Origin of the sequence: Citrobacter braakii (assembly GCF_002075345.1) — a bacterium.
GTDB classification, from domain to species: domain Bacteria; phylum Pseudomonadota; class Gammaproteobacteria; order Enterobacterales; family Enterobacteriaceae; genus Citrobacter; species Citrobacter braakii.
On sequence record NZ_NAEW01000007.1, the window covers coordinates 173,015 to 230,685 of the forward strand.

55 protein-coding genes, 2 tRNA genes, 1 other RNA gene and 1 pseudogene (1 of these 59 cut by a window edge) are annotated in these 57,671 nt (G+C 52.5%); 23 read left to right on the top strand and 36 right to left on the bottom strand.

What is annotated here, in order from left to right; all coding sequences use genetic code 11:
* Positions 1–400: 400 nt before the first annotated feature.
* The 5 genes from rnpB to garP all read right to left on the bottom strand — a co-directional run bounded on the left by rnpB (position 401) and on the right by garP (position 5,062).
* Positions 401–777, bottom strand: an RNA gene (gene rnpB / locus BZK42_RS16545) — RNase P RNA component class A.
* A 32-nt stretch (positions 778–809) separates the two neighbouring features.
* Positions 810–1,955, bottom strand: a complete 1,146-nt coding sequence (garK, locus tag BZK42_RS16550) for a glycerate 2-kinase (protein WP_080859571.1) — start codon at positions 1,953–1,955, stop codon at positions 810–812.
* A 65-nt stretch (positions 1,956–2,020) separates the two neighbouring features.
* The gene (gene garR / locus BZK42_RS16555) at positions 2,021–2,911 is read right to left on the bottom strand and encodes a 2-hydroxy-3-oxopropionate reductase (RefSeq protein WP_016154635.1); all 891 of its coding nucleotides are present in this window, start codon (positions 2,909–2,911) and stop codon (positions 2,021–2,023) included.
* Between the two features lie 30 nt (positions 2,912–2,941).
* The gene (gene garL / locus BZK42_RS16560) at positions 2,942–3,712 is read right to left on the bottom strand and encodes a 2-dehydro-3-deoxyglucarate aldolase (protein WP_080859542.1); all 771 of its coding nucleotides are present in this window, start codon (positions 3,710–3,712) and stop codon (positions 2,942–2,944) included.
* Between the two features lie 15 nt (positions 3,713–3,727).
* Positions 3,728–5,062 carry a galactarate/glucarate/glycerate transporter GarP gene (gene garP, locus BZK42_RS16565; RefSeq protein WP_003024898.1) on the bottom strand — a complete coding sequence of 445 codons (1,335 nt, stop codon included), beginning with the start codon at positions 5,060–5,062 and terminating at the stop codon, positions 3,728–3,730.
* 403 nt (positions 5,063–5,465) lie between these two features.
* Between garP and garD the strand changes: the two genes are divergently transcribed.
* From garD to BZK42_RS16610, 8 genes are all read left to right on the top strand, one after another.
* A complete protein-coding gene (garD, locus tag BZK42_RS16575; protein ID WP_049042721.1) occupies positions 5,466–7,037 on the top strand; it encodes a galactarate dehydratase in 1,572 nt (523 codons plus the stop codon).
* Positions 7,038–7,215: 178 nt separating this feature from the next.
* Positions 7,216–8,070 carry a tagatose bisphosphate family class II aldolase gene (locus tag BZK42_RS16580; RefSeq protein WP_047358513.1) on the top strand — a complete coding sequence of 285 codons (855 nt, stop codon included), beginning with the start codon at positions 7,216–7,218 and terminating at the stop codon, positions 8,068–8,070.
* A gap of 132 nt (positions 8,071–8,202) precedes the next feature.
* Positions 8,203–9,474 carry a tagatose-bisphosphate aldolase subunit GatZ gene (gatZ, locus tag BZK42_RS16585; protein ID WP_016154646.1) on the top strand — a complete coding sequence of 424 codons (1,272 nt, stop codon included), beginning with the start codon at positions 8,203–8,205 and terminating at the stop codon, positions 9,472–9,474.
* Between the two features lie 14 nt (positions 9,475–9,488).
* A complete protein-coding gene (gene gatA, locus BZK42_RS16590; protein WP_019077770.1) occupies positions 9,489–9,953 on the top strand; it encodes a PTS galactitol transporter subunit IIA in 465 nt (154 codons plus the stop codon).
* A gap of 29 nt (positions 9,954–9,982) precedes the next feature.
* A complete protein-coding gene (gene gatB / locus BZK42_RS16595) occupies positions 9,983–10,267 on the top strand; it encodes a PTS galactitol transporter subunit IIB (RefSeq protein ID WP_003828616.1) in 285 nt (94 codons plus the stop codon).
* Positions 10,268–10,271: 4 nt separating this feature from the next.
* On the top strand, positions 10,272–11,645 hold the full coding sequence (locus BZK42_RS16600; protein WP_016154648.1) for a galactitol-specific PTS transporter subunit IIC: 1,374 nt from the start codon (positions 10,272–10,274) through the stop codon (positions 11,643–11,645).
* A gap of 44 nt (positions 11,646–11,689) precedes the next feature.
* Positions 11,690–12,733: a galactitol-1-phosphate 5-dehydrogenase gene (gatD, locus tag BZK42_RS16605; RefSeq protein WP_047358514.1), complete on the top strand. Its 1,044-nt coding sequence runs from the start codon at positions 11,690–11,692 to the stop codon at positions 12,731–12,733.
* A 111-nt stretch (positions 12,734–12,844) separates the two neighbouring features.
* Positions 12,845–13,618 carry a DeoR/GlpR family DNA-binding transcription regulator gene (locus tag BZK42_RS16610; RefSeq protein WP_003828620.1) on the top strand — a complete coding sequence of 258 codons (774 nt, stop codon included), beginning with the start codon at positions 12,845–12,847 and terminating at the stop codon, positions 13,616–13,618.
* Here the strand turns inward: BZK42_RS16610 and BZK42_RS16615 are convergent.
* Both BZK42_RS16615 and rsmI read right to left on the bottom strand, forming a co-directional pair.
* Positions 13,615–14,640 (bottom strand): Fic family protein, encoded by a 1,026-nt coding sequence (locus tag BZK42_RS16615; protein ID WP_080859543.1) that lies wholly within the window; start codon positions 14,638–14,640, stop codon positions 13,615–13,617. The two genes, BZK42_RS16610 and BZK42_RS16615, sit on opposite strands and share 4 nt — an antisense overlap.
* A gap of 2 nt (positions 14,641–14,642) precedes the next feature.
* Entirely contained in the window at positions 14,643–15,506 is an 864-nt protein-coding gene (gene rsmI / locus BZK42_RS16620; protein WP_016154652.1) for a 16S rRNA (cytidine(1402)-2'-O)-methyltransferase, read from the bottom strand.
* A 63-nt stretch (positions 15,507–15,569) separates the two neighbouring features.
* Between rsmI and BZK42_RS16625 the strand changes: the two genes are divergently transcribed.
* Genes BZK42_RS16625 through dolP form a run of 4 tightly spaced genes read left to right on the top strand, consistent with a single transcriptional unit; the run spans position 15,570 to position 19,184 of the window.
* Complete coding sequence (locus tag BZK42_RS16625; protein WP_080859545.1) at positions 15,570–17,621, top strand: penicillin-binding protein activator; 2,052 nt, start codon at positions 15,570–15,572, stop codon at positions 17,619–17,621.
* Positions 17,579–17,974 (top strand): YraN family protein, encoded by a 396-nt coding sequence (locus tag BZK42_RS16630; protein ID WP_019077774.1) that lies wholly within the window; start codon positions 17,579–17,581, stop codon positions 17,972–17,974. Before BZK42_RS16625 ends, BZK42_RS16630 begins: the two co-directional genes overlap by 43 nt.
* 34 nt (positions 17,975–18,008) lie before the next feature.
* A complete protein-coding gene (diaA, locus tag BZK42_RS16635) occupies positions 18,009–18,599 on the top strand; it encodes a DnaA initiator-associating protein DiaA (RefSeq protein ID WP_003024948.1) in 591 nt (196 codons plus the stop codon).
* 9 nt (positions 18,600–18,608) lie between these two features.
* On the top strand, positions 18,609–19,184 hold the full coding sequence (dolP, locus tag BZK42_RS16640) for a division/outer membrane stress-associated lipid-binding lipoprotein (protein ID WP_003024954.1): 576 nt from the start codon (positions 18,609–18,611) through the stop codon (positions 19,182–19,184).
* Positions 19,185–19,234: 50 nt separating this feature from the next.
* Here the strand turns inward: dolP and BZK42_RS16645 are convergent, their stop codons facing one another.
* Positions 19,235–19,870: an NAD(P)H-binding protein gene (locus BZK42_RS16645; RefSeq protein WP_016154656.1), complete on the bottom strand. Its 636-nt coding sequence runs from the start codon at positions 19,868–19,870 to the stop codon at positions 19,235–19,237.
* Between the two features lie 37 nt (positions 19,871–19,907).
* On the bottom strand, positions 19,908–20,336 hold the full coding sequence (locus BZK42_RS16650; RefSeq protein WP_016157562.1) for a YhbP family protein: 429 nt from the start codon (positions 20,334–20,336) through the stop codon (positions 19,908–19,910).
* Between the two features lie 43 nt (positions 20,337–20,379).
* Between BZK42_RS16650 and BZK42_RS16655 the strand changes: the two are divergent.
* A pseudogene (locus BZK42_RS16655) lies at positions 20,380–20,689 on the top strand (GIY-YIG nuclease family protein).
* On the opposite strand, the gene BZK42_RS16660 reads toward BZK42_RS16655, so the two are convergent.
* Both BZK42_RS16660 and ubiT read right to left on the bottom strand, forming a co-directional pair.
* A complete protein-coding gene (locus BZK42_RS16660; protein WP_016154659.1) occupies positions 20,676–21,179 on the bottom strand; it encodes a GNAT family N-acetyltransferase in 504 nt (167 codons plus the stop codon). The pseudogene BZK42_RS16655 and the gene BZK42_RS16660 sit on opposite strands and share 14 nt — an antisense overlap.
* Entirely contained in the window at positions 21,173–21,697 is a 525-nt protein-coding gene (gene ubiT / locus BZK42_RS16665; RefSeq protein WP_016154660.1) for a ubiquinone anaerobic biosynthesis accessory factor UbiT, read from the bottom strand. Before ubiT ends, BZK42_RS16660 begins: the two co-directional genes overlap by 7 nt.
* A 219-nt stretch (positions 21,698–21,916) precedes the next feature.
* Here ubiT and ubiU point away from each other — a divergent pair, with 219 nt between their 5' ends.
* The 3 genes from ubiU (at position 21,917) to BZK42_RS16680 (ending at position 24,887) form a co-directional block, all read left to right on the top strand.
* The gene (gene ubiU / locus BZK42_RS16670; protein WP_016154661.1) at positions 21,917–22,912 is read left to right on the top strand and encodes a ubiquinone anaerobic biosynthesis protein UbiU; all 996 of its coding nucleotides are present in this window, start codon (positions 21,917–21,919) and stop codon (positions 22,910–22,912) included.
* 8 nt (positions 22,913–22,920) lie between these two features.
* A complete protein-coding gene (locus BZK42_RS16675; RefSeq protein ID WP_019077776.1) occupies positions 22,921–23,799 on the top strand; it encodes a U32 family peptidase in 879 nt (292 codons plus the stop codon).
* Positions 23,800–23,879: 80 nt separating this feature from the next.
* Positions 23,880–24,887, top strand: a complete 1,008-nt coding sequence (locus BZK42_RS16680) for a luciferase-like monooxygenase (RefSeq protein ID WP_080859546.1) — start codon at positions 23,880–23,882, stop codon at positions 24,885–24,887.
* An 89-nt stretch (positions 24,888–24,976) separates the two neighbouring features.
* On the opposite strand, the gene mtr is transcribed toward BZK42_RS16680, so the two are convergent.
* The 12 genes from mtr to BZK42_RS16740 form a co-directional block, all read right to left on the bottom strand.
* Positions 24,977–26,221, bottom strand: a complete 1,245-nt coding sequence (gene mtr / locus BZK42_RS16685) for a tryptophan permease (protein ID WP_016154664.1) — start codon at positions 26,219–26,221, stop codon at positions 24,977–24,979.
* A 153-nt stretch (positions 26,222–26,374) separates the two neighbouring features.
* Complete coding sequence (locus tag BZK42_RS16690; RefSeq protein WP_047413955.1) at positions 26,375–28,306, bottom strand: DEAD/DEAH family ATP-dependent RNA helicase; 1,932 nt, start codon at positions 28,304–28,306, stop codon at positions 26,375–26,377.
* A complete protein-coding gene (gene yrbN / locus BZK42_RS28340) occupies positions 28,299–28,379 on the bottom strand; it encodes a protein YrbN (RefSeq protein ID WP_010723222.1) in 81 nt (26 codons plus the stop codon). The genes BZK42_RS16690 and yrbN overlap by 8 nt, the downstream gene beginning before the upstream one ends.
* Positions 28,380–28,485: 106 nt before the next feature.
* The gene (gene nlpI / locus BZK42_RS16695) at positions 28,486–29,370 is read right to left on the bottom strand and encodes a lipoprotein NlpI (RefSeq protein ID WP_003024982.1); all 885 of its coding nucleotides are present in this window, start codon (positions 29,368–29,370) and stop codon (positions 28,486–28,488) included.
* A gap of 109 nt (positions 29,371–29,479) precedes the next feature.
* The gene (pnp, locus tag BZK42_RS16700) at positions 29,480–31,612 is read right to left on the bottom strand and encodes a polyribonucleotide nucleotidyltransferase (RefSeq protein ID WP_008785911.1); all 2,133 of its coding nucleotides are present in this window, start codon (positions 31,610–31,612) and stop codon (positions 29,480–29,482) included.
* A gap of 246 nt (positions 31,613–31,858) precedes the next feature.
* Complete coding sequence (gene rpsO, locus BZK42_RS16705; protein WP_000059465.1) at positions 31,859–32,128, bottom strand: 30S ribosomal protein S15; 270 nt, start codon at positions 32,126–32,128, stop codon at positions 31,859–31,861.
* A 272-nt stretch (positions 32,129–32,400) separates the two neighbouring features.
* Positions 32,401–33,345, bottom strand: coding sequence for a tRNA pseudouridine(55) synthase TruB (gene truB / locus BZK42_RS16715; RefSeq protein WP_016157566.1), 945 nt, complete (start codon positions 33,343–33,345; stop codon positions 32,401–32,403).
* Positions 33,345–33,749 (bottom strand): 30S ribosome-binding factor RbfA, encoded by a 405-nt coding sequence (gene rbfA / locus BZK42_RS16720; RefSeq protein WP_003024988.1) that lies wholly within the window; start codon positions 33,747–33,749, stop codon positions 33,345–33,347. The genes truB and rbfA overlap by 1 nt, the downstream gene beginning before the upstream one ends.
* Before the next feature lie 220 nt (positions 33,750–33,969).
* Complete coding sequence (gene infB, locus BZK42_RS16725) at positions 33,970–36,660, bottom strand: translation initiation factor IF-2 (RefSeq protein ID WP_016154667.1); 2,691 nt, start codon at positions 36,658–36,660, stop codon at positions 33,970–33,972.
* A 24-nt stretch (positions 36,661–36,684) separates the two neighbouring features.
* The gene (gene nusA / locus BZK42_RS16730) at positions 36,685–38,172 is read right to left on the bottom strand and encodes a transcription termination factor NusA (RefSeq protein ID WP_003024992.1); all 1,488 of its coding nucleotides are present in this window, start codon (positions 38,170–38,172) and stop codon (positions 36,685–36,687) included.
* 28 nt (positions 38,173–38,200) lie between these two features.
* Positions 38,201–38,653 carry a ribosome maturation factor RimP gene (rimP, locus tag BZK42_RS16735; RefSeq protein ID WP_003024996.1) on the bottom strand — a complete coding sequence of 151 codons (453 nt, stop codon included), beginning with the start codon at positions 38,651–38,653 and terminating at the stop codon, positions 38,201–38,203.
* Between the two features lie 207 nt (positions 38,654–38,860).
* Positions 38,861–38,937: transfer RNA gene (locus tag BZK42_RS16740), tRNA-Met, on the bottom strand.
* A gap of 334 nt (positions 38,938–39,271) precedes the next feature.
* Here BZK42_RS16740 and argG point away from each other — a divergent pair.
* Entirely contained in the window at positions 39,272–40,615 is a 1,344-nt protein-coding gene (argG, locus tag BZK42_RS16745; RefSeq protein WP_003024998.1) for an argininosuccinate synthase, read from the top strand.
* Positions 40,616–40,819: 204 nt separating this feature from the next.
* Here the strand turns inward: argG and BZK42_RS16750 are convergent.
* The 3 genes from BZK42_RS16750 to BZK42_RS16760 all read right to left on the bottom strand — a co-directional run bounded on the left by BZK42_RS16750 (position 40,820) and on the right by BZK42_RS16760 (position 42,309).
* Positions 40,820–40,906 (bottom strand) — tRNA-Leu (locus tag BZK42_RS16750).
* Between the two features lie 9 nt (positions 40,907–40,915).
* Positions 40,916–41,248, bottom strand: a complete 333-nt coding sequence (secG, locus tag BZK42_RS16755; protein WP_003025000.1) for a preprotein translocase subunit SecG — start codon at positions 41,246–41,248, stop codon at positions 40,916–40,918.
* Between the two features lie 167 nt (positions 41,249–41,415).
* Complete coding sequence (locus BZK42_RS16760; RefSeq protein ID WP_047358519.1) at positions 41,416–42,309, bottom strand: LysR family transcriptional regulator; 894 nt, start codon at positions 42,307–42,309, stop codon at positions 41,416–41,418.
* Positions 42,310–42,457: 148 nt separating this feature from the next.
* On the opposite strand from BZK42_RS16760, the gene iadA reads away from it, so the two are divergent.
* On the top strand, positions 42,458–43,591 hold the full coding sequence (gene iadA / locus BZK42_RS16765; RefSeq protein ID WP_046275529.1) for a beta-aspartyl-peptidase: 1,134 nt from the start codon (positions 42,458–42,460) through the stop codon (positions 43,589–43,591).
* Positions 43,592–43,601: 10 nt separating this feature from the next.
* Complete coding sequence (gene dcuC / locus BZK42_RS16770) at positions 43,602–45,068, top strand: C4-dicarboxylate transporter DcuC (protein ID WP_016157568.1); 1,467 nt, start codon at positions 43,602–43,604, stop codon at positions 45,066–45,068.
* A gap of 45 nt (positions 45,069–45,113) precedes the next feature.
* On the opposite strand, the gene glmM is transcribed toward dcuC, so the two are convergent.
* The 4 genes from glmM to rlmE form a co-directional block, all read right to left on the bottom strand.
* A complete protein-coding gene (glmM, locus tag BZK42_RS16775) occupies positions 45,114–46,451 on the bottom strand; it encodes a phosphoglucosamine mutase (protein ID WP_016157569.1) in 1,338 nt (445 codons plus the stop codon).
* Entirely contained in the window at positions 46,444–47,292 is an 849-nt protein-coding gene (gene folP / locus BZK42_RS16780) for a dihydropteroate synthase (protein WP_016154672.1), read from the bottom strand. The genes glmM and folP overlap by 8 nt, the downstream gene beginning before the upstream one ends.
* Positions 47,293–47,390: 98 nt before the next feature.
* Positions 47,391–49,325 carry an ATP-dependent zinc metalloprotease FtsH gene (gene ftsH / locus BZK42_RS16785; RefSeq protein WP_019077783.1) on the bottom strand — a complete coding sequence of 645 codons (1,935 nt, stop codon included), beginning with the start codon at positions 49,323–49,325 and terminating at the stop codon, positions 47,391–47,393.
* Between the two features lie 99 nt (positions 49,326–49,424).
* Positions 49,425–50,054 carry a 23S rRNA (uridine(2552)-2'-O)-methyltransferase RlmE gene (gene rlmE, locus BZK42_RS16790; protein WP_003025015.1) on the bottom strand — a complete coding sequence of 210 codons (630 nt, stop codon included), beginning with the start codon at positions 50,052–50,054 and terminating at the stop codon, positions 49,425–49,427.
* Between the two features lie 125 nt (positions 50,055–50,179).
* On the opposite strand from rlmE, the gene yhbY reads away from it, so the two are divergent.
* A complete protein-coding gene (gene yhbY, locus BZK42_RS16795; RefSeq protein ID WP_003025016.1) occupies positions 50,180–50,473 on the top strand; it encodes a ribosome assembly RNA-binding protein YhbY in 294 nt (97 codons plus the stop codon).
* Positions 50,474–50,626: 153 nt separating this feature from the next.
* Here the strand turns inward: yhbY and greA are convergent, their stop codons facing one another.
* The gene (gene greA, locus BZK42_RS16805) at positions 50,627–51,103 is read right to left on the bottom strand and encodes a transcription elongation factor GreA (RefSeq protein WP_016154674.1); all 477 of its coding nucleotides are present in this window, start codon (positions 51,101–51,103) and stop codon (positions 50,627–50,629) included.
* A gap of 248 nt (positions 51,104–51,351) precedes the next feature.
* On the opposite strand from greA, the gene dacB reads away from it, so the two are divergent.
* The gene (gene dacB / locus BZK42_RS16815) at positions 51,352–52,785 is read left to right on the top strand and encodes a serine-type D-Ala-D-Ala carboxypeptidase (RefSeq protein ID WP_053389268.1); all 1,434 of its coding nucleotides are present in this window, start codon (positions 51,352–51,354) and stop codon (positions 52,783–52,785) included.
* A gap of 95 nt (positions 52,786–52,880) precedes the next feature.
* On the opposite strand, the gene cgtA is transcribed toward dacB, so the two are convergent.
* The 4 genes from cgtA to rplU form a co-directional block, all read right to left on the bottom strand.
* Entirely contained in the window at positions 52,881–54,053 is a 1,173-nt protein-coding gene (gene cgtA, locus BZK42_RS16820) for an Obg family GTPase CgtA (RefSeq protein WP_016154676.1), read from the bottom strand.
* Positions 54,054–54,068: 15 nt separating this feature from the next.
* Positions 54,069–55,034: a DMT family transporter gene (locus BZK42_RS16825; RefSeq protein WP_016154677.1), complete on the bottom strand. Its 966-nt coding sequence runs from the start codon at positions 55,032–55,034 to the stop codon at positions 54,069–54,071.
* A 127-nt stretch (positions 55,035–55,161) separates the two neighbouring features.
* The gene (rpmA, locus tag BZK42_RS16830) at positions 55,162–55,419 is read right to left on the bottom strand and encodes a 50S ribosomal protein L27 (protein ID WP_003025030.1); all 258 of its coding nucleotides are present in this window, start codon (positions 55,417–55,419) and stop codon (positions 55,162–55,164) included.
* A gap of 19 nt (positions 55,420–55,438) precedes the next feature.
* Positions 55,439–55,750 carry a 50S ribosomal protein L21 gene (rplU, locus tag BZK42_RS16835; protein ID WP_003025032.1) on the bottom strand — a complete coding sequence of 104 codons (312 nt, stop codon included), beginning with the start codon at positions 55,748–55,750 and terminating at the stop codon, positions 55,439–55,441.
* A gap of 257 nt (positions 55,751–56,007) precedes the next feature.
* On the opposite strand from rplU, the gene ispB reads away from it, so the two are divergent.
* Together ispB and sfsB are read left to right on the top strand one after the other, a co-directional pair.
* Positions 56,008–56,979: an octaprenyl diphosphate synthase gene (gene ispB / locus BZK42_RS16840; RefSeq protein WP_019077785.1), complete on the top strand. Its 972-nt coding sequence runs from the start codon at positions 56,008–56,010 to the stop codon at positions 56,977–56,979.
* Between the two features lie 221 nt (positions 56,980–57,200).
* Positions 57,201–57,485 (top strand): DNA-binding transcriptional regulator SfsB, encoded by a 285-nt coding sequence (gene sfsB, locus BZK42_RS16845; RefSeq protein WP_016154679.1) that lies wholly within the window; start codon positions 57,201–57,203, stop codon positions 57,483–57,485.
* 59 nt (positions 57,486–57,544) lie between these two features.
* Here sfsB and murA read toward each other — a convergent pair whose 3' ends face one another.
* Positions 57,545–57,671: the final stretch of a UDP-N-acetylglucosamine 1-carboxyvinyltransferase gene (gene murA / locus BZK42_RS16850; protein WP_003839949.1), read on the bottom strand. It continues 1,133 nt past the right edge of the window; 127 of the gene's 1,260 nt are visible here — the last part of the coding sequence; its start codon lies off the right edge, out of view — the gene reads right to left on this strand; the stop codon is at positions 57,545–57,547.

The window sequence follows — 57,671 nt, forward strand, 5'->3', positions numbered from 1 at the left end:
AAGTGAAACTGCGTTTTGATACATCCATAAAATGGATGTTTTATGCAATTTTATTCAGTTTGCGAAGTATAAAAGATTTTGCTGTATAGGCATTCTTTCGACTTAGTGATGTAGTTAAACGTACAAATACTGTTGCTCTACACATATGGGGTCTGTCCATTAGCCATGATTGCCTGCTCCGGGTTGTTCATAGCTACATGCCCGGCTCTGGCTTTGAAGGCCACCAACAATCCACAAAGCATTGCGGCATAACCTTTCATTATTTATTTTCTTGATTTATTTCCTTGCTGTTATCAGGTTGGCTCATTACTGAGTAGAGACGGGAAAATATAAACCTTGCTCTGCTGGCTGAATCGCAGCCCAGAAAGCAAAAACCCCGCCGAAGCGGGGTTTTATAAAGAGGTGAAGCTGACCGATAAGCCGGGTTCTGTCGTGGACAGTCATTCATCTAGGCCAGCAATCGCTCACTGGCTCAAGCAGCCTACCCGGGTTCAGTACGGGCCGTACCTTGTGAACCCCTATTTGGCCTTGCTCCGGGTGGAGTTTACCGTGCCACGGACTGTTACCAGCCGCGCGGTGCGCTCTTACCGCACCCTTTCACCCTTACCTGATCCCACTTGCGTGGGCCATCGGCGGTTTGCTCTCTGTTGCACTGGTCGTGGGTTTCCCCCCCAGGCGTTACCTGGCACCCTGCCCTATGGAGCCCGGACTTTCCTCCCCTCCGCCCGTCTCCCCCGAAGAGGACGACGACGAAGCGGCGACTGTCTGGTCAGCTTCGGCGCGCAGTATAGAGGGTTTGCGGGGCATTGTCACCCCGCACTGCGCATTCCTATCGCCAACGTGGCGGCGATGTTTCTTGAAGCGCGATAAATATTATCAAATGCCCCACGAAAGGCCTCTTCCAGCGTGCTGATGGTGGTTAATACGCTAAACACCGCATCGATACCATATTGATGCACCACCTCCACATCGCGCGTCAGGCTGCCGCCAATACCAATTACCGGCTTGTGGTACTTCTTCGCGACATTCGCCACACCCACCGGCACTTTGCCGTGAATGCTCTGGCTGTCAATCCGCCCTTCTCCGGTCACCACCAGCGTACAGTCATGAATATGCTCTTCCAGATTGAGCGCCTGGGTCACAATCTCAATACCACTGCGCAGCTCCGCACCTAAAAAAGCCATTAACGCGGCGCCCATTCCGCCTGCCGCACCAGAGCCAGGAACGTCTTTCACATCAACCCGCAGCGATTTTTTAATGATGTCGGCATAGTGAGACAGATTGCGGTCCAGTTCGATAATGCGTTCTTCCGTCGCCCCTTTCTGCGGGCCAAAAATGCGCGAAGCGCCAGTATCGCCGGTAAGTGGATTGGTCACATCGCAGGCCACGCGAATTGAGCAGGTTTTTAAGCGCGGATCCAGGCCCGTTATATCGATGGTGTTCAGACTCTCCAGGCTTCCACCACCGTTGCCAATCTCTGTCCCGTTGGCGTCGCAGAGTTTCGCCCCCAGCGCCTGCACCATACCCGCGCCGCCGTCGTTGGTCGCACTGCCGCCAATACCAATAATGATGCTCTGCGCACCGCTATCCAGCGCCTGCAAAATCAACTCCCCAGTGCCGCGCGACGTGGTAACTAACGGGTTACGCTTTTCAGGAGGAACTAACGCCAGACCGCTGGCTGCCGCCATTTCGATAAACGCGGTTTTACCATCTCCAGACATGCCCCAGTAGGCATTCACTTTTTCGCCCAGCGGCCCTGTCACCCACGCTGAATGTTCACTCCCCTGCGTAGCGGCAATCATGGCTTCGACCGTTCCTTCACCACCATCGGCAACCGGGACAGAAACATATTGCGCATCGGGGAAAATTTCCCGAAATCCTTTTTCTATTGCCTGAGCTACCTCGGTGGCAGAAAGGCTTTCTTTATAAGAGTCTGGGGCAATTACGATTTTCATAGTTATGTAGCCTGACAGTGCCGCGCAAGGCAAGAAATACAGGGCGCGCATCCGCGCCCTTCTTGTTAGCGAGTGACTTCCACTTTCGCCAGTTTTTCGTAGTAGCATGCGAGTGCGCTATGATCGGCGGTGCCCAGCCCATCAGCGCGTAGCGCCTGCATCATCTCCATGACTGCAGCAGTCAGCGGTAACTGAGCGCCAACGCCATGAGAGGTATCCAGCGCGTTCGCCAGATCTTTAATATGCAGGTCGATACGGAAACCCGGCTTAAAGTTTCTGTCCATAACCATTGGCGCTTTCGCATCCAGTACGGTGCTTCCCGCCAGCCCACCACGGATCGCCTGATACACCAGATCCGGGTTTACGCCCGCTTTGGTCGCCAGCGTCAGCGCTTCCGACATCGCCGCAATGTTCAGCGCCACAATCACCTGATTCGCCAGCTTGGTGACGTTACCCGCGCCGATATCACCGGTATGTACCACGGAACCTGCCATCGCCTTCATCAGATCGTAATATTTGTCAAAAATCGCTTTATCACCGCCAACCATCACCGACAGAGTACCGTCGATAGCTTTCGGTTCGCCGCCGCTTACCGGCGCATCCAGCATATCCACGCCTTTCGCTTTCAGTGCGTCGCTGATTTCACGGCTGGCTAACGGCGCGATGGAGCTCATGTCGATCAGCACTGTCCCCGGTTTCGCCCCTTCAATAATGCCGCCCTCTCCCAGCGCCACTTCTTTCACATGCGGAGAATTCGGCAGCATGGTGATGATCACATCGCACTGCTCGGCAATATCTTTCGCCGTGGCGGCGGTTTCTGCGCCTGCGGCAATCACTTCCGCAATGGATTCCGGGTTACGGTCAGCAACCACCAGCGAGTAACCTGCCTTGAGGAGGTTTTTACTCATTGGTTTACCCATAATACCGAGGCCAATAAAACCAACTTTCATTGTCATGTCTTTATCTCTCTCTACTGTCGAGGGTGGTTATTTCTTAAAAGAATCAGCCAATTTTTGCGTGGCTGAACGGAACACGCCAAGATCGCTGCCAACGGCAACAAACGTCGCGCCCCACTCCAGATAACGACGCGCATCCGCCTCTACCGGGGCCAGAATGCCGCTTGGTTTGCCGTGTGCTTTCACGCGGGCAAAAATGTGCTGGATAGCTTTCTGCACATCAGGGTGTGACGCATTGCCGAGGTGGCCTAACGCCGCAGCCAGATCGCTTGGGCCGACGAAGACCCCGTCGACGCCTTCTGTCGCCGCGATTGCGTCAACGTTATCGACGCCCTGCTGACTTTCGATCTGCACGATGATGGTGATGTTCTTATTCGACTGCGCAAAGTAGTCCGGTACGGTGCCAAACATATTGGCGCGATGGGATACGGACACACCGCGAATACCTTCCGGCGGATAGCGGGTCGACGCCACGGCGTTCACCGCCTCTTCCTCCGTCTCCACGAACGGGATCAGGAAGTTGTAAAATCCGATATCCAGCAGGCGTTTGATAATTACCGGCTCGTTGGTCGGTACACGCACTACCGGCGCGCTGGCGCTGCCTTTCAGCGCCATCAATTGCGGGATAAACGTCGATATGTCGTTCGGTGCGTGTTCGCCGTCCAGCACCAGCCAGTCAAAACCCGCCAGGCCTAAAACTTCGGTACTGATTGGGCTGGCTAATGCAGACCAGCAGCCGATCTGAATCTGTTGCGCCGCGAGAGCCGCTTTAAACTTATTCGGAAAAATCGTGTTATTCATCGCTTACACCTTTGTTTATTTCTGCAATTCCATACGTTTAATGTCACCGACAATAAACAGGTAGCAAACCATTGCCATCAGCGCCGAGCACCCTACAAACATCAGCGCAGCATTAAATGAGTGCAGCTCGCTCACCAGATACCCAATCACCAGCGGGGTGACGATGGAAGCCACATTGCCAAATACGTTAAATACCCCACCGCACAGACCGACAATCTCTTTCGGCGCAGTATCGGAAATCACCGGCCATCCCAGCGCCCCGAAGCCTTTACCGAAGAACGCCAGCGCCATCAGCGCCACCACCAGGGTGGTGTTATCGGTGTAGTTACACAGAATAATGGTCGAGGCGAGCAGCATTCCGAGCACAATCGGCAGCTTACGTGCCAGAGTGATGCTGAAGCCACGTTTAATCAGATAATCAGAGAACACGCCGCCGAGTACGCCACCGGCAAATCCGCACAGCGCAGGAATCGAAGCCACCAGGCCCACTTTCAGGATCGACATGCCTTTTTCCTGTACCAGGTAAATCGGGAACCAGGTGAGGAAAAACCAGGTAATTGTGTTGATAAAATACTGTCCGAAGAACACGCCGAGCATCATACGGTTAGTGAGCAACTGCTTGATATAATGCAGTTTAGGACCGCCTGACTTCACATCACCCGGCTTTTTATGGTCCATATCCACGACCGCGCCGTTTTCAGAGATAAACTTCAGCTCTTCTTGCGACATACGCGGGTGATCGGTTGGGTTATGAATAAACTTTACCCACAGTCCGGTGAGCACAAAACCAATCACGCCCATCACGGTAAAGACGTGTTCCCAGCCCCAGGCGAAGGTCAGCCAGCCCAGCAGCGGCGAAAACAGCGCCAGAGAGAAATACTGTGCGGAGTTAAAAATTGCGGACGCCGTACCGCGCTCTTTCGTCGGGAACCAGGCTGCCACAATACGGGCATTCGCCGGGAAGGACGGCGCTTCCGAGAAGCCCAGCATAAAGCGCATGATGAACATTGAAATACCCGCCCAGGCCAGCGGGAACATGTCGACAAAGCCCTGCAGGAAGGTAAACAGCGACCAGAAGAACAGGCTGTAGGTGTAGACTTTCTTAGAACCGAACTTATCCAGCAGCCAGCCGCCGGGGATTTGCATTAACAGGTAAGCCCAGCCGAAAGCGGAGAAAATGTACCCCATTGAGATGGCACTGAGCTGTAACTCTTTCGCCACTTCCGTGCCGGCAATTGACAGCGTTGCACGGTCCGCATAGTTAACGGCTGTAACGATAAATATTATCAGCAATATTAAGTAACGGGTGTGCGTGCCTTTCTTTTTCTCGACAACTGTATCCAGAATCATTCTAATTACCTCGGGTACATTAAATTTTTATTATTATTGGGTAGATATTCCTGGTGATAAATTACTGATAATAAGAACGCATAATAATTTATCAGACGCTATGAAACCGTGATTTAGTATAATCAGCAGCGCAACGTTAATCATTGTGCAAGCGCTCATTAAACATGCGTTATTAAAATAATGTTTTGGGCAGATGCACACATGCATGGGCGCTAATGCACACATTTACGTATTACTACCCCTGGTGGGGCGGCCTTGCTGAGTTTAAGTGATCATCATCACATTCTTGGCGATAAACTCCTGACATTCTTATTTCACGATACCGAATCTTTATTACTTATAATTAGATTCAAAATATAAATATCCACACTATTATCACCACCTTGTTGGAGAATACTGGACAATGGCCGACATCGAAATCAGACAAGAATCGCCAACGGCGTTTTATATTAAAGTTCACGAAACAGATAATGTGGCGATAATTGTCAATGACAATGGTCTGAAAGCTGGGACGCGTTTTCCAGACGGACTGGAACTCATTGAACATATTCCCCAGGGACATAAAGTGGCGCTCCTGGATATTCCTGTTCGCGGCGAAATCGTGCGTTATGGCGAAGTGATAGGCTATGCCGTTCGCGATATCCCACGCGGCAGCTGGATTGATGAATCAATGGTTGAGCTACCCAAGGCCCCGCCGCTGGAGACGCTGCCGCTGGCAACCAAAGTGCCAGAGCCGCTGCCGCCTCTTGAGGGTTACACCTTCGAAGGTTATCGCAATGCGGACGGTAGTGTCGGCACCAAGAATCTGCTCGGTATTTCCACCAGCGTGCACTGCGTGGCGGGCGTGGTGGATTATGTGGTGAAAATCATTGAGCGCGATCTGCTGCCCAAATACCCGAACGTTGACGGCGTGGTCGGACTCAATCATCTGTACGGCTGCGGCGTGGCGATTAATGCCCCAGCCGCCATCGTGCCGATTCGTACCATTCACAATATTGCGCTAAACCCGAACTTTGGCGGTGAAGTGATGGTCATTGGCCTCGGCTGCGAAAAACTGCAGCCAGAGCGCCTGCTGGAAGGCACGCACGATGTGAAAAGTATTCCGGTCGAAAGCGCGAGCATCGTCAGCCTGCAGGATGAAAAACACGTTGGCTTTCAATCGATGGTTGCCGATATTTTGCAGGTGGCCGAACACCATCTGGCAAAACTCAATCAACGCCAGCGTGAAACCTGCCCGGCGTCAGAACTGGTGGTCGGCATGCAGTGCGGCGGCAGCGATGCGTTTTCAGGCGTGACGGCCAACCCGGCGGTCGGTTATGCCTCCGACCTGTTAGTACGCTGCGGCGCCACCGTAATGTTCTCTGAGGTTACCGAAGTGCGCGATGCCATCCATCTTCTGACCCCACGTGCGATTAACGAAGAAGTAGGTAAACGCCTGCTTGAAGAGATGGCCTGGTACGATAACTACCTTGATATGGGCAAAACGGATCGCAGCGCCAACCCTTCTCCAGGCAACAAGAAAGGCGGTCTGGCAAACGTGGTGGAAAAAGCGCTGGGTTCTATTGCCAAGTCTGGCAAGAGCGCGATTGTCGAAGTCTTGTCGCCGGGCCAACGCCCAACCAAACGCGGCCTGATTTACGCGGCTACACCCGCCAGTGATTTTGTCTGCGGTACGCAGCAGGTCGCTTCCGGGATCACCGTGCAGGTGTTCACCACCGGACGCGGTACGCCGTACGGCCTGATGGCCGTGCCGGTGATAAAAATGGCGACCCGTACCGAGCTGGCCAACCGTTGGTTTGACCTGATGGACATCAACGCAGGCACCATCGCCACCGGCGAAGAAACCATTGAAGACGTGGGTCTGAAACTGTTCGAGTTTATTCTCGACGTCGCCAGCGGGCGTAAGAAAACCTTCTCGGATCAATGGGGACTGCATAACCAACTGGCGGTGTTTAACCCGGCGCCAGTGACCTGATTATCCACGTTTTTTCTTCATGAGCATGCCTTCGGGCATGCTTTTTTTTTTGCCATATACTTTCGCAACCCTCCCTTTTCTTTCGAAACTTTCATTTATCAGATCGAAATCACAAAAAAACGTTACGAAACCCTATACTTTATTTCGAAGAAAGCAATCGAAAGACTTCGGAGGAAGTATGTTTATCATCTCAAGCAAAATGATGCTGAAGAAGGCACAGCGAGAAGGCTATGCCGTACCGGCGTTTAACATTCACAACCTGGAGACCTTACAGGTTGTCGTGGAAACAGCAGCCGAACTACGCTCTCCGTTGATCGTCGCCGGCACGCCTGGCACTTTTAGCTATGCCGGTGTCGGTAATATCGTTGCAATCGCCAGTGAACTGGCAAGATGCTGGAACCATCCTCTCGCCATCCATCTCGATCACCATGAAAGCGCCACCGATATTGAAGAGAAAGTCGCTACAGGTATTCGCTCCGTCATGATCGATGGTTCCCATCTGCCGTTTGTCGACAACATTGCGTTAGTTAAACACGTAACGGATTACTGCCACCGCTATGACGTTAGCGTTGAAGCTGAGCTCGGACGGTTGGGTGGACAAGAAGATGACCTAATCGTGGACGGAAAAGATGCGCTTTATACCCACCCAGAACAGGCTCGGGAGTTCGTGGAAAAAACCGGTATCGACTCACTGGCGGTCGCGATTGGCACAGCTCATGGACTGTATAGCACTGAACCTAAACTGGATTTTGAACGGCTAACAGAAATTCGTCAGTCCGTTGATATTCCACTGGTTCTACATGGCGCATCCGGCCTGCCAGCACATGATATTAAGCGTGCCATCTCTTTAGGGATCTGCAAAGTCAACGTCGCTACCGAACTCAAAATCGCCTTTTCTGGCGCACTCAAAACCTATCTGAGTACAAATACCAATGCGAATGACCCACGGCATTACATGATGCCAGCAAAAGCCGCCATGAAAGAAGTGGTACGTAAAGTCATTGCCGACTGCGGTTGCGAAGGAAAACTATAAGTAACTGATTAATATGAATTGTATGAATTCTGGCAAAGGTCTGTTTTAAAGCTGGATCACGAAAGCTGCTTTTACCCTTTGCCTTCAATCCAAAAATATTATGAAGATAAACAAAAGATATCGGAGATAGAAGTGAAAGAAATAATCTCTCGTCATAAAGCAGGTGAACATTTAGGTATTTGTTCTGTTTGTTCAGCACATCCGTTGGTCATTGAATCCGCATTACGCTTTGATCTCAATACGGACAGTAAAGTTCTGATCGAAGCAACGTCTAATCAGGTTAATCAGTTTGGTGGCTATACCGGGATGAAACCCGCCGATTTCCGTGATTTTGTCTATGGCATCGCACAAGAAATTGGCTTCCCTCGAGAAAGACTGATCCTGGGGGGCGATCACCTCGGCCCTAACTGCTGGCAAAATGAAGTAGCGGCAGAAGCGATGGAGAAATCCGTAGCCTTGATTAAAGCTTACGTCGCCGCAGGATTCAGCAAAATCCATCTTGATGCTTCAATGTCCTGCGCTGACGATCCGACACCGCTAGACCCGATGGTTGTTGCTCAGCGAGCAGCCATACTTTGCCAGGCAGCAGAATCAACAGCAACCGAAGAACAGAAACGCCAACTGACTTACGTGATTGGCACTGAAGTTCCCGTACCTGGTGGAGAAGCCACCACCATCGGTAGCGTTCATGTCACACGTGAAGAAGATGCCGCCCGGACACTGGAAACCCATCAGGTTGCCTTCAGTGCATTAGGGCTTGAAGAAGCGTTAACGCGCGTAATCGCCATTGTGGTCCAGCCCGGCGTCGAATTCGATCACACTCAAATTATTCACTATCAGCCACAAGCTGCAAAAGCGCTTTCCGCCTGGATCAAAGAGACCCCAATGGTCTACGAAGCGCATTCCACAGATTATCAAACCCGCCAGGCATACCGTGCGCTGGTACGCGATCACTATGCGATTTTGAAAGTGGGTCCAGCACTCACCTTCGCTCTGCGTGAAGCTATTTTTGCCCTTGCGCAAATGGAAAATGAACTGGTATCTCCGGAGCAAAGAAGCCGGGTATTGGAAGTGATTGACGAAGTTATGTTGAATGAACCGGACTACTGGAAAAAATACTATCGCCCAACCTGGAGTCAGGCGATGGTTGATATTCACTTCAGTCTCTCCGACCGTATTCGTTACTACTGGCCGCATCCCCGCATTCGTCAAAGCGTAGAGAAATTAATAACCAATCTTAATGACGTCGCTTTACCACTGGGGCTAATTAGCCAATTTATGCCCGTGCAATTTGAGCGTCTGTCTGAAGGAACGTTAACCGCGACGCCACACAATCTGATTATCGACAAAATTCAGGACGTTCTGCGCGCCTATCGCTTTGGTTGCGCACCAGCACTTGCCTGAAATCAGGAGAATATATGAGCCAACTTTTTGTCCGAACAGGAATTAACTTTAGCTCGTGTCAGCATGCGCTGACACATATTGGGGAGGAGATGCTGGCCAAAGGGGTCGTGCACGAAAGTTACCCGCAGGCCCTGATTGAGCGTGAAGCAACCTTTCCAACTGGAATAGCGCTGGAACGTCATGCCGTTGCGATTCCACATTGTGAAGCTGTCCATGCTAAATCTCCTGCTATCTATCTGATTCGCCCGGATACACCGGTCAACTTTCAACAAGCGGATGATGATGAAGAGATCGCCGTCTCTTTAATTATCGCCTTAATCGTTGAGAACCCGACGGCACAACTGAAGCTCCTGCGTCGTCTGTTTAGTGAGCTACAAAACCCGAACACCATTGAAGCATTACTGAATGCGCCCGATGCAGAACTGGCAATGCTCTTTCGGGAAAAAATCCTTGAGTCTGAGCTCTGTGCCCAGATTTGATAAAAAACTGATAATAAAAGGAATACCCTATGAAACGTAAAGTAATTGTGGCCTGTGGCGGTGCTGTAGCAACTTCAACAATGGCTGCAGAAGAAATTAAAGAACTCTGTGAAGCCAACAATATACAACTCGACCTGGTTCAGTGTCGTGTAACAGAAATCGAAACCTATATGGACGGCGCAGACCTCATTTGTACCACGGCTCGCGTTGACCGTACATTTGGCGATATCCCGGTGGTTCACGGCATGCCTTTTGTCTCAGGCGTGGGTATCGAAGCATTGCAGCAAAAAATCCTGACCATCCTCGTGGGGTAACGCCATGTTTAGCGAAATAATGCGTTATATCCTCGATTTAGGTCCAACGGTTATGCTGCCGTTAGTGATCATCATCTTCTCAAAATTGCTGGGAATGAAGCTCGGGGATTGTTTCAAATCTGGTCTGCATATCGGGATTGGGTTTGTCGGCATCGGCCTGGTAATCGGCCTGATGCTGGACTCTATTGGACCTGCCGCAAAAGCAATGGCAGAACAGTTTCAAATTAACCTGCACGTCATCGATGTCGGCTGGCCTGGTTCATCACCGATGACCTGGGCTTCGCAAATTGCGTTAATTGCGATTCCTGTCGCCATTGGGGTGAATATCCTGATGCTGGTTACCCGCATGACCCGTGTGGTGAATGTCGACATCTGGAATATCTGGCATATGACGTTTACCGGCGCCATGTTGCATCTGGCGACCGGTTCATACTGGTTGGGCATCCTCGGTGTGGTTGTTCATGCCGCCTTCGTCTACAAACTGGGAGACTGGTTTGCCAAAGACACGCGCGACTTTTTTGGTCTGGAAGGCATCGCCATTCCACATGGTTCCTCGGCATATCTGGGCCCGATAGCGGTCCTGGTTGATACGATCATTGAAAAAATCCCAGGTCTGAACCGCATTCATTTCAGTGCGGACGATGTACAAAAACGCTTCGGCCCCTTCGGCGAGCCCGTGACCGTCGGTTTTGTGATGGGGTTAGTGATCGGCATGCTGGCAGGGTATGACGTTAAAGCAGTGCTCCAACTGGCGGTGAAAACAGCTGCCGTTATGTTGCTCATGCCGCGCGTCATTAAACCGATTATGGATGGACTCACTCCCATTGCAAAGCATGCTCGCAAGCGCCTGCAGGCAAAATTTGGTGGCCAAGAGTTCTTGATTGGCCTGGATCCTGCGCTACTGCTCGGCCATACGTCAGTGGTTTCCGCCAGTCTTATCTTTATCCCGCTGACCATTCTGATTGCCGTTCTGGTACCAGGAAACCAGGTTCTGCCATTCGGCGATCTCGCGACCATTGGTTTCTTTGTCGCCATGGCGGTAGCCGTTCATCAGGGAAACCTTTTCCGCACGCTGATCTCCGGCGTCATCATCATGGGTATCACCCTGTGGATAGCCACGCAAACCATTGGTTTACATACCCAGCTAGCCGCCAATGCGGGCGCATTGAAAGCCGGTGGCATGGTGGCTTCAATGGACCAGGGCGGTTCCCCAATCACCTGGCTGCTAATCCAGCTCTTCACCTGGCAGAACGTGGTGGGTTTCATCATTATCGGTGCTATTTACCTGTTGGGTGTACTGCTGACCTGGCGTCGGGCGCGTAATTTCGTGGCGGCTGAAAAAGCGGCAGCCATAACAGAAAGCCAGACCGCATCTTAATTTCTGGGGAGCATTTGCTCCCCTTCACTTTTCTGGAGACACTTATGAAATCAGTGGTTATTCACGCTGAGGGCGACGTACGCGTTGAAGAACGTCCCATACCACAACTACAAACTGATGAAGATGTACTGGTCAAGGTGGTCAGTTCAGGGCTTTGCGGCTCAGATATTCCCCGAGTCTTCAATCATGGCGCTCACTATTATCCAATCACACTTGGGCATGAGTTCAGTGGCTATGTTGAGTCTTACGGCGCGGGCGTAACCGATCTACAACCCGGAGATGCCGTTGCCTGCGTACCGCTGCTCCCCTGCTTCCACTGTCCTCAGTGCGAGCGTGGATATTTCTCATTGTGTAAGCAATATCAGTTTGTCGGATCGCGCAGCGAAGGCGGCAATGCAGAATATGTGGTGGTAAAACGCGCCAACCTGTTCCGCCTGCCTTCAGAAATGCCGATTGATGATGGCGCATTCATTGAGCCCATTACCGTTGGCCTGCATGCTTTTCACCTCGCTCAGGGATGCGAAGGCAAAAACGTGATCATCGTTGGTGCAGGTACTATCGGTTTACTGGCAATGCAATGTGCTCGCGAACTCGGCGCAAAAAGCATCACGGCGATTGATATCAACCCGCAGAAGCTGGCGTTAGCAAAAGAACTGGGTGCAACCTATGTGTTTAACAGTCGGGAGATGAGTGCGACCGAGATCCACTCCGGTCTGGAGAACATTCAATTTGACCAACTCATCTTGGAGACTGCGGGAACCCCACAAACTGTTACTCTGTCGATCGAAATTGCCGGACCTCGCGCTCAACTGGCATTAGTCGGTACGCTGCATCACGATCTGGCGCTAGCTTCAGGTGTTTTTGGGCAAATATTGCGTAAAGAGTTAACCATCCTTGGCAGTTGGATGAACTATTCCAGCCCATGGCCTGGAGAAGAGTGGGAAACCGCTGCCCGTTTACTCACGGAGAAACGCTTACAGCTTGAGCCGTTAATTGCCCACAGTGGTGATGCCGACAGCTTTGCCAGCGCAGTCAAGTCACTCAATGGCGCGCCGATGCAGGGGAAAATTCTGCTCAAACACTCCTGACCCAACGAGCCAGCAACCTGCGCTGGCTCACATTTACTTTCGAAATTTAGCGTTCACCTTTCGCAATCCTTCGATTAAACTAGTGGCAGTCAAATTATCAGGCAAATCAATATGAACTCATTTGAGAGAAGGAATAAAATTGTCGACCTGATTAATACGCAAGGTAGCGTACTGGTAATGGATCTTTCGAATACCTTTGGTATTTCTGAAGTAACCATTCGCGCCGACCTGCGGTTATTAGAAGAGAAGGGTCTGGTCACCCGTTTTCATGGCGGTGCGGCAAAACCAGGAAGCCATCTGGCTGAAGGTGACAATCAGGAAGTATTATTAGAAGACCGGTATCAGCTTGCCAGCGATCCCAAAAAGCGGATCGCTCAGGCTGCAACGGCAATGGTCGAGGAAGGAATGACCGTGATTCTGGATAGCGGAAGCACGACCTTACTGATCGCTGAGGCGCTAAACCGAAAAAGTAATATCACAGTTATTACCAATAGCCTGCCCGCTGCGTTTACGTTATCGGAAAACAAAGACATTACGCTGGTCGTCTGCGGCGGCACGGTGCGTCACAAAACTCATTCAATGCATGGCACTATCGCTGAACGTTCCCTTCAAGGGATAAGCGCAGACCTGATGTTCGTTGGCGCCGACGGGATTGATGCCACTAATGGTATAACGACATTCAACGAAGGCTATTCGATTAGTAGCGTGATGGCTGCTGCGGCACATAAGGTTATTGCCGTACTGGATGCAACAAAATTTAACCGACGAGGTTTTAATCAGGTACTTCCAATGGAGAAGATTAACTGCGTAATAACCGACGACAGTATCAGCAAACAGGATAAATCAGCGCTGGCCAAAACAGGGGTTGAACTGCTGGTCGTTTAAATTACCCTCCATAGCCCCCCTTTCGTCGCGCCAACGCGTTGCAGTTTGCCTTTTAGCTGCAACGCTTTCAGATAGCGTTCTACAGTTCGGGCTGAGATTTCACACTCATCAGCGATACTTTTGGCGGATCTGCCTGGCTGATTCGACAAGATTTGTAGTATGCGTTTTTCAATATCCAGTAAATCAGGCGACATTTCTTCCGACATTTCTTCCGACATTTCTTCCGACATTTCTTCCGACATTTCTTCCGACAGGGCTGATGATTTCCCCAATCCCTCTTGCAAAGCAGAGATGATGTTTTCAAGGATAAATTCTATAAATGGCGTGCAGCTACTTTGCCGATCGCACTGCCCTAACACCTGGTAGTAGCGATCCTGTTGGTAGTGGATCAGTGTCTCTACTGGTAACCACGCCAATTCCGATCGCCACTCACGGAGGATTAATGTCTGCCACAACCGGCCCATCCGTCCATTGCCGTCGGCAAAAGGATGAATGAATTCAAATTCATAATGGAAAATAGCACCAGCAATCAGTGGGTGGAGCTCTGTCGTTTTTAACCAGCCCAGTAGGTCATTCATCAATCGAAGAACTTGTGACGCCGGTGGGGCCATATGGATAAGCTGTTTCTCCCTGTAAACACCGACATTGCCGGATCGCAATTGACCCGGGTTATCGACAAGTCCCATCATCAGGATTTGATGTGCCTGTAAAAGATCGGAGAGTCTTTCACTTTTCCACTCTGACATTTTTTCATAGGCCAGAATCGCATTTCTGACTTCCTGTATATCTTTAGCCGGAGCCAGAATACGTTTCCCCTCCATCAGAGCGGTGACTTGTTCCGTAGTCAACGAATTATGCTCAATCGCTAAAGAGGCCTGAATAGTGCGAATACGATTCTCTTTGCGCAAAAGAGGAGATGCCCTACCAGCCATCGCCGCCCAATTCCCCATCAACTCCCCAATTTCAATGACTTGATTGAGGATCAATGGAGTGATGACGAAAGGTGGTTGGTAGGTGCTCACTGTTACTCCCCCTGCTGTTCCAGCGCGTACTTATACAGCGCATTCTTCTTCACGCCGTGGATCTCAGCGGCCAGTGCGGCGGCCTTTTTCAGCGGCAGCTCTGCCTGCAATAAGGCCAACGTACGCAGCGCATCAGCCGGAAGGTCGTCTTCTTGCGCTTTGTGTCCTTCGACAATCAGCACCATTTCGCCTTTACGACGGTTTTCATCTTCCTTGACCCACGCCAGCAGTTCGCCGACCGGCGCACCGTGAATGGTTTCCCAGGTTTTGGTCAACTCACGCGCCAACACCACGTAGCGGGATTCGCCCCAGACGGCAACCATGTCTTCCAGGCTATCCAGCAAACGGTGGGTGGATTCATAAAAAATAAGCGTACGCGGTTCAGCCTCAATGGCTTTCATCGCATCACGACGCCCTTTCGATTTGGCAGGCAGAAAACCTTCATAGCAAAAGCGGTCTGAAGGCAGACCTGCAGCGCTCAGGGCAGCAATCGCCGCGCAAGGGCCTGGCAGGGGAACAACGCGGATCCCTGCTTCGCGACAGGTCCGTACCAGATGGTAACCAGGATCGTTAATCAGCGGCGTTCCGGCATCGGAAACCAGCGCAATGTTTTGCCCTTCTTTAAGCTTCGCCACCAGCGTTTCGGCCTTTTGCTGCTCGTTGTGATCATGTAAAGCGAACAAACGCGCGTTAATCGCGAAGTGTTGTAACAAAAGTCCTGTATGACGAGTGTCTTCAGCGGCAATCAAATCAACGGCTTGTAAAACTTCGAGCGCTCGTTGGGTAATATCAGCCAAATTTCCTATAGGAGTAGGTACAATAAAGAGTTGGCCTTGAGAATTATCCGCCGATTCGTGTTGTTTCATTGTGTCGTCCGTATTGCCGATTTAATATTGAGCATTGAGTAAAAAAATATCACTGGATACAGTATGGTACCCTCAACATTTTCTCGTTTGAAAGCCGCACGCGCGCTACCAGTCATTCTGGCTGCACTGATTTTCGCAGGCTGTGGCACCCAGGCGCCAGACCAGAGTGCAGCCCATATGCAGGGCACTGCGCAGGCTGATTCCGGCTTTTATCTGCAACAAATGCAGCAAAGCTCAGATGATAGCAAGACCAACTGGCAATTACTCGCCATTCGTGCACTGCTGAAAGAAGGCAAGAGCCAGCAGGCTTTCGAGCTGTTCAACCAGCTACCACAGAAGCTAAGCGATACCCAGCGTCGTGAGCAGTCACTGCTGGCCGTCGAAATTAAGCTCGCGCAGAAAGATGTCGCTGGCGCACAGGCCCTGCTGGATAAGCTAACCCCCGCCGATTTTGATCAAAACCAGCAGGCGAGATACTGGCAGGCGCAAATCGACGTCAACCAGGGTCGTCCATCGCTGACTTTACTGCGCGCCCTGATCGCCCAGGAACCGCTGCTGGCCGCGAACGCTAAGCAGAAAAACATGGATGCCACCTGGCAGGCTCTGTCATCCATGACCCAGGAGCAAGCGCAGACGCTGGTCATCAATGCGGATGAAAACGTGCTGCAAGGCTGGTTAGATCTCCAGCGCGTCTGGTTCGATAACCGTAACGATCCAGACATGATGAAAGCCGGTATTGCTGACTGGCAGAAACGTTATCCACAAAACCCGGGGGCAAAACTGTTGCCAACGCAGTTGGTTAACGTGCAGAGCTTTAAACCCGCTTCCACCAGCAAAATTGCTCTGCTGCTGCCGCTGAACGGTCAGGCTGCGGTGTTTGGCCGTACTATTCAGCAAGGCTTTGAAGCCGCGAAAAATATGGGTACTCAACCCGTAGCGGACCCTGCTGTTGCCGCGCCTGCTGCGGATACAGCGGCTGCGACGACCACGGAACAGCCGCAAACGACTGACGGTGTTGCCAGCCCAGCTCAGGCGTCAGTAAGCGATCTGACCAACGAGACGCCAGCACAGCCAGAAGCTACAGCCTCACAACCAACAGCGCCTGCGCAGCCAACAACCGCCAGCGCACCAGCGAATCCGTCCGCGGAGCTGAAAATCTACGACACGTCATCACAACCGCTGAATCAGATCCTGACTCAGGTTCAGCAGGATGGCGCCAGCATCGTGGTTGGCCCACTGTTGAAGAACAATGTTGAAGAGCTGATGAAAAGCAACACGCCATTAAACGTCCTGGCGCTTAATCAGCCGGAGTCGGTGAAAAACCTGCCGAACGTCTGCTACTTCGCTCTGTCGCCAGAAGATGAAGCGCGCGACGCAGCACGCCACATTCGCGATCAAGGAAAACAGACGCCGCTGTTGTTGATCCCGCGGAGTTCGTTAGGCGATCGCGTTGCCAACGCCTTTGCACAGGAGTGGCAAAAACTGGGTGGCGGCGTGGTGCTGCAGCAGAAGTTCGGCTCCACCGCTGAGCTGAAAATGGGCGTCAACGGCGGCTCGGGGATCTCCCTGACGGGCAGCCCGGTGGCCTCTTCTGTACCCGCGCAGCCTGGCGTGACGATTGGCGGTCTGACCATTCCGGCAGCACCTACCGATGCGCAAATCACCGGCGGCAGCGGTCGTGTTGATGCCGTATATATTCTGGCAACGCCGGAAGAAATTGCATTTATAAAGCCGATGATCGCCATGCGCAACGGTAGCCAGAGCGGTGCCACGCTGTACGCCAGCTCCCGTAGCGCGCAGGGAACTGCCGGCCCGGATTTCCGTCTGGAGATGGAAGGCTTGCAGTACAGCGAAATTCCGATGCTGGCAGGCGCTAACGCCCCTCTCATGCAGCAGGCGCTAGGCGCGGTTCGTAACGACTACTCGCTGGCGCGTATGTACGCGATGGGCGTCGATGCCTGGTCGCTTGCCAACCACTTCTCGCAAATGCGTCAGGTGCAGGGTTTCGAAATTAACGGCAACACCGGAGCCTTAACCGCAACGCAGGATTGTGTGATTAACAGGAAGTTATCATGGCTCAAATACCAGCAAGGACAAGTCGTCCCCGCCAGTTAACGAGTAAACAGACCGGTGACGCGTGGGAATCCACCGCGCGTGACTGGCTGCAGAGCAAGGGACTGCATTTTATCGCCGCCAACGTGCATGAGCGTGGCGGCGAAATCGACCTGATAATGCGTGAAGGCAACACCACCGTATTTGTTGAGGTTCGCTATCGGCGCTCAGCCCAGTTTGGCGGTGCAGCGGCGAGTGTGACCCGGAGCAAACAACACAAATTATTACAGACTGCCCGCTTGTGGCTTGCGCGCCACAATGGAAGTTTTGATACTGTGGATTGCCGGTTCGATGTGTTAGCCTTCACCGGAAATGATGTTGAGTGGTTTAAGGACGCGTTCAACGACCGCTCATAGTTGAAGATTCAGAGCCTGGTTCTTAAGGATTAGCGTGTTAGATAGAATTAAAGTCTGCTTTACAGAAAGCATTCAAACTCAGATAGCTGCGGCTGAAGCACTTCCGGATGCGATCTCCCGTGCAGCCATGACGCTGGTTCAGTCCCTGCTCAATGGCAACAAAATTCTCTGTTGTGGTAATGGGACGTCCGCTGCCAACGCACAGCATTTTGCTGCCAGCATGATCAATCGTTTTGAAACAGAACGCCCAAGTTTACCTGCGATTGCACTAAATACTGATAATGTGGTCTTAACTGCGATTGCCAACGATCGCCTGCACGACGAAGTTTATGCAAAACAAGTCCGTGCGCTGGGACATGCAGGTGATGTTCTGCTGGCAATCTCTACGCGTGGTAATAGCCGCGATATCGTAAAAGCCGTTGAAGCCGCCGTGACACGCGACATGACAATTGTCGCACTGACCGGGTATGACGGAGGGGAGCTGGCCGGGTTACTGGGGCCGCAGGATGTTGAAATCCGTATCCCTTCACACCACAGCGCCCGCGTTCAGGAAATGCATATGCTGACGGTCAACTGCCTTTGCGATCTCATCGATAACACGCTTTTCCCTCACCAGGATGATTAAGGAGTACACATGAAGGCATTTTCGCCGCTTGCTGTGATTATCGCTGCCCTGCTACTGCAAGGCTGTGTCGCTGCCGCCGTTGTCGGAACTGCTGCTGTCGGCACCAAAGCCGCGACGGATCCTCGCAGTGTAGGCACCCAGGTAGATGACGGAACCCTGGAATTACGCGTCAATACCGCGTTGTCGAAAGATGCCCAGATCAAGAAAGAGGCGCGTATCAACGTGAGCGCGTATCAGGGTAAAGTGCTGCTGGTCGGTCAGTCGCCAAATAGCGAACTGTCTGCGCGAGCAAAACAGATTGCGATGGGCGTAGAAGGTACCACTGAGGTCTTTAACGAGATCCGTCAGGGTCAGCCAATCGGCCTGGGCGATGCGTCTAACGATACCTGGATAACCACTAAAGTACGTTCCCAGTTGCTGACCAGCGATCAGGTGAAATCCTCTAACGTGAAAGTCACCACCGAAAACGGGGAAGTGTTCCTGTTGGGTCTGGTGACTGAACGTGAAGCGAAGGCTGCGGCAGACATCGCCAGCCGGGTAAGCGGCGTGAAACGCGTCACTACGGCTTTTACGTTTATTAAGTAAGACAAGCTACAAATGCCGGATGGCGACGCCAGAGCGTCCTCTCCGGCATTTTATTTGGCTCTTTCGCGCAGTTCGGAAGAGGTCAGGATCGAAACGCCTTCATGTCCAGGCGCCAGTGCCTCCGCCAGCATAGCCCGGGCTACATCACGCGCCTCAATCGACTTCCAGTTCCCCGGTAGCAGCCGAAATAACGGCGCTAAAAACCTCTCATTCGCCCGCTGTTTATCCCGTTCTCCGAGTAACATTGAAGGCCGAACAATCGTCAGCCGCGGCCAATTTTGCGCGATCAGCGCCTGCTCCATTTCCCCTTTCACCCGGTTATAAAAAAACGGTGAATTGGCATTGGCACCCATCGAACTGACCACCAGCATATGCTGAGCGCCCAACCGACGCCCCGTCAGGGCCGTGTCCACCACCAGCGTATAGTCAGCATGGATAAACGCTTCTTTGCTACCCGCTTCACGCCGGGTGGTTCCCAGACAACAAAAGACAATATCTACCGGATCGGTGACCTGCGCCAGCGCATCGGTTAGCTGCGGATCATAGGGATTATAGACGCCAGCCGTATCAGCCAGCGGTCGACGCGTCGGTGCCGTGATGGCATTGACCCGGGGTTCATTGAGCAGCATACGCAGCAAATTTCCGCCTACCAGCCCCGTTGCGCCTGTTATTAATACCTGACTCATCGCTAATCTTCCCCTGACTCTTTAATCACTCTATTAACTATAGATCACGTTGCCAGTGCATTTTTTTGCCAAAGCCCAGCGTGTTGTCCGTGAATTTGACTTCATCCAGTCGAATCTCCCACACGGGCGCAGGCAGCATTCTGGCGACCGGGAAACGGCGGTTGTAGGCGTTACGCGCGGCTTCACTCTCCTGCCCTTCAAGACGCCGGATTTCCCCTTTAAACTGTACGCCACGAATCAGGGCGACCGTTTTGGGCTGACCATTTACCGTGCCGGCAATCGGCGCGCGCGGCCCGGACATCTGCGCATGGCGCGTTTTTTCTTCGGTCAGCACATAGAACACCATCTTCTGCGCATCAAACAGGTAAAACGCATTGGCGCACCATAATTCACCGTCATGATGTACACACCAGGTCACGACGTGCTGCTTTGCCAGCCAGCGGGTCACCGCAGTCAGTGTTTCCATTTCTGTTCTCTTTTATACTGTAGGCCTGAAAATTATCACGTCGATGGTGACAATGACACCCTGGTATCTGTACCTGATCCGTACTGCGGACAACGCCTTATACACCGGAATAACCACCGATGTGCAGCGCCGCTATAAGCAGCATCAAAGTGGGAAAGGCGCGAAGGCGCTGCGCGGAAAGGGAGAACTCACGTTGGCATTTGCGGCTCAGGTCGGCGACCGTTCGCTGGCCCTGCGCTTAGAATATCGCGTCAAACAGCTTACAAAGCGGCAGAAAGAGCGCCTTGTTGAAGGCGAAGGGCTTGAGGCACTACTGAGCAGCCTGCAAACCCCCGGCGCTTAAAAACGATTGAAGTAGTCGTGGTATTCCACAAGGCCCGTCACACCCTCCAGCGCATCTTCCGCCAGGCGATGAACCTGGAACGCGCTTTCGGTGCCCGGCCAGCGGCAACGCAGGTCATGATGGGCAGCCAGCTCAAAACCAAAGCGGCTGTACAGCGCCGGATCGCCCAGCGTAACCACCGCGGCGTAACCAAACTCGTTCAGGGAATCGAGTCCTTCATAGACCAGCTGACGCGCCAGGCCCTGTCCACGGTAGTTTTCATCCACCGCGAGCGGCGCCATGCCGACCCATTGCAGGTCTTCGCCCTGGACATCGACAGGGCTGAACGCGACGTAACCCACTACCTGACCTTCGTCATCGGTAGCAACCAGACCCAGCGTTATGAAACCGTCTTCACGCAGGTCGTGCACTAATTTCGCTTCCGCATCGCTCTCAAATGAACGACGCAGCAATGCATCAATACCTGGGGCATCAATGGGAATTTCAACTCGAATCAGCATGGCTCACCTACCGAAGTCTGTTTGGTTTCTGGCGACGTTTTCATTCCCGCCTCAACAAAATCCGCCAACTGCATCAGCATGACGCGCAACGCTTTAGGCATCTGATCCAGTTCGATGGCGTCCATCAGATTTTTTACATACAGCCCTAATTCTGTATCACCTTCAATCACCAGGCGACGCTGGAAGAACAGCGTATCCGGATCCTGCTTACGCGCCGCGATCATCAGGAGATCGCTGGCATCCGCGCTAAAACTCACATCCGCCTCTGCATTCTGGCTGACGATAAGTTTATCGTTCTCAACAGAGGTATACCATTTAAGGCCAATGTCACGCACATGAATGCTCAGCCAGCGACCGTCGAGAAACTCCAGCTCCCCATCGGCCAGCGCCTGACTAAACTGCCAGCTCAGGACCTGCTCCAGAACCTGGCGCTTCAGCGCAAAGGGCGTCAGTTTAACCGGTACACTCATCAGAGAAGGACCAAAATGTACTAAGCGTGAACGCAGTTTATCCAACACGAGCTTTACTCCCTGTTTCAATTATCCTGCTATTTTGCCATATCAAATAAACGACATAGCGGCATAAATCAACAATTCGCTACGAAATTGTTACCTCTTATTGGTATCACCAATACGACTTTAACTGCCTCAAATCAAAAATTGTCTCAGCAAGGTTAACTAAAATCCCTCTTCGTTAACATTTCTGCGCCCTTTACGGCGCAACGTTCAGGATAAATTATGGAGCTGCTCTGCCCTGCCGGAAACCTCCCGGCGCTTAAGGCGGCCATCGAGAACGGCGCTGATGCGGTCTACATCGGGCTGAAAGATGATACCAACGCCCGTCATTTCGCCGGCCTTAATTTTACCGAGAAAAAATTGCAGGAAGCGGTGAGTTTTGTCCATCAGCACCGCCGTAAGCTGCACATCGCGATTAACACCTTTGCGCATCCGGATGGTTACGCGCGCTGGCAACGTGCCGTAGATATGGCGGCGCAACTGGGTGCGGATGCGCTGATCCTCGCCGACCTCGCCATGCTTGAGTATGCCGCAGAGCGCTACCCGCATATTGAGCGTCATGTCTCTGTTCAGGCATCTGCAACCAATGAAGAGGCGATTAATTTCTATCATCGCAACTTTGATGTCGCCCGCGTGGTACTGCCGCGCGTACTGTCTATTCACCAGGTGAAGCAGCTCGCTCGCGTCACGCCAGTTCCCCTGGAAGTGTTCGCCTTTGGCAGTCTGTGCATTATGGCGGAAGGTCGCTGCTATCTTTCATCCTATCTGACGGGCGAGTCTCCTAATACGGTTGGCGCCTGCTCTCCTGCCCGTTTTGTTCGCTGGCAGCAGACCCAACAAGGGCTGGAATCCCGTCTTAATGAAGTGCTGATCGACCGTTATCAGGACGGAGAAAACGCCGGTTATCCGACGCTGTGTAAAGGCCGCTATCTGGTTGATGGCGAGCGCTATCATGCGCTGGAAGAACCCACCAGCCTGAATACGCTGGAGCTGCTGCCAGAACTGCTGGCGGCCAATATTGCCTCGGTGAAAATCGAAGGGCGTCAGCGTAGCCCGGCCTACGTCAGCCAGGTGGCGAAAGTGTGGCGCCAGGCGATCGACCGCTGTATGGCCGACCCGCAAAACTACGCCCCACAGGCCGCGTGGATGGAAACGCTCGGTTCAATGTCCGAAGGCACGCAGACCACGCTTGGCGCGTATCACCGTAAATGGCAGTGAGAGAAGCAATGAAATATTCCTTAGGGCCGGTGCTGTGGTACTGGCCGAAAGAAACGCTGGAAGATTTTTATCAGCAGGCAGCCACCAGCCAGGCCGACGTTATCTATCTTGGCGAAGCGGTGTGCAGTAAACGCCGCGCTACCAAAGTAGGCGACTGGATCGATATGGCGAAATCGCTCGCTGGCAGCGGTAAACAGGTGGTGCTGTCAACGCTGGCGCTGGTGCAGGCCTCCTCTGAGCTGGGAGAACTGAAGCGCTATGTCGAAAACGGCGACTTCCTGTTGGAAGCCAGCGATCTCGGCGTGGTAAACATGTGCGCCGAGCGTAAGCTGCCGTTTGTCGCCGGGCATGCACTCAACTGCTACAACGCGGTAACCCTGCGTTTGCTGCTCAGGCAGGGCATGGTGCGCTGGTGTATGCCGGTAGAACTGTCCCGTGACTGGCTGGTCAATCTGCTTAACCAGTGTGAAGAGCTGGGTATTCGCAATCAGTTTGAAGTAGAGGTACTGAGCTACGGGCATCTGCCGCTGGCGTACTCTGCCCGCTGCTTTACCGCACGCTCTGAAGACCGTCCAAAAGACGAGTGTGAAACCTGCTGCATCAAATACCCGAATGGGCGCGATGTGCTGTCGCAGGAGAATCAGCAGGTCTTTGTCCTCAACGGCATCCAGACCATGAGCGGCTATGTTTACAACCTCGGCAACGAGCTGACATCGATGCAGGGTCTGGTTGATATTGTGCGTCTGTCCCCTTCAGGCAGCGACACGTTCGCCATGCTCGATGCCTTCCGCGCCAATGAAAATGGCACTGCCCCATTACCGCTTGCTGCCCACAGCGACTGCAACGGCTACTGGAAACGGCTGGCAGGTCTTGAACTACAGCCGTGATTAATAGCTCACTTTGTTAACAACATTCGCTAATCTTTAATGCAGTATTAAAAGATTAACCGGTAACAAAGTGAGCCGTTATGACTGACAAAACTATTCCGTTCTCGGTGCTGGATCTGGCGCCGATCCCTGAAGGGTCTTCGGCAAAAGAGGCCTTCACACACTCGCTTGATCTCGCTCGACTGGCTGAAAAGCGCGGCTACCACCGCTACTGGCTGGCAGAACATCACAACATGACCGGCATCGCCAGCGCTGCGACCTCTGTGCTGATTGGCTATCTGGCTGCCAATACCACCACGCTGCATCTTGGTTCTGGCGGCGTTATGCTGCCCAACCATTCGCCGCTGGTGATCGCCGAGCAGTTCGGTACCCTGAATACGCTGTATCCGGGACGAATCGATCTCGGGCTTGGCCGCGCGCCGGGTAGCGACCAACCGACCATGCGCGCGTTGCGCCGCCATATGAGTGGTGATATCGATAACTTCCCGCGCGACGTAGCTGAACTGGTGGACTGGTTCGACGCCCGCGATCCAAATCCTCATGTACGCCCGGTTCCCGGCTACGGCGAGCAGATCCCGGTCTGGTTATTAGGCTCCAGCCTGTACAGCGCACAGCTGGCAGCCCAGCTCGGCCTGCCATTTGCCTTCGCCTCGCACTTTGCTCCGGATATGTTGCATCAGGCGCTGCATCTGTATCGCACCCAGTTCAAGCCCTCAGCACGGCTGGCAAAGCCGTATGCGATGGTGTGCATCAACATCATTGCCGCCGACAGCAACCGCGATGCCGAATTTCTTTTCACCTCAATGCAGCAGGCGTTTGTGAAACTGCGTCGTGGCGAAACCGGCCAGCTACCGCCACCGGTAGAGAATATGCATCAGCTGTGGTCCGCTTCCGAGCAGTACGGCGTACAACAGGCTCTGAGCATGTCGCTGGTTGGTGATAAGGCGAAAGTGCGACACGGTCTCGACGCCATTTTGCGTGAAACCCAGGCCGATGAAATTATGGTTAACGGCCAGATTTTTGATCATCAGGCACGGCTACATTCGTTTGACCTGACGATGCAGGTGAAAGAAGAGTTGGTGGGGTAATCGTTGTTTTGCCCGGTGGCGCTTCGCTTACCGGGCTTACGAGATCGTATAGGCCGGATAAGGCGCAACCGCCATCCGGCACTAAAAGGTTACTGGTACACAGGCAACAAATTCACGCTCGACAGAATATGGATAACCGCGTTGCCGATACCGAATACCAGGATCAGCGCAATCATCGGCTTGCCGCCCCAGACACGGAATTTCGGGCTGCCGAAACGCTCGCGAGATTTACGGGCCAGCAGCGCCGGAACAATGGCGGCCCAGATGGTCGCGGCAAGCCCTGCATAGCCAATGGCGTACAGGAAACCGTTCGGCCACAGCAGGCCACCGACAATCGGCGGGACAAACGTCAGCAATGCCGTTTTAAAACGTCCCATTGCCGAGTCATCAAAACCAAACAGATCCGCCAAATAGTCAAACAGACCGAGCGTGACGCCGAGGAATGAACTCGCCACCGCAAAGTTGGAGAACACCACCAGCAGCAGATCCAGACTGCGGCTGTTCAGCACGCCGCTCAGCGCCTGTACCAGCACATCAATGTTACCGCCCTGCTGCGCAATACCGATAAATTCCGGACGCGGGATGTTACCCATCGTCCCCAGCAACCATACGGTATACAGCACCAGCGCCAGCAGCGTGCCGTACACCAGGCACTTAACGATGGTCTTCGGATCTTTGCCGTAATACTTCATCAGGCTCGGGACGTTGCCGTGATAGCCGAATGAGGCCAGGCAGAACGGTAACGTCATCAGCAGGTACGGCGTATACGAAGCGTTGCTCTGCGCCACGTTAAACAGCGTCGTAGGCGTAACATGCCCCAGCAGACTGCCGAAGGTCAGGAAAAAAGTAATCACCTTCGCGCCCAGCACAATCGCCGTCATGCGGCTAACCGCTTTGGTGCTTAACCACACCACGAACGCCACCAGCAGCGCAAAACCAAGACCCGCCGCACGCGCCGGAACGTTCAGCGACATCTCCGAGAAGGTGTGATGCAGGATCGAACCGCTCGCCGAGATATACGCATAGGTAAGGATATAGAGAACGAAAGCAATCGAGATGCCGTTCACAACGTTCCAGCCTTTGCCCAGCAGATCTTTCGTGATGGTGTCAAAGCTGGAACCAATGCGGTAATTGAGGTTAGCTTCAAGGATCATCAGCCCGGAGTGCAGCATGCAAAACCAGGTGAAGATCAGCGCCGCCATTGACCAGAAGAACCACGCCCCGGACATGACCACTGGCAGAGAAAACATCCCTGCGCCAATAATGGTGCCGCCGATGATCACCACGCCGCCAAGCAGCGAAGGTGACGTTTGGGTGGTGGTTAGTGTTGCCATTTAGCCATCTCTCCAGTCATTTATATTGTGACTACATTTCAATGTGCTGCACTGTACCAGTACACGAGTACAAATGAAATAAAAAAAGCCCCGATTGTTGAGATCGGGGCTGTATATTTTACTTTACGGTATTAAACCGTAATTTCGCATGGATTACGCATCACCGCCGAAACGACGACGACCAGCGGAATCATCACGACGCGGAGCAGAAGAATCGTCACGACGCGGACCGCGGTTGCCTTCACGACGTTCGCCGCTGAAACGACGACCTTCGCTACGACCGCCTTCACGACGCTCGCCGCTGAAACCACGACCTTCGCCACGACCGCCTTCACGACGCTCACCGCTGAAACGGCCACCGCCACGACGCTCACCACCGGTGTGCGGAACTGCATCGCCAACCAGCTGCATGTTCATCGGCTTGTTCAGGATGCGAGTACGGGTAAAGTGCTGCAGCACGTCGCCCGGCATACCTTTCGGTAGCTCGATGGTTGAGTGGGAAGCAAACAGCTTGATGTTACCGATGTAACGGCTGCTGATATCGCCTTCGTTAGCAATCGCACCAACGATATGACGGACTTCAACACCGTCATCACGGCCCACTTCAATGCGGTACAGCTGCATATCGCCAACGTCACGACGTTCACGACGCGGACGGTCTTCACCACCACGCTCATTACGGTCACCACGCGGGCCACGATCGTTGCGGTCACGCGGACCACGATCGTCACGGTCGCGGAATTCGCGTTTCGGACGCATCGGCGCATCTGGCGGCAGGATCAGCGGACGTTCGCCCTGAGCCATTTTCAGCAGTGCGGCTGCCAGCGTTTCGATATCCAGTTCTTCTTCCGGCTGCATTTTCGCCAGCAGAGCACGGTACTGATCCAGATCGCTGCTTTCCAGTTGCTGCTGTACTTTAGCGGCGAATTTTTCCAGACGGCGTTTGCCCAGCAGGTCTGCGTTCGGCAGTTCTACTTCCGGAATAGTCAGCTTCATGGTGCGTTCGATGTTACGCAGCAGACGACGCTCACGGTTCTCAACGAACAGCAGCGCGCGACCCGCACGGCCCGCACGACCGGTACGGCCGATACGGTGAACGTAAGATTCGGAATCCATCGGGATGTCGTAGTTAACAACCAGGCTGATACGCTCAACGTCCAGGCCACGTGCCGCAACGTCGGTAGCAATCAGAATATCCAGACGGCCATCTTTCAGACGCTCCAGAGTCTGCTCACGCAGGGACTGGTTCATGTCGCCGTTCAGTGCAGCGCTGCTATAACCGCTACGCTCCAGCGCTTCTGCCACTTCCAGGGTCGCATTTTTGGTACGAACGAAGATAATCGCCGCATCAAAGTCTTCTGCTTCCAGGAAACGCACCAGCGCTTCATTTTTACGCATGCCCCAGACGGTCCAGTAGCTCTGGCTGATGTCAGGACGGGTAGTTACGCTGGACTGAATGCGTACTTCCTGCGGCTCTTTCATAAAGCGGCGGGTAATACGACGAATCGCTTCCGGCATAGTCGCGGAGAACAGAGCGGTCTGATGACCTTCCGGGATCTGCGCCATGATGGTTTCAACGTCTTCGATGAAGCCCATACGCAGCATTTCATCAGCTTCGTCCAGTACCAGACCGCTCAGTTTGGAGAGGTCCAGAGTACCGCGCTTCAGGTGGTCCAGCAGACGGCCCGGCGTACCGACAACGATCTGTGGTCCCTGACGCAGGGCACGTAATTGCACGTCATAACGTTGGCCGCCGTACAGGGCAACCACGTTCACGCCGCGCATGTGTTTAGAAAAATCCGTCATGGCTTCTGCAACCTGAACCGCCAGTTCGCGGGTCGGTGCCAGCACCAGAATCTGAGGTGCCTTCAGCTCAGGATCAAGATTGTTGAGCAGCGGTAAAGAGAACGCTGCAGTTTTGCCGCTACCCGTCTGGGCCATACCCAGAACATCGCGGCCGCCCAGCAGATGCGGAATGCACTCTGCCTGGATTGGAGATGGTTTTTCGTAACCCAGATCGGTAAGGGCTTCAAGGATAGGAGCCTTCAGGCCCAGATCTGCAAAAGTGGTTTCGAATTCAGCCATGTAGTACGTGTGCCTCAAAATTAATGGCGGCCAGTCTACATAACTCATCATGAAATTGATCTGCAATTTTCATTGAAAAGTGTGAACCGGCTCAAAGTAGGTGTATTAACGAACAACAACGCCCTCACCCGTGAAGGTGATGGCAATCAAAAAAGATTACGGGCTGATGTGTACGTCAGCTATTGCTGGTCCGATTCTGCCAGGTCATCTTGGTCCTGGCCCAGGAGCGATAATTCCAACAATGCGTATCGGTGCTCAACAAAGTTATGAACGTTGTTAGCCACCGCCAGTTTGAACAATGCCGTAGCGTTGTCCAAATCCCCCAGACTTAGGTAGTACTTACCTAAATAGAAGTTGGTTTCACTGAGATGCTCAGCGAGCGAGGTGTTATCCGTTGCGTCCGCCTTTAGGCGTTCCATCAGCGTTGCTTCGCTAATGTTGCCCAGGTAGAACTCGACAATGTTCCATCCCCATTGCTCTTTATCCGATTTCTCAAAGCGTTGCTTTAACGCTTCTTTAGCCTGCTTCTCATCGAGCTTCTGCTCGGCGAGATAAAGCCACAGACTACGGAAAGGATCATTGGGATCGTCTTGATAAAACGCTAGCAGATCATCTTGCGCTAACTTGTCGCGACCGCCGTAATACAATGCGATACCGCGATTTAAGTGCGCGTAGTTGTAAGTTGGATCAAGCTCAAGTACAGAATCAAACGCTTCATAGGCAGCATCAAAATTGCCTGCCTGCGTTAAATATATACCTAAGTAATTGAATACTTCAGGCATATCTGGTCGGATTGCCAGCGCTTGTGAAAAATCATTTCGCGCCAGTGCCCTCAGACCGAGACTATCATACAACACTCCGCGCTCATATAAAAGCTGTGCGCGTTCGTCATCGGTTAAAGCCCGACTGGCAAGAATTTGTTCCATACGTGCCAGAATCACTTCCTGCTGCAAAGTCGGTTGCAATGGTACTGCGAGGACTTCACTCTTACGCCAGGCGGAATTACTGCATCCAGCCAGCGTGAGTGCTGTCGCAACGAAACACCAGCGCAAAAAAGGCTTCATTTCCCACTCCCGAAGACAACGATTGAATGAACGTCCAGGTTCCCCGGTTGCTAACAAGGCGTCCTGCCGGGTTAAAAGCCCTCCGCTTTCACGGAGGGCAATGGCAACCTTACTCGCCCTGGCTTGCCGGAGCTTCCGGTTCGCCTGCAGGCTGAGACTGCTCAGTTGCTTCTTTAATGCTCAGACGTACACGGCCCTGGCGATCAACTTCCAGAACTTTGACCGGTACTTCCTGGCCCATCTGCAGGTAATCGGTCACTTTCTCAACGCGTTTGTCAGCGATCTGAGAGATGTGTACCAGACCTTCTTTACCGCCACCAATGGCAACGAATGCGCCAAAGTCAACGATACGGGTCACTTTACCATTGTAGATACGGCCTACTTCGATCTCTGCGGTGATCTCTTCGATACGACGGATAGCATATTTCGCTTTCTCGCCGTCGGTCGCAGCAATCTTCACAGTACCATCATCTTCAATTTCAATGGTGGTGCCGGTTTCTTCGGTCAGAGCACGGATAACAGAACCGCCTTTACCGATAACGTCTTTGATCTTGTCCGGGCTGATCTTGATGGTGTGGATACGCGGAGCGAACTGAGAAATGTCACCACGCGGTGCATTGATCGCTTGTTCCATCACACCCAGGATGTGCAGACGCGCACCTTTAGCCTGGTTCAGAGCAACCTGCATGATCTCTTTGGTGATACCTTCAATTTTGATATCCATCTGCAGTGCAGAGATACCGTCGCGGGAACCCGCCACTTTGAAGTCCATATCGCCCAGGTGGTCTTCGTCGCCCAGGATGTCAGACAGAACAACAAAGTTGTCGCCTTCTTTCACCAGACCCATCGCGATACCCGCAACGGCAGCTTTGATCGGCACGCCTGCGTCCATCAGCGCCAGAGAAGCACCACATACGGAAGCCATGGAAGAAGAACCGTTAGATTCGGTGATTTCAGAAACCACACGTACGGTGTACGGGAATTTATCCAGTTCCGGCATCACTGCCAGTACGCCACGCTTCGCCAGACGACCGTGACCAATCTCACGACGCTTCGGAGAACCGACCATACCGGTTTCACCTACGCAGTACGGAGGGAAGTTGTAGTGGAACAGGAAGTTGTCAGTACGCTCGCCCATCAGCTCGTCAAGGTTCTGCGCATCACGAGTGGTGCCCAGGGTCGCAGTAACCAGCGCCTGAGTTTCACCACGGGTGAACAGTGCGGAACCGTGGGTACGCGGCAGCACGCCAGTACGCACGTCCAGACCACGGATCATGTCTTTTTCACGGCCATCGATACGCGGTTCGCCTGCCAGTACGCGGCTGCGAACAACATTTTTCTCGATAGCGTGCAGGATTTCACCCAGTTCGTTAGCGTCCAGGGTTTCGTCTTCAGCCACCAGAGTTGCGATGGTTTCAGATTTGATCACGTCAACCTGAGCGTAACGCTCTTGTTTGTCGGTGATACGGTAAGCATCGCTCAGACGAGCTTCTGCCAGTGCGGCAACGCGTGCGTTCAGCGCTTCGTTGACGGCTTCTGGCTGCCAGTCCCAACGCGGTTTGCCAGCTTCTTTCGCCAGCTCGTTGATAGCCTGAATAACAACCTGCTGCTGTTCGTGGCCGAATACTACAGCGCCCAGCATCTGGTCTTCGCTCAGCAGTTCAGCTTCGGATTCAACCATCAGTACGGCAGCTTCAGTACCAGCAACAACCAGGTCCAGCTTGCTTTCTTTCAGTTCGTCCTGAGTCGGGTTCAGTACGTACTGGTCATTGATGTAACCAACACGTGCAGCACCGATCGGGCCGTTGAACGGGATACCAGACAGAGTCAGCGCAGCAGATGCACCAATCATTGCCACGATATCCGGGTTAACCTGCGGGTTAACGGAAACAACGGTCGCGATAACCTGAACTTCGTTAACGAAGCCTTCCGGGAACAGCGGGCGAACCGGGCGGTCAATCAGACGCGCGATCAGAGTTTCGCCTTCACTCGGACGGCCTTCACGACGGAAGAAGCTACCCGGGATACGGCCAGCAGCGTAGGTACGCTCCTGATAGTTAACGGTCAGTGGGAAAAAGTCCTGGCCTGGTTTCGCTTTTTTCTGGCCAACAACGGTAACGAATACCGCAGTGTCATCCATGCTAACCATAACAGCGGCAGTCGCCTGACGCGCCATCATGCCGGTTTCCAGCGTAACGGTATGCTGACCGTACTGGAATTTACGAACGATCGGATTAAGCAAATTAATATCCTTTCTCTATTTTTTGACGACACATTTTTGCGCCATCGTTAATACCCGATCTTCTGCGCATCCTCGCGACTAATGACAACCCTAACCCATAAGCATGAGTAAAGCCTCTCATTAGCCGCGCGAACCTCTGCAACGGAAGATCATTCATAGCAACAATACATTAGTTTCCAGCGAATTGCTGCCATCTGCTGGAAAAAAGGGGCCATGAAGGCCCCCTCTTTCTGAAACTCGAAAGAATTAGCGACGCAGACCCAGACGCTCGATCAGCGCGGTGTAACGTGCAACATCTTTACGTTTCAGGTAGTCGAGCAGTTTACGACGCTGAGAAACCATGCGCAGCAGACCACGACGGCTGTGGTGATCTTTTTTGTGCTCTGCAAAGTGGCCCTGCAGGTGGTTAATCTGTGCAGTCAACAGAGCAACCTGAACATCGGTAGAACCGGTGTCGTTTGCATCACGACCAAACTCAGAAACGATTTTAGCGGTAGCTTCAGTACTTAGAGACATTTTAAAACTCCAAAGTGTTAAGAATGAAAGGATGCCGATCTCTAATTCAGCTATCCCAGTGTATACACGCCTTCTTCAAACTGACCCTGCGCTGGCTGTGTCCGCTCACCTCGGTCACTTACCTGAGTAAGCTCCTGAGGATCCTCAGACCTGCCGCCTTGATGCAGCTCGAATGATTTTGTGTACACGCCACGCAGATTGTTAAACAATTTACGCGACGTTAAGCGGCAGTATTCTACTCGCAGCGCCCTTTTATCGCAAGACAGAGAGCGCTATGCAGGATACTCAACCACCAGGCGACGAGGGGCGACACGACCTTCATCGTCCATCTCCCCCATGCCGATAAACTTGCCGTCATCGCCTTCCGTCACGCGCACCAGCCCTTCAAGCGGCGCACCTGACGTCCGTACCGGGTTACCATTTTTAAAGTAAACCGAGGATGTTAAAGGCAAATTAACAACAGGGTAGTCCGATGCAGGACTGTCCATTGGCATCAGCAAAGGATCAAGCAGCTGCGCCGCCGGAATGTTCTGCTGTTCGGCCTGTTCAACCAGCGCATGCAGATGTTCCAGCGTAACCATACGATCCACCGGATACTTGCTGACCGTCAGACGACGCAGATACGTTACGTGCGCGCCGCAGCCCAGCTTCTCACCGAGATCGTCAACGATGGTGCGAATATAAGTGCCTTTGGAGCAGTGAACTTCCAGCTCCAGCTCGTTACCTTCGTGGCGAATAAACAGCAGCTCATAGACGGTAATCGGGCGCGCTTCACGCGGCACTTCAATGCCCTGACGCGCATATTCGTACAGCTTTTTACCCTGGTACTTCAGTGCCGAATACATTGACGGAATCTGCTCGATATCGCCGCGGAAAGTCTCCAGCGCGCTCGCAAGCTGCTCTGCGCTGAAGGTTACCGGACGCTCCTGCACGATTTGCCCATCGGCATCGGAGGTGTCGGTACGCTGGCCCAGACGGGCAACCACACGATAGCGTTTGTCAGAATCCAGCAAATACTGGGAAAACTTAGTCGCTTCACCGAGGCAGATAGGCAGCATGCCTGTTGCCAGCGGATCCAGCGCGCCGGTATGTCCCGCGCGGTTGGCATTGTAGATGCGCTTTACTTTTTGCAGTACGTCATTGCTGGACATGCCCTGCGGCTTATCCAGCAGTAGAACACCGTGAATGTCGCGACCACGACGACGAGGACGACTCATCAGTCCTCCTTGCTGTCGTCCGCTGGGTTCACACGACGCTCATCGTCATGTTTCACCACGCTGGTCACCAGGTTGGACATGCGCATCCCTTCAACTAACGAATTGTCGTAGAAGAAGGTCAGCTCAGGCACGATACGCAGACGCATTGCTTTACCCAGCAAAGAGCGGATAAAACCAGAGGCTTCCTGCAGTGCCTTAATGCCGTTTTTCACGGCAGCTTCGTCCTGATCGTTGAGGAAAGTCACGAACACTTTAGCGTATGCCAGGTCTCGGGACATCTCAACACCCGATACGGTGGTCATCATACCAACACGCGGGTCTTTGATTTCGCGTTGCAGGATGAGTGCGATTTCTTTCTGCATCTCCTGCGCGACACGCTGTGGGCGACCAAATTCTTTCGCCATAATAAATTCTCCAGAATAAAGACAAAAAAGGGGCCATAAGCCCCTTTTTAAATTTCTTGCCGGGTGGCGCTTCGCTTCCCCAGCCTACACTTAATCATCTTCTAAGGATTTTGGTTTGCAGTAAGGCGGCAAACTCGTAAATCCCCGGGAGCATAGATAACTATGTGACCGGGGTGATCGAGCGCAGCCAACGCAGTTGCGGCCCAAAAGACGACGAAGATTATGCGATGGTACGTTTGATCTCGATAATCTCGAACACTTCGATCATATCGCCAACGCGAACGTCGTTGTAGTTCTTAACGCCGATACCACATTCCATGCCATTACGGACTTCGTTGACGTCATCTTTGAAGCGGCGCAGGGATTCCAGCTCGCCTTCATAGATAACCACGTTGTCGCGCAGTACGCGGATTGGGTTGTGACGTTTAATCGTGCCTTCGGTAACCATACAGCCTGCGATAGCGCCGAATTTCGGTGATTTGAACACATCACGAACTTCAGCCAGACCAATGATCTGCTGTTTCAGTTCCGGAGACAGCATGCCGCTCATCGCTGCTTTCACTTCGTCGATCAGATGATAGATGACGGAGTAGTAACGCAGATCCAAGCTTTCTGATTCGATAACTTTACGTGCAGAGGCATCAGCACGGACGTTGAAGCCAACCAGAATCGCGTTGGATGCCGCAGCCAGGGTCGCGTCGGTTTCGGTGATACCACCTACGCCAGAACCGATAATCTTCACTTTTACTTCGTCGGTAGACAGTTTCAGTAAAGAGTCGGAAATCGCTTCTACAGAACCCTGAACATCGGCCTTCAGAACGATGTTCACTTCGTGAACTTCGCCTTCGGTCATGTTGGCGAACATGTTCTCCAGTTTAGATTTCTGCTGACGAGCCAGTTTAACTTCACGGAATTTGCCCTGACGGTACAGTGCAACTTCACGGGCTTTCTTCTCGTCACGAACAACGGTAACTTCGTCACCCGCAGCCGGAACACCGGACAGACCCAGGATTTCCACCGGAATAGACGGACCCGCTTCCAGTACTTCCTGACCCAGTTCGTTACGCATCGCACGAACGCGGCCGTATTCGAAACCACACAGTACGATGTCGCCTTTGTTCAGCGTACCTTCACGTACCAGCACGGTAGCAACCGGACCACGACCTTTATCCAGGAAGGATTCGATAACCGCACCGCTCGCCATACCTTTACGCACAGCTTTCAGTTCCAGTACTTCGGCCTGCAGCAGGATAGCATCCAGCAGTTCGTCAATACCGGTACCCGCTTTCGCAGAAACGTGGACGAACTGGCTCTCGCCGCCCCAATCTTCCGGCATGATGCCGTACTGGGACAGTTCGTTTTTAACGCGATCTGGATCCGCTTCTGGTTTATCGATTTTGTTGACTGCAACCACTACCGGCACACCTGCCGCTTTCGCGTGCTGGATAGCTTCGATAGTCTGCGGCATCACGCCGTCATCTGCTGCAACAACCAGAACAACGATATCCGTTGCCTGAGCACCGCGAGCACGCATGGAGGTAAACGCGGCGTGACCCGGGGTATCCAGGAAGGTGATCATACCGTTGTCAGTTTCAACATGGTACGCACCGATGTGCTGAGTAATGCCGCCCGCTTCGCCAGAGGCAACTTTCGTGGAGCGAATGTAGTCCAGCAGAGACGTTTTACCGTGGTCAACGTGACCCATGATGGTCACTACCGGTGCGCGCGGTTCTGCCGCAGCGCCGGTGTCACGGTCGCTCATTACTGCTTCTTCCAGCTCGTTTTCACGACGCAGGATAACTTTGTGGCCCATCTCTTCGGCAACCAGCTGTGCGGTTTCCTGGTCGATGACCTGGTTAATGGTCGCCATTGCGCCCAGCTTCATCATCGCTTTGATGACCTGAGAACCTTTGACTGCCATCTTGTTCGCCAGATCGCCAACGGTGATGGTTTCGCCGATCACAACGTCACGGTTAACGGCCTGAGCCGGCTTCTGGAAGCCCTGCTGCAGAGCGGAACCTTTACGCTGCTTACCGCCTTTACCGCCGCGAACCGCTGCACGCGCTTCTTCACGGTCAGCTTTAGATTCAGCGTGTTTGTTACCTTTCTTCGCCGGACGCGCTGCTTTCGTGCTGCGAGTACGACCACGACCGCCTTCTACTTCGCGATCGTTCTCGTCTTCTGCCTGGCGAGCATGCTGAGAGGTGGTGACGTGATAATCGCTGGTATCTTCAACAGGTTCAGCGTTATTCACACCATTCTTCTCGTTTTCTTCCGCCATACGGCGAGCTTCTTCCGCTACGCGGCGCGCTTCTTCTTCAAGCTTGCGACGTGCTTCTTCTTCCGCTTTACGCTTCAGTTCTGCGGCTTCATTTTCACGGCGGGCTTTTTCGGCCTGGGCGGTTTTAGTCATATCGTCGGTCTGTTGATTGCTCACTTTGTCTTTTTCCGCAGCTTCACGTTTCGCTTTATCAGCGGCTTCACGCTTAGCTTGTTCTGCGGCCTCACGTTCGGCTTTTTGTTGCGCCTCGCGTTTGGCAGCTTCTTCTGCCTCACGACGGGCTTGCTCTTCCGCTTCACGCTGCGCCTGCTCTTCCGCGGCAAGGCGTTCAGCCTCTTGCGGATCGCGTTTCACAAAGGTGCGTGTCTTGCGGACTTCGATTTGTACCGATTTGCTTTTTCCACCGGTACCTGGAATATTGAGAGTACTGCGCGTTTTACGCTGCAATGTCAACTTATCGGGCGCTGATCCGTTTTCACGGTTCAGATGCGCCAGTAAGGTTTGTTTCTCTTGTGCGGACACAGAGTCGTCAGCAGACTTCGGGATACCTGCATCAGCAAATTGCTGTACCAGGCGATCCACGGAGGTCTGTATCTCTGCAGCCAGCGTTTTTACGGTTACATCTGTCATACTGTTCCTTCCTGCTACAGTTTATTACGCTTCGTCGCCGAACCAGCAAATATTACGGGCAGCCATAATCAGCTCACCGGCTTTTTCGTCGGTCAACCCTTCGATATCAGCCAGATCATCAATGCCCTGTTCAGCGAGATCTTCCAGCGTACAAACACCACGGGCAGCCAGTTTGAAGGCCATCTCACGATCCAATCCTTCCAGATTCAGCAGATCGTCAGCCGGTTTGTTATCACCGAGACTTTCTTCCTGGGCCAGTGCCAGAGTGGTCAGTGCGTTTTTAGCACGCTCGCGCAGCGCTTCAACGGTCTGTTCATCCAGGCCGTCAATTTCCAGCAGCTCTTTCATTGGCACGTAGGCCAGTTCTTCCAGCGTCGCAAAACCTTCTTCTACCAGAACCGTCGCGAAATCTTCATCGATATCGAGATATTTGGTGAAGGTATCAATGGCTGCATGTGCTTCAGCCTGATGCTTCGCCTGCAGGTCATCAACGGTCATCACGTTGAGTTCCCAACCGCTCAGTTGTGAAGCCAGGCGGACGTTCTGACCATTACGTCCAATCGCCTGAGCCAGGTTACCGGCTTCAACCGCGATATCCATGGTGTGTTTGTCTTCATCCACCACGATAGAAGCGACGTCTGCTGGCGCCATTGCGTTAATCACGAACTGCGCCGGGTTATCATCCCACAGGACGATATCGATACGCTCGCCGCCCAGTTCGGTAGAAACCGCCTGAACGCGCGCACCGCGCATACCCACACAGGCGCCGACCGGATCAATACGCTTGTCGTTGGTCTTAACGGCGATTTTCGCACGTGAGCCCGGATCGCGAGCAGCCGCTTTAATTTCGATCACTTCTTCGCCAATTTCCGGCACTTCAATGCGGAACAGCTCTATCAGCATTTCCGGTTTGGAACGGGTTACGAACAGCTGGGCACCGCGCGCTTCCGGGCGTACAGAGTAAAGAACGCCACGGATACGGTCACCTGGGCGGAAGTTTTCACGCGGCAGCATGTCTTCACGCAGGATCACAGCTTCAGCATTGCTGCCCAGATCCAGAGAAATGTTGTCGCGGTTAACTTTCTTCACCACACCGGTGACGATTTCGCCTTCGTGTTCGCGGAACTGATCGACAACCATTGCGCGTTCGGCTTCACGTACTTTCTGTACGATAACCTGTTTCGCGGTCTGGGTGGTGATACGGTCAAAGGTGACAGATTCAATCTGATCTTCAACATATTCGCCCACGTTCAGGCTTTCGTCTTCGAAGCGTGCCGCTTCCAGCGTAATTTCTTTGGTCGGCTGAGTAACTTCTTCTACGATTACCCAACGACGGAAGGTATCGAAATCACCGCTTTTACGATCGATTTCTACGCGAACGTCGATCTCTTGCTCATATTTTTTCTTTGTTGCTGTAGCCAGCGCACTTTCCAGCGCTTCAAAAATTTTCTCGCGTGGCAGCGCTTTTTCGTTGGATACGGCTTCAACAACAGCCAAAATTTCTTTGTTCATCGCGGGCTTTTCACCTCAATCCAGACTGTTAAAAGTGGGGAACCAGGTTCGCCTTCTGGATATTACTCAGCGCGAACACTTCATCTTTACCTTCGACTGTGACCGTGATCATCTCACCATCCACCGCTTTGATAACGCCCTGCCATTTACGACGGTTTTGTACCGCCATACGAAGAACCAGCGTCACTTCTTCACCCAGGAAACGCACGTAGTGTTCAGCTGTGAACAGAGGACGGTCGAGACCCGGAGAGGAGACTTCCAGGTTGTAGGCAACGGTGATTGGGTCTTCGACATCCATCACGGCGCTTACCTGATGGCTCACATCAGCACAATCATCAACATTGATGCCATCTTCACTATCAATATAGATGCGCAGTGTGGATGTGCGACCACGAATAAATTCGATGCCGACCAACTCGTAGCCCAGGGCTTCAACTGGCGCTGTAATCATCTCTGTTAATTTTTGCTCTAATGTGGACAAGCCCACCCCCAAGACATAAAAAAAGGGCCTAAAGCCCAGTTATTCTGTAGTCAGATAACAAAAAACCCCGATAAATCGGGGCTTTATATAACTGAACCCTATAACCGCACCTGCGGTTCGGAAAACCTTCCGAAAGAATTTTTTTCAAATCCAGCTACGAAGGCCTAAGTCTTCACAGTATATTTGAAAAAGAACTCTAAGGGAAAGTGGTTGCGGGGGCCGGATTTGAACCGACGACCTTCGGGTTATGAGCCCGACGAGCTACCAGGCTGCTCCACCCCGCGCCTGAAACGTGGCAAATTTTACTCGTTTTGGGTAAAAAATGCAAATACTGCTGGGATTTGGTACCGAGGACGGGACGTAAAATCTGCGCACAGTATATTGATTCACTATGCGGTATGTCAACCTTGTTACGACTATGCAAATCAATGAATGCTGCCCAGCGAATATTCGACCAGATAAATGTGTCACCCGCGCCGTTATTTAACGAAATTATCACTAAACTCTTCCTGTCATCCAGAAAAGATGATTAAATGAAAACTCACTTATTTTGCATAAAAATGCAATTAGTATAATAAGCCGACCTCTTCACCAGTCTATCAAGCAGGGTTTTATTTTATGACGACGATTCTCAAGCATCTCCCGGTAGGTCAACGTATTGGTATCGCTTTTTCCGGCGGCCTGGACACCAGTGCAGCACTGCTGTGGATGCGACAAAAAGGGGCTGTCCCATATGCATATACTGCGAATTTGGGCCAGCCGGATGAGGATGACTATGACGCCATTCCTCGCCGTGCAATGGAATATGGTGCTGAGAATGCTCGCCTGGTAGATTGCCGTAAGCAGCTGGTTGCCGAAGGGATTGCTGCGATTCAGTGCGGTGCATTCCACAACACCACCGGCGGACTGACCTATTTCAATACCACTCCGCTGGGCCGTGCTGTCACCGGCACCATGCTGGTTGCGGCCATGAAAGAAGATGGCGTAAATATCTGGGGTGACGGTAGCACCTATAAAGGTAACGATATTGAACGTTTCTATCGTTACGGTCTGCTGACCAACGCCGAACTACAGATTTACAAACCATGGCTGGATACCGATTTTATCGATGAACTCGGCGGTCGCCATGAGATGTCCGAATTTATGATTGCCTGTGGTTTTGACTACAAGATGTCCGTTGAGAAAGCGTACTCCACGGACTCCAATATGCTCGGGGCGACCCACGAAGCAAAAGACCTCGAATTTCTGAACTCCAGCGTCAAAATCGTCAACCCGATTATGGGCGTGAAATTCTGGGATGAGAGCGTGAAGATCCCGGCAGAAGAAGTCACCGTGCGTTTTGAGCAGGGTCATCCGGTAGCGCTGAACGGTAAAACCTTCAGCGACGACGTTGAGATGATGCTGGAAGCCAACCGCATCGGCGGCCGTCACGGTCTGGGTATGAGCGATCAGATTGAAAACCGTATCATTGAAGCGAAAAGCCGGGGCATCTACGAAGCTCCGGGGATGGCATTGCTGCACATCGCCTATGAGCGTCTGCTGACCGGGATTCACAACGAAGACACCATCGAGCAGTATCACGCGCACGGTCGCCAGCTTGGTCGTCTGTTGTATCAGGGCCGCTGGTTTGACTCTCAGGCGCTGATGCTGCGTGACGGTCTACAGCGTTGGGTTGCCAGCCAGATTACGGGTGAAGTGACGCTGGAACTGCGTCGCGGTAATGATTACTCCATCCTCAACACCGTGTCTGACAATCTGACTTACAAACCAGAACGTCTGACGATGGAAAAAGGCGACTCAGTATTCTCTCCGGATGATCGTATCGGTCAGTTGACCATGCGTAATCTGGATATCACTGATACCCGCGAGAAGCTGTTCGGTTATGCGCAGTCTGGTCTGCTGACCGCCTCTTCCACAACCGGCCTGCCGCAGGTTGAGAATCTGGAAAACAAGGCGAAGTAAATATTCATCATCTTAAGGCCGCGAAAGCGGCCTTTTTTATGCGCAGAAAATAGGGATGTTCTGTGACCCTGAGGCCTGATAAGCCAGGCATCATCAGGTATTGTAATAGTCGGACGGCGTCCTAAATGTCTTATCCGACCTACAGAACTACCACAAATGACAGACGAAAAAAAAGACGCTTTGCAGCGTCTTTTTTTTGGAATTTGGTACCGAGGATGGGACTCGAACCCACAAGCCCGTTAGGGCACTACCACCTCAAGGTAGCGTGTCTACCAATTCCACCACCTCGGTACAGAATACTTAGCGTGGGATATCGCTGGTCGGCTGAGCCGGAGCAGCTGGCTGAGTTTGCTCGGTTTTCGCCGGTGCACTCAGATTTTCCCACTCACTTCCTTTATTGGTCTTATTGCTGTTCATGTTACCCAGCACCAGACTGATGATGAAGAACAAGGTTCCCAATACAGCTGTCATGCGGGTCATGAAGTTACCAGAACCACTTGAACCAAACAGAGTACCAGAAGCGCCTGCGCCAAAAGAGGCTCCCATATCAGCGCCTTTGCCTTGCTGCAGCATGATCAAGCCTACCAGGCCAATTGCCACAATAAGGAAAACTACTAAAAGAGCTTCGTGCATAATCAACCTGTTCCTTGCGGAGTTGCCGCGTACAATGCTTCGACCATTAAAGCGGGAATGTTTACTGTTTCCCACTGAAGCGGGTGTGAATACTAACCAAAGCGAATAACCTTCGCAAGGGCAATTTGTTGGCATTGTATCAACTGCGGAAAAAATCGCCATATCAATCAAAAACGCAGCAACTTCTCCCAGCATCTCTGCATGACGGCGCGTTGATCGTCAAGATTCGCCCATACCACAACGGGGATTTCACAAATCAGGTCAGCGTTTTCTGGCCAGCAGTGAATAATTTGCTGGTTCACCAACTCTTCCGCCACCATCGATTCGGGTAACCATGCCATTCCCATATGCCGCAGCACCATTTCTCGTATCGTTTCGCTTAAACCACTCTCAAACACTTTTTTCAGACGTGGGCGGACGCGTTGTTCAGCTGGCTCAATAATGCGTCTGACAAAGGTGTAGTCGCTATAGCATAGCCATGGGATCGGCGCATGCGGATCGTTAAGCGCATTAGCCAACTGCGCAGAAATAACCGGTATAAATCGCTCATACCGCCATAGTGAACGTTTTAACCCTCCGGCAATCTCCAGCCCCGGCTGCGAAGACGGTAAATCGTAGGTCACCAGCAGATCGATTTGCCGATCTATCAAGGCGTTAAAGTGGTTGTCTATCCCCTGAATACTGGCATTAACCGTAAAATTTAACTGCGGTTCGCTCTGTCGCAGATAGTTGATCATATCCGGCAGGATATTCACCGACAGCGTATGCAGGCTAACCATCACCAGCGTATTGTCCGTTGCTGGCGTCATCGCCGATAGCTCGTGGCGCGCCTCTGTTAGTGTACTGAGGACGTGCCGGGCATAGGGTTCAAAGCGTTCACCATAGCGTGTCAGCGTAACGGGGGTCGTGGTCCGGTCAAACAACGGCACCCCTAACACCTCTTCCAGCGCCTTTATACGCCGACTGAGTGCGGGTTGAGTAATATGCCGCTGCGCCGCGGCCTGAGAGTAGTTTCCATGCTGACTCAATGCCAGAAAATCTTCCAGCCACTTACAATCCACGTTGAACTCTCCACCATGCCATAACCGCATCCTCCAATACCAAATCGGTAATAGTCATAGTTATAGTAATGGCTTTATGGTGGGCATCATAACAACAATATTCCTTTTCACCTGCCGACTCTCACCCACGACGTTTGACAGGACCGATATGTTTACTTTATTGACCAATGCCCGTGTTTTTTCTCCCGAGGATTTAGGCCTCTGCTCCCTGCTCATTCATGCCGACCGAATTGTGGCGGTAGAAAAAGATCTTTCCCTGTTTGATGGCGTCGACGAGGTCATCGATTGTCATGGCAAATGGGTTATCCCAGGCATAATCGATCAACATGTCCATCTTACCGGTGGCGGTGGCGAGGCTGGATTTGCCAGCCGAACGCCAGCCGTCAAGCTACGCGATCTGATTCAGGCAGGTATTACCACGGTTGTCGGCGTGTTAGGTACCGATGCCATTTCTCGTTCGCCCAAAGACCTCTACGCCAAAATGCAGTCTCTCAACCTTGAGGGATTACGCGCATTTATGCATACGGGAGCCTACGCGGTACCCAGCCCAACCATTACGCGATCCATCCGCGATGACATGACCTTCATTCCGGCGATTCTTGGCGTCAAAATCGCCCTCGCCGATCACCGTGGTTCTTACCCCTCTTTCCAGGAATTGCTGAGAATAGTAAGCGATATCCGCGTGGCTTCCCTGCTGGCAGGCAAAAAAGGGTTACTGCATGTACATCTGGGGAATCTGCCGGAAGGGATGTCACAGCTTATTGAGCTGTGTGATGCAGGCATTCCGATTCACCACATTTCACCGACCCATGTTGCGAGAACAGCGCCCTTGTTCGAACAGGCGATTGCGTTCGCTCATCGTGGCGGCCATATCGACGTTACGTCTGGCGGTAGTCGCTTTATGCCTCAGGAGCAGGCAATCCTCCACGCTCTGGAAGCCCAGGTTCCAGCCGATCGCATCACGATCAGCTCTGATGGTAATGGCAGCGTTCCGCGCTTTAACGCCCAGGGTATTGTGGAAGGCTTAAGCGCGGCACCGGTCGCAGGTAACCTTAATCTTCTTCCTCGCTTGATTGATGTGGGGATCCCTGTGCCACAAGCGATCGCGATGTTGACGGCAAACGTTGCTCGCTCGTTGGGTATTTCCGGCGGCGTGCTCTGCGCCGGGGAACGTGCTGATATCTGTGTACTCAATGATGACCTCTCGCTGGCCCATCTGTTCGCTGCGGGTAAGCCGTTGCTGCGGGATGGCGAGTGCCTGGTTACTGGCAACTTCGAGTAAGGGGGCAAGAATGTCATTATTACTGGCGCTAATTGCCATCATTTTTGCCGGACGTCTGATCCTCAAAAAATATCACCCCCAGTCAGTGTTGCTGTTGACCGGGATTGTGCTGCTGCTTATCGCGCATTTTAGCGGGATGACCACGCTCAGTGACCTGGTGAAAAAAAGCACCGGATTCGGCCCCTTTGATGCCTTCGAGTTTATTCGCGATACCCTGAGCGTGCGCCTCGGCGGCCTTGGGCTGCAAATTATGCTGATTGGTGGTTTCGCTACATATATGTCGGCCATTGGCGCAAGCCAGGTGCTGGTTCGGGTGACATCTCGCCCTTTGCAACGCCTGAACTCACCGTATCTGCTGTTGGGGCTGGCGCTGTTGCTGGGTCAATTCCTGTCGCTGTTTATCAGCAGCGCCACCGGGCTGGGTCTGCTGTTGATGGCGACGCTCTACCCTCTGCTGACCCGTCTTGGCTGTAGCCGCGCTGCCGTTGCCGCCGTTATCGCCAGTACCTGTGCGGTTGAATTTGGTCCAGGTTCCGGCAACTCGGTTCTCGCCGCCAAAACCGCAGGCATCGAGGTGGTGAACTATTTCGTGCAGGATCAGTTGCCGATCGTCGTCCCCGTTATTCTGTTCATCGCCCTGTTACATATTGTTGTGCAACGCTTTTTCGACCATCGGGAAAGCAGTGACGGTGTGGCTCAGCAGATGCAGACATTAACGTCGACCGATGAAACTGAAGCACCGATCGCCTGGCTTTTTCTGCCCATGCTACCTCTGGTGTTGATGCTGGTGTGCAGTGATTTAGTATTCAGTTCGCTCAAAATTACGCTGGATACCGCCGTACTGATAAGCCTCGCCATTACCCTGGTTTGTGAGTATTGCCGTCATCGTAAGGCGCGCGAGGTGATGGCAGGCGTACAAAAAGTCTTCGACAGCATGGGCAGCGTTTTTGCTACCGTCGTCACGCTGATTATCGCCGGTGAAGTCTTTTCAGCCGGACTGAAAGCTATTGGCGCCGTCGATGCGCTGCTGTCGCTTTCCGGTGAATTTGGCCTCAGCGCCGCCTCTATTATCCTGCTGATGACCCTTATCACCTTTGCAATTTCAGCGCTAATGGGCTCCGGAAATGCGGCGTTTTTCTCCTTCGCCCCGATGGTACCGGACATCAGCCGTCATATCGGTAGCGACATCGCAGTCATGATGTTGCCTATCCAGATATCGGCGGGTATTGGTCGTACGTTATCCCCCATTGCCGGCGTCATCATTGCTATCGCGGGAATTGCAGGCGTCTCACCTGTGGACATTGTTAAGCGCACCGCGATTCCGATGCTGGGCGGTTGGTTACTGATGATTGCGCTGACCTTTGCCCGGTCAGGGCATTTGCTGGCGGTTCTGCCGTGGCTGGCAGTCCTTGTAATATTAATGATCGGTGGTTACTTCTGGCAGCGCCGACATAAACAGTCGCTTCCCGTACAGTAAAAAAAAACCGGAGTCCCAGACTCCGGTTTTCACTGTCTTTAGTGATTACACCGCTTTGACGGCATCGGCAATACGGTGAGCGAATTCAGTCACCTGCGCTTCATCTTCACCTTCAACCATCACGCGAATTAACGGTTCAGTACCTGACTTACGCAGCAGAACACGTCCGCGATTGCCCAGTGCAGCTTCAACTTCAGCCATCACCGCTTTCACGTTTTCATGTTCCAGCGGATCGCCGCTACCTGCGGTGTAACGTACGTTAACCAGCAGTTGCGGGAACATTTTCATGCCGCTGCACAGGTCGTGCAAACTCATATGGTTACGCACCATCGCCGCCAGTACCTGCAGACCTGCAACGATACCGTCACCGGTGGTGGTTTTGTCCAGCAGGATCACATGGCCTGAGTTTTCAGCACCGATACGCCAGCCTTTTTCCTGCATTTTTTCCAGTACGTAGCGGTCGCCGACTTTCGCACGGGCAAACGGAATACCCAGCTGTTTCAGCGCCAGCTCGAGGCCCATATTGCTCATCAGCGTACCTACCGCACCACCGCGCAGTTGCCCCTGACGCAGGGCTTCACGGGCAATGATGTACATGATCTGATCGCCATCGACCTTATTGCCTTCGTGGTCAACCATAATGACACGGTCGCCGTCACCATCCAGCGCAATACCCAGATCGGCTTTTTCCGCCATCACGCGCGCCTGCAGGGCACGAACGTCGGTAGCGCCGACTTCTTCATTGATATTCACACCGTTTGGCTCACAGCCAATAGCAATCACGTTTGCGCCCAGCTCACGCAGTACATTTGGCGCAATGTGGTACGTCGCACCATTAGCGCAATCCACCACAATTTTAAGCTCACTCAGACTCAATTCATTCGGGAAGGTGCCTTTGCAAAACTCGATATAACGACCGGCAGCATCAACGATGCGGGTAGCTTTACCCAGTTCAGCCGAGTCCACGCAGGTGATCGCTTTTTCCATTTCGGCTTCGATAGCTTCTTCAACCGCATCCGGCAGTTTGGTCCCATCGATGGAGAAGAATTTAATTCCGTTGTCATAGTACGGGTTGTGCGAAGCGGAGATAACAATCCCAGCTTCAGCACGGAAGGCACGCGTCAGATATGCAACAGCAGGTGTTGGCATTGGGCCTGTGAAAGAAGCCGACAGTCCGGCGGCAGCCAGACCCGCTTCCAGTGCGGACTCCAGCATATAGCCGGAAATACGCGTATCTTTGCCGATAATAATTTTACGTGAACCATGACGTGCCAGCACTTTTCCTGCAGCCCAACCCAGTTTGAGTACAAAGTCAGGGGTAATTGGGGCGTCGCCTACGCGACCACGGATCCCATCGGTGCCAAAATATTTACGATTACTCATAGCGTTTATTTTCCTTTGCAGACAATGTGGCTTCCACCACACGCATCGCTTCTACGGTTTCTTTGACGTCATGGACACGAATGATATGCGCCCCTTGCATTGCGGCAATGACCGCACACGCAAGGCTACCGCTCAGGCGTTCGGATGGCCCCACATTCAGCAACTGGCCAACCATTGATTTTCGTGACATCCCAACCAGCAATGGCAGATTAAAATGATGAAACTCAGCCAAACGTGCCAGTAATGTGTAGTTGTGAGTGAGATTTTTACCGAATCCGAACCCGGGGTCGAGCAACAATTTATCTTTTGTGATTCCAGCCCGCTCGCAGCGTGCTATTTGTTCAACAAAGTAACGATTTACATCAGCAAAAACATCCTCGTACTTTGGTGCTTCCTGCATGGTTTTCGGCTGACCCTGCATATGCATCAGACAAACCGGTAATCCGGTTTCTGCTGCGGCTTCCAGCGCCCCAGGCTCCGAGAGTGAGCGAATGTCATTAATGATATGTGCGCCGACTCTGGCGCACTCGCGAATCACTTCTGCTTTTGAAGTATCGACCGAAATCCACACTTCAAAACGTTGAGCAATCGCCTCCACCACCGGGATCACTCGCTGCAACTCTTCTTCCACGCTCACATCGGCCGCGCCTGGACGCGTGGATTCACCACCCACATCAATGATAGTCGCCCCAGCGTTAATCATCAGGTTTGCGTGTTTTACCGCCTCAACCAGAGAGTTGTGCGCACCACCATCGGAAAAGGAATCTGGCGTGACGTTCAAAATCCCCATGACGTGCGGATGGCTGAGATCCAGTGAAGACCCCTGAGCAAAGAGTTTCATAGTTTTATCCCTGATAACATCTTGAATATACAAATAAGAAAAACCCCGGGGCAAGCCCCAGGGTTTTAAATTAGAACACGGTCATCATCAACGATAACTTATTTGTCGCCCAGTTGCTCTGACATGGTGCCAGAGTCCGGCGCACGCGGTTCATCAACCGGACGCGGCGCACTCGGCTTGCCGGTGCTGCCAGAGTTGTTGTTAGAAGAACCCGGTTCTTCCCAACCCGCTGGCGGACGTACCTCGCGGCGAGCCATCAGATCATCAATCTGCGGCGCATCGATGGTCTCATATTTCATGAGCGCATCTTTCATCGAGTGCAGAATGTCCATGTTTTCGTTCAGCAGACGACGCGCACGGTCATAGTTACGCTCAATCAGAAGTTTAACTTCCTGATCGATAATACGAGCCGTTTCATCGGACATATGTTTAGCTTTCGCCACAGAACGTCCCAGGAACACTTCGCCTTCTTCTTCAGCGTACAGCAACGGACCGAGTTTCTCGGAGAAGCCCCACTGAGTAACCATGTTACGCGCCAGGTTAGTCGCGACTTTAATGTCGTTCGACGCACCGGTAGAAACATGTTCAACACCGTAGATGATCTCTTCGGCCAGACGACCGCCGTACAGCGTGGAGATCTGACTTTCCAGTTTCTGACGGCTGGCACTGATAGCGTCGCCTTCAGGCAGGAAGAAAGTCACACCCAGCGCACGACCGCGCGGGATAATCGTCACTTTGTGCACCGGATCGTGTTCCGGTACCAGGCGACCGATAATCGCGTGGCCTGCTTCGTGATACGCGGTAGATTCTTTCTGCGCTTCCGTCATCACCATGGAGCGACGTTCCGCACCCATCATGATTTTGTCTTTCGCTTTCTCGAATTCAACCATCGATACAACACGCTTGTTGCCACGAGCTGCAAACAGCGCCGCTTCGTTGACCAGGTTCGCGAGATCAGCACCGGAGAAGCCAGGCGTACCACGTGCAATGATTGCCGCATCGATATCCGGAGACAGCGGTACGCGACGCATATGCACTTTCAGGATCTGTTCACGACCGCGGACATCCGGCAGACCAACCACAACCTGACGGTCGAAACGGCCTGGACGCAGCAGCGCAGGGTCAAGAACGTCCGGACGGTTAGTTGCCGCGATAACGATAATGCCTTCGTTACCTTCGAAGCCGTCCATCTCAACCAGCATCTGGTTCAGTGTCTGCTCACGTTCATCGTGACCACCGCCCAGACCTGCACCACGCTGGCGGCCTACGGCGTCGATTTCATCGATGAAGATGATGCACGGTGCCGCTTTCTTGGCTTGTTCGAACATGTCACGCACACGAGATGCACCGACACCCACGAACATTTCCACGAAATCAGAACCGGAAATGGTGAAGAAAGGAACCTTCGCTTCACCTGCGATAGCTTTCGCCAGCAGGGTTTTACCCGTACCCGGAGGACCGACCATCAGGACGCCTTTCGGGATTTTACCGCCCAGCTTCTGGAAACGGCTCGGTTCGCGCAGATACTCAACCAGCTCAGCAACTTCTTCTTTTGCTTCGTCGCAACCAGCAACGTCTGCAAAAGTCGTTTTGATCTGATCTTCCGTCAGCATGCGCGCTTTGCTCTTACCGAACGACATGGCACCTTTGCCACCACCGCCCTGCATTTGACGCATGAAGAAGATCCAGACACCAATCAGCAGCAGCATTGGGAACCAGGAAATGAAGATAGAAGCCAGCAGGCTCGGCTCTTCAGGCGGTTCACCAACAACCTTGACGTTTTTGGTCAGCAGGTTATCAAGCAGCTTCGGATCGTTAACCGGAATGTAGGTCGTGTAACGGTTACTATCTTTCTTGGTAACGTTAATCTCACGTCCGTTGATCTTCGCTTCACGAACCTGGTCCTGATTGACCTCTTGCAGGAAGGTAGAGTAATCAACCTTACGGCCATTAGACTCGCTGGGCCCAAAGCTCTGGAATACTGACATCAGCACAACGGCAATGACCAGCCAGAGAATTAGGTTTTTCGCCATGTCACTCAAGGGATTAACCTCATATTACAACTGTGTTAAAAACAGCGTCAGGATACTCTATATCCAGTTTCTTTCAAACTTTCGTTTGAAATCTACCGGTTATGGTTTACGCCCGGTCGCTACAATATACACTTCACGCGAACGGGCGCGAGAAGAGTCCGGCTTACGAACTTTGACCTTCGTAAACAGGGAGCGAATCTCTCTTAGATACTCATCGAAGCCTTCGCCCTGGAACACCTTCACTACAAAACTACCACCTGGCGCTAATACATCACGAGCCATTCCAAGCGCCAGCTCTACCAGATACATGGCCCGGGGAATATCCACCGCCGGTGTTCCACACATATTTGGCGCCATATCAGACATGACAACTTGTACTTTACTGTCACCTACGCGTTCAAGTAACGCTTTCAGGACTAATTCATCACGAAAGTCGCCCTGAAGGAAGTCCACACCAACGATTGGATCCATAGGTAAAAGATCGCAAGCGATAATGCGGCCAGTGTTGCCGATCTGCGTAACCGCATATTGCGACCAGCCACCGGGTGCAGCACCGAGATCAACAATCGTCATCCCCGGTTTAAAAATTTTGTCACTTTGCTGTATTTCATCAAGTTTAAACCAGGCACGGGAACGTAACCCCTTTTTCTGCGCCTGCTGAACATATTTATCGCTAAAGTGTTCCTGAAGCCAGCGACTCGAGCTGGCAGAACGCTTTTTACCTGTCATTTCACATTCCCAAAGGGCAGTTCATCGTAACCAATGGTGTAAATTTCTACACAGCTATTTGGCGATATATGGGAGATGGCGGTAGAATGACCCGTTTTCAATCCCAACGTAAGCAAAAATATACGATGAATCTGAGTACTAAACAAAAACAGCACCTGAAAGGTCTGGCACATCCGCTCAAGCCTGTAGTTATGCTTGGCAACAATGGTTTGACCGAAGGGGTACTGGCCGAGATTGAACAAGCGTTAGAGCACCATGAACTTATCAAGGTGAAAATCGCCTCGGAAGATCGCGATACTAAAACCTTGATCGTGGAAGCTATCGTACGCGAAACCGGCGCCTGCAATGTACAGGTCATCGGTAAAACGCTGGTACTGTATCGCCCGACTAAAGAACGTAAAATCTCGCTGCCACGCTAAGAATATCCCAAAGTTGCACACGAAGTTTGTGTAAAACGCGGGATTTTCCGCTAGCAGGAGAGCAAAATGCCACGCTCTCTTCGTTGATAAAAGGCCGCTATGCGGCCTTTTTCCTTTCTTTACAATGTATCAACATCTTAACCAAGATGCGAATTACAGGTATTCTACCTTCGTTACTTCATATTCAACTTCACCGCCCGGCGTTTTAATAACCACCACGTCATCCTGCTCTTTACCGATCAGGCCACGAGCAATAGGCGAGTTCACCGAAATCAGGTTCTGTTTAAAATCGGCTTCATCATCGCCGACAATACGCCAGGTCTGCTCTTCGTCGTTATCGAGATTCAGCACGGTAACCGTCGCGCCGAAAACTACACGACCATTGTTCGGCATTTTTGTGACGTCGATAACCTGCGCGTTGGACAGTTTAGCTTCGATATCTTTAATGCGCCCTTCGCAGAAACCCTGCTGTTCGCGCGCCGCGTGATACTCTGCATTTTCTTTCAGGTCGCCATGCTCGCGCGCATCTGCGATAGCGGCAATGATTTCAGGACGGCGCACCGATTTCAGAAAATCCAGTTCTTCGCGCAGTTTTTCAGCACCACGTAAGGTCATTGGGATAGCTTGCATTTGTTATACCTCTTGAACATTCCTGTAGGGGGCGGCTGCTCTCACCCCGGCTGCTAAGCCCACTCTGGCATACGCCATGCCAGAGTCAGAAGCAAAAAAATACCGACCCGGGGCTCAGGGTCCCAGGTCAGCTACAATTCTCTATTTGATGATCATTTTACCCTGGAGTTCCCTATGGGTCATCGTTTACTTTTTGGGGCGTTGCGCCGTAGTATGACGGCCTGTTTCCAGGTTGTTAGCGCGAGATTATGCGATTTTCCAGATTTACCATTGGATTGACTGCCAGTATAGCGTTCAGCGTTCAGGCTGCGAACGTCGACGAGTATATCAATCAGCTCCCTGCCGGGGCCAACCTCGCCCTTATGGTACAGAAGGTTGGCGCACCTGCTCCTGCTATTGATTACCATAGCCAGCAGATGGCTCTGCCGGCCAGTACCCAGAAAGTGATCACCGCGCTGGCGGCATTGATTCAGCTCGGGCCTGACTTTCGTTTTACCACCACGCTTGAGACTAAAGGCAACGTGGAAGGCGGCGTTTTGAAAGGTGACTTAGTGGCGCGATTTGGTGCCGATCCGACGCTAAAACGTCAGGATATTCGCAATATGGTGGCAACCCTGAAAAAATCAGGCGTGACGCAAATTGCCGGAAATGTCATGATCGACACCTCCATTTTCGCCAGCCATGATAAAGCGCCTGGCTGGCCCTGGAACGACATGACGCAGTGTTTTAGCGCACCGCCCGCGGCGGCTATTGTCGATCGTAACTGTTTCTCGGTTTCACTCTATAGCGCGCAAAAACCTAACGATCTCGCCTTTATCCGCGTGGCATCTTACTACCCGGTCACCATGTTCAGTCAGGTGCGTACTCTCGCTCGTGGCTCTGCCGAAGCGCAATATTGTGAACTGGACGTGGTTCCAGGCGATCTCAACCGCTTTACGTTGACCGGATGCCTGCCCCAACGAGCCGATCCGCTGCCGCTGGCATTCGCTATTCAGGACGGCGCCAGCTATGCCGGGGCGATTGTCAAAGATGAGCTAAAACAAGCCGGTATCACTTACAGCGGGACTCTGCTGCGCCAGACGCTGGTCAACGAGCCGGGGACCGTGGTAGCCAGTAAGCAGTCGGCGCCGCTGCACGACCTGCTTAAGATTATGCTGAAAAAATCGGACAACATGATTGCTGATACCGTTTTCCGTATGATTGGCCATGCACGATTTAACGTGCCTGGCACCTGGAGAGCAGGTTCTGATGCCGTACGCCAGATTCTGCGTCAGCAAGCGGGTATTGATATCGGCAACACCATTATTGCCGACGGTTCTGGTCTCTCGCGCCATAACCTGATTGCCCCAGCGACCATGATGCAGGTGCTGCAATATATCGCTCAGCACGATAACGAGCTGAACTTTATCACCATGCTACCGCTGGCAGGCCATGACGGCTCTTTGCAATACCGTGCGGGTCTGCATCAGGCTGGCGTAGATGGCAAAGTATCGGCGAAGACAGGCTCACTGCAGGGGGTCTATAACCTGGCAGGCTTCATCACCACGGCAAGCGGTCAGCGCATGGCATTTGTGCAGTATCTGTCTGGTTATGCGGTAGAGCCAGCTGATCAGCGTAATCGCCGTATTCCACTGGTCCGCTTCGAGAGCCGGTTATACAAGGATATTTATCAGAATAACTGAGTATGTTTGCCGGATGGCAGCGCTAACGCACCTAATCCGGCCTTCTGAAACCTGGAAACAAAACCCCGGCAACATGGCCGGGGTTTTTAATGTGATTAACGCTTGTAGATGAACTCAACGCCTTCTTCGTCGTCTTCGTCCCAATCGTCATCCCAGTCATCTTCTGCTTCGTCTTCGACTTCAGCGAGTTGCTGGCGGTGATAATCATCCCACATGAACTCGACTTTCTCTGGCTGTTTCGCTTCTTCAGCCTGAACAATCGGGTTCTCGATGATAAAGGTCATCACATCCCAGCAGAGATCCTTCACGCCCAACTGGCTGGCGGCGGAGATCAGGTAATATTTACCTTCCCAGCCTAACGCTTCGGCGATCGCTTTCGCTTTCTCTTCCGCTTCAGCCTTGTCCAGCAAATCAATTTTGTTGAACACTAACCAACGCGGTTTAGACGCCAGATCCTGGCTGTATTTCTCAAGCTCGCCAATAATGATACGGGCATTTTCAACCGGATCGGAACCGTCAATCGGATCGATATCAATGAGGTGTAGCAGTACGCGGCAGCGTTCCAGGTGTTTCAGGAAGCGGATACCCAAGCCTGCGCCTTCAGCCGCGCCTTCAATCAGACCCGGAATGTCGGCAACCACGAAGCTCTTTTCGTTGTCCATACGCACCACACCCAGGCTCGGAACCAGAGTGGTGAACGGATAGTCAGCGACTTTCGGCTTCGCCGCGGACACCGCACGGATAAACGTCGATTTACCGGCGTTTGGCATGCCCAGCATCCCGACGTCCGCCAGCAGCATCAGCTCCAGCATCAGATCGCGTTTATCGCCCGGTGTACCCATCGTTTTCTGACGCGGAGTACGGTTGACCGAGGATTTGAAACGGGTGTTGCCCAGACCGTGCCAGCCGCCTTTAGCGACCATCAGACGCTGACCGTGTTTGGTCATGTCGCCCATGGTTTCGCCCGTGCCCTGATCGATAACACGCGTACCTACAGGCACTTTAATCGTGACATCTTTACCACGCTTGCCGGTGCAATCACGGCTCGCGCCATTCTGTCCACGTTCCGCGCGGAATGATTTTTCAAAACGGTAATCGATCAGCGTGTTCAGGTTTTCGTCGGCTTCCAGCCAAACGTCACCACCATCACCACCGTCTCCACCGTCCGGACCGCCTTTTGGGATGTACTTTTCGCGGCGGAAGCTGACGCAACCATTACCGCCATCACCTGCAACGACCAGAATCGATGCTTCATCAACAAACTTCATTTTACTCTCCGTAAATCATTCGCCTGAGCGGGGCTGCGAAACCACCGTTTCATGCTTACGTAAACCGCCCCAAATTCGATGACCAATGGCGGAATACATCGCGCCCGCAACCACGATAAACGCACCGAGATAACCTAATAGGTTTAGCATCGGTCTGGCGAAGAAATCGGGCCAGGCCAGTGATAATAAATCTGAAAATAACAACGTAAACAGCGGAGTGAGCGTAATAATGGCGCTCACCTGTGCCGCCTGCCAACGCGCCATCGCTTCCGCGAGAGCACCGTATCCTACCAGCGTATTCAGGCCGCAGAATACAAGGCATGCCAGCTGCCAGTCACTGAGCTGCGTGATGACACCGGGTTTAGCCAACGGCAACAACGCAATCGTACATAAAGTGTACAGTAAAAACAGGATCTGCGGTGATGCCAGGCGGCGCAATAACACCTTTTGCGCGACCCCATAGCTCACCCAGACCATCGCCGCACCAACACCAAAGATAACGCCCCAGGTGTAATCGGTGAGACGGGTAAAAATTTCGATCAGACTGGTATTAAAAAACAGAACCAGGCCGCTCAGAAGCATAATGGCGCCAATCACCTGCGTACCGCGCATCTTTTCTTTCAGGATAAAGACGCTGGCAATCATCATACCAACCGGTGACAGCTGACCGATAACCTGCGAAGCCGTTGGGCTCAAATATTGCAAGGATGAACTAAACAGAATGAAGTTACCGAACAACCCACCGGTAGCGATAGCCAACAGGATCAGCCAACGCGCTTTGCGAAAAATACGCAACGGAGGGAGCTTTTTTTTAACCGCAAGAATAGCGCCAAGGCCAATGCTTGCCATTAAAAAACGGTAGAACACCACGGTAGGAGGCTCCATCACCTCCAGCACTTGCTTCATCGCTATTGGCAAAGCGCCCCAACATACTGCCGTTGTGAGTGCTAACAGAATACCAATGCCTGCCTGCTGCTTCATGCCGTATTCCCTGCAAGGGCTCGTTTCCGGGTTATCACGGCGCGACGAGCGTATTTACCGGCCGTCGAATGTAAAAAGCCCCGCAACGTGTTGCGGGGCTTTTATCCGTTACCGGGACGCGAAAAACTTATTCAGCAACGATGCTGATGAATTTACGGTTTTTCGGGCCTTTCACTTCAAATTTCACTTTACCGTCTGCTTTAGCAAACAGAGTGTGGTCTTTGCCGCAACCAACGTTGGAACCAGCGTGGAATTTAGTACCACGTTGACGAACGATGATGCTACCAGCCAGAACTGTTTCACCGCCGAAGCGTTTTACGCCCAGACGTTTAGCTTCTGAATCGCGACCGTTACGAGTCGAGCCGCCAGCCTTTTTATGTGCCATTTAATCTGCTCCCCTTAACTTAAGCGCTGATGCCAGTGATTTTTACATCAGTGAACCACTGACGATGGCCCTGCTGCTTACGGTAGTGTTTACGACGACGAAACTTAACAATTTTAACTTTCTCGCCACGACCGTGAGCAACAACTTCAGCTTTGATAACGCCGCCATCAACGAAAGGAACGCCGATTTTGACTTCTTCACCGTTTGCGATCATCAGAACTTCTGCGAATTCAACAGATTCGCCAGTTGCGATGTCCAGCTTTTCCAGGCGAACGGTCTGACCTTCGCTTACTCGGTGTTGTTTACCACCACTTTGGAAAACCGCGTACATAAAAAACTCCGCTTCCGCGCACACCTTTTTGATGATTCAGAGTGCGCTATAAATATTCACAATAGGGCGCGAATATTACGCAAAACGCGAGCCTTTGACAAGTGCTACGTCAATACATGAAGAAAAAAAACACAACACGTACGGTAACGTTTATCTATGGCGTTTTTTCAGTACAATCAGCATATATTTATAACCCTAAACCCGACGTTACCTTCCGATACAGTGAGGTAATCGGGGCGAGAAGCCCGGCTTTTGCGATGAATTTAGAAAAAATCAATGAGTTAACCGCGCAAGATATGGCGGGGGTCAATGCGACAATCCTTGAACAGCTCAATTCCGACGTGCAGCTGATCAATCAACTGGGGTACTACATCGTTAGCGGCGGCGGAAAACGCATTCGCCCAATGATCGCCGTACTCGCCGCGCGTGCAGTTGGCTACCAGGAAAATGCGCACGTTACGATTGCAGCCCTCATCGAGTTTATTCACACCGCGACCCTGTTGCACGACGATGTTGTGGATGAGTCCGACATGCGCCGCGGAAAAGCCACGGCGAATGCGGCGTTTGGCAATGCGGCCAGCGTGCTGGTCGGCGATTTTATCTATACCCGCGCTTTTCAGATGATGACCAGCCTCGGTTCGCTGAAAGTGCTGGAAGTCATGTCGAAAGCGGTCAACGTCATCGCCGAAGGTGAAGTCTTACAGTTGATGAACGTCAACGACCCGGACATCACTGAAGAAAACTATATGCGCGTTATCTACAGTAAGACCGCGCGTTTGTTTGAAGCGGCTGCCCAATGCTCTGGCATTCTGGCTGGTTGCAGCGAAGAACAAGAGAAAGGGTTGCAGGATTATGGCCGTTATCTCGGTACTGCTTTCCAGTTAATTGACGATTTGCTGGATTACAACGCGGATGGTGAGCAACTGGGTAAAAACGTCGGTGATGACCTCAACGAGGGCAAACCAACGCTGCCGCTGCTGCATGCCATGCGCCACGGCACCCCTGAACAAGCACAAATGATCCGCCAGGCTATTGAGCAGGGTAATGGCCGTCACCTTCTGGAGCCTGTTCTGGAAGCGATGAACGCCTGTGGTTCCCTGGAGTGGACTCGCCAACGTGCAGAAGAAGAGGCTGATAAGGCCATCGCTGCGCTGCAGGTACTGCCTGATACGCCGTGGAGAGAAGCGCTGATTGGTCTGGCGCATATCGCCGTACAGCGCGACCGTTAATACCCTGCGGCATCTTTCATCATCCCGTGCCCTGCACGGGATGCTTTTATAAATTCCAATAAATACCCCCCCCTCTCCAGCAATCTTCGCATAAATTTGGCATATTCTGAATATTCTCACACTTTACATGAACATTTTAGAACATTCGTTCTCCGGGCGTTATAGTGTCTCCACAACCGATCGTGGAACCATAAGTCGATAACCAAAGGAGAGATGAGTTTATGGAAAACAAGCTGATTGACTGGCATCCGGCCGATATCATCGCCGGACTGCGCAAGAAAGGGACCTCAATGGCCGCTGAATCACGTAAAAATGGATTAAGCTCATCAACGCTGGCCAATGCGTTAACACGCCCATGGCCAAAAGGTGAGTTGATTATCGCCCGATCGTTGGGAACCGACCCGTGGGTGATTTGGCCGTCACGCTATCACGATGCAAAAACACATGAGTTTATCGACAGAACGCGGATGATGAGGGGACGCAAAGAGAAACAGAATCCTGAATGAACACTGATGAGTAGTAACCCCCGGTTCACAGAACTGGGGGTTACAAGAGACGTAGACGATTACTCGCCTTTCACGCGCTCAATGTTTGCGCCCAGCGCGCGCAGTTTATCTTCGATGCGCTCATAGCCGCGATCGATGTGATAAATACGATCGACTACCGTCGTACCTTCAGCAATACACCCAGCC

Bases quoted from the DNA above. Each gene is read 5' to 3' on its own strand.
- nusA (WP_003024992.1), bottom strand. From the start codon at position 38,172: ATGAACAAAGAAATTTTGGCTGTTGTTGAAGCCGTATCCAACGAAAAA.
- rbfA (WP_003024988.1), bottom strand. From the start codon at position 33,749: ATGGCGAAAGAATTTGGTCGCCCACAGCGTGTCGCGCAGGAGATGCAG.
- BZK42_RS16680 (WP_080859546.1), top strand. From the start codon at position 23,880: ATGACTGACAAAACTATTCCGTTCTCGGTGCTGGATCTGGCGCCGATC.
- dolP (WP_003024954.1), top strand. From the start codon at position 18,609: ATGAAGGCATTTTCGCCGCTTGCTGTGATTATCGCTGCCCTGCTACTG.
- mtr (WP_016154664.1), bottom strand. From the start codon at position 26,221: ATGGCAACACTAACCACCACCCAAACGTCACCTTCGCTGCTTGGCGGC.
- BZK42_RS16630 (WP_019077774.1), top strand. From the start codon at position 17,579: ATGGCTCAAATACCAGCAAGGACAAGTCGTCCCCGCCAGTTAACGAGT.
- sfsB (WP_016154679.1), top strand. From the start codon at position 57,201: ATGGAAAACAAGCTGATTGACTGGCATCCGGCCGATATCATCGCCGGA.
- dacB (WP_053389268.1), top strand. From the start codon at position 51,352: ATGCGATTTTCCAGATTTACCATTGGATTGACTGCCAGTATAGCGTTC.
- gatA (WP_019077770.1), top strand. From the start codon at position 9,489: ATGAGCCAACTTTTTGTCCGAACAGGAATTAACTTTAGCTCGTGTCAG.
- BZK42_RS16675 (WP_019077776.1), top strand. From the start codon at position 22,921: ATGAAATATTCCTTAGGGCCGGTGCTGTGGTACTGGCCGAAAGAAACG.
- gatD (WP_047358514.1), top strand. From the start codon at position 11,690: ATGAAATCAGTGGTTATTCACGCTGAGGGCGACGTACGCGTTGAAGAA.
- BZK42_RS16650 (WP_016157562.1), bottom strand. From the start codon at position 20,336: ATGGAAACACTGACTGCGGTGACCCGCTGGCTGGCAAAGCAGCACGTC.
- BZK42_RS16645 (WP_016154656.1), bottom strand. From the start codon at position 19,870: ATGAGTCAGGTATTAATAACAGGCGCAACGGGGCTGGTAGGCGGAAAT.
- BZK42_RS16825 (WP_016154677.1), bottom strand. From the start codon at position 55,034: ATGAAGCAGCAGGCAGGCATTGGTATTCTGTTAGCACTCACAACGGCA.
- gatB (WP_003828616.1), top strand. From the start codon at position 9,983: ATGAAACGTAAAGTAATTGTGGCCTGTGGCGGTGCTGTAGCAACTTCA.
- garL (WP_080859542.1), bottom strand. From the start codon at position 3,712: ATGAATAACACGATTTTTCCGAATAAGTTTAAAGCGGCTCTCGCGGCG.
- secG (WP_003025000.1), bottom strand. From the start codon at position 41,248: ATGCACGAAGCTCTTTTAGTAGTTTTCCTTATTGTGGCAATTGGCCTG.
- BZK42_RS16690 (WP_047413955.1), bottom strand. From the start codon at position 28,306: ATGGCTGAATTCGAAACCACTTTTGCAGATCTGGGCCTGAAGGCTCCT.
- BZK42_RS16625 (WP_080859545.1), top strand. From the start codon at position 15,570: ATGGTACCCTCAACATTTTCTCGTTTGAAAGCCGCACGCGCGCTACCA.
- iadA (WP_046275529.1), top strand. From the start codon at position 42,458: ATGTTTACTTTATTGACCAATGCCCGTGTTTTTTCTCCCGAGGATTTA.
- ftsH (WP_019077783.1), bottom strand. From the start codon at position 49,325: ATGGCGAAAAACCTAATTCTCTGGCTGGTCATTGCCGTTGTGCTGATG.
- BZK42_RS16580 (WP_047358513.1), top strand. From the start codon at position 7,216: ATGTTTATCATCTCAAGCAAAATGATGCTGAAGAAGGCACAGCGAGAA.
- dcuC (WP_016157568.1), top strand. From the start codon at position 43,602: ATGTCATTATTACTGGCGCTAATTGCCATCATTTTTGCCGGACGTCTG.
- argG (WP_003024998.1), top strand. From the start codon at position 39,272: ATGACGACGATTCTCAAGCATCTCCCGGTAGGTCAACGTATTGGTATC.
- ubiU (WP_016154661.1), top strand. From the start codon at position 21,917: ATGGAGCTGCTCTGCCCTGCCGGAAACCTCCCGGCGCTTAAGGCGGCC.
- greA (WP_016154674.1), bottom strand. From the start codon at position 51,103: ATGCAAGCTATCCCAATGACCTTACGTGGTGCTGAAAAACTGCGCGAA.
- garK (WP_080859571.1), bottom strand. From the start codon at position 1,955: ATGAAAATCGTAATTGCCCCAGACTCTTATAAAGAAAGCCTTTCTGCC.
- folP (WP_016154672.1), bottom strand. From the start codon at position 47,292: ATGAAACTCTTTGCTCAGGGGTCTTCACTGGATCTCAGCCATCCGCAC.
- yhbY (WP_003025016.1), top strand. From the start codon at position 50,180: ATGAATCTGAGTACTAAACAAAAACAGCACCTGAAAGGTCTGGCACAT.
- rplU (WP_003025032.1), bottom strand. From the start codon at position 55,750: ATGTACGCGGTTTTCCAAAGTGGTGGTAAACAACACCGAGTAAGCGAA.
- rlmE (WP_003025015.1), bottom strand. From the start codon at position 50,054: ATGACAGGTAAAAAGCGTTCTGCCAGCTCGAGTCGCTGGCTTCAGGAA.
- yrbN (WP_010723222.1), bottom strand. From the start codon at position 28,379: ATGAAAATTGCAGATCAATTTCATGATGAGTTATGTAGACTGGCCGCC.
- truB (WP_016157566.1), bottom strand. From the start codon at position 33,345: ATGAGTCGTCCTCGTCGTCGTGGTCGCGACATTCACGGTGTTCTACTG.
- ispB (WP_019077785.1), top strand. From the start codon at position 56,008: ATGAATTTAGAAAAAATCAATGAGTTAACCGCGCAAGATATGGCGGGG.
- nlpI (WP_003024982.1), bottom strand. From the start codon at position 29,370: ATGAAGCCTTTTTTGCGCTGGTGTTTCGTTGCGACAGCACTCACGCTG.
- infB (WP_016154667.1), bottom strand. From the start codon at position 36,660: ATGACAGATGTAACCGTAAAAACGCTGGCTGCAGAGATACAGACCTCC.
- rsmI (WP_016154652.1), bottom strand. From the start codon at position 15,506: ATGAAACAACACGAATCGGCGGATAATTCTCAAGGCCAACTCTTTATT.
- garP (WP_003024898.1), bottom strand. From the start codon at position 5,062: ATGATTCTGGATACAGTTGTCGAGAAAAAGAAAGGCACGCACACCCGT.
- BZK42_RS16610 (WP_003828620.1), top strand. From the start codon at position 12,845: ATGAACTCATTTGAGAGAAGGAATAAAATTGTCGACCTGATTAATACG.
- rpmA (WP_003025030.1), bottom strand. From the start codon at position 55,419: ATGGCACATAAAAAGGCTGGCGGCTCGACTCGTAACGGTCGCGATTCA.
- rpsO (WP_000059465.1), bottom strand. From the start codon at position 32,128: ATGTCTCTAAGTACTGAAGCTACCGCTAAAATCGTTTCTGAGTTTGGT.
- garR (WP_016154635.1), bottom strand. From the start codon at position 2,911: ATGACAATGAAAGTTGGTTTTATTGGCCTCGGTATTATGGGTAAACCA.
- glmM (WP_016157569.1), bottom strand. From the start codon at position 46,451: ATGAGTAATCGTAAATATTTTGGCACCGATGGGATCCGTGGTCGCGTA.
- cgtA (WP_016154676.1), bottom strand. From the start codon at position 54,053: ATGAAGTTTGTTGATGAAGCATCGATTCTGGTCGTTGCAGGTGATGGC.
- BZK42_RS16660 (WP_016154659.1), bottom strand. From the start codon at position 21,179: ATGCTGATTCGAGTTGAAATTCCCATTGATGCCCCAGGTATTGATGCA.
- BZK42_RS16600 (WP_016154648.1), top strand. From the start codon at position 10,272: ATGTTTAGCGAAATAATGCGTTATATCCTCGATTTAGGTCCAACGGTT.
- garD (WP_049042721.1), top strand. From the start codon at position 5,466: ATGGCCGACATCGAAATCAGACAAGAATCGCCAACGGCGTTTTATATT.